At 71.1% G+C, this 55844-nt stretch carries 56 protein-coding genes (2 of these 56 running past the window's edge); 35 read left to right on the top strand and 21 right to left on the bottom strand.

Translation table 11 applies throughout. The features are described 5' to 3' along the window. Both AB0P24_RS07860 and AB0P24_RS07855 read left to right on the top strand, forming a co-directional pair. Positions 1-452 carry the final stretch of an alpha/beta hydrolase gene (locus AB0P24_RS07860; RefSeq protein ID WP_365791336.1) on the top strand. It extends 766 nt beyond the left edge of the window, so only the last 452 of its 1218 coding nucleotides appear in the window; its start codon lies beyond the left edge, outside the window; the stop codon is at positions 450-452. 67 nt (positions 453-519) lie between these two features. Continuing rightward, a complete protein-coding gene (locus tag AB0P24_RS07855; RefSeq protein ID WP_365791335.1) occupies positions 520-1371 on the top strand; it encodes a DUF4429 domain-containing protein in 852 nt (283 codons plus the stop codon). Between the two features lie 81 nt (positions 1372-1452). On the opposite strand, the gene AB0P24_RS07850 is transcribed toward AB0P24_RS07855, so the two are convergent. Then, positions 1453-1920 carry a MerR family transcriptional regulator gene (locus AB0P24_RS07850; protein WP_365791334.1) on the bottom strand — a complete coding sequence of 156 codons (468 nt, stop codon included), beginning with the start codon at positions 1918-1920 and terminating at the stop codon, positions 1453-1455. A gap of 97 nt (positions 1921-2017) precedes the next feature. Here AB0P24_RS07850 and AB0P24_RS07845 point away from each other — a divergent pair, with 97 nt between their 5' ends. Next, a complete protein-coding gene (locus tag AB0P24_RS07845) occupies positions 2018-2488 on the top strand; it encodes an N-acetyltransferase (protein ID WP_365791333.1) in 471 nt (156 codons plus the stop codon). Between the two features lie 19 nt (positions 2489-2507). Next, entirely contained in the window at positions 2508-3332 is an 825-nt protein-coding gene (locus tag AB0P24_RS07840; RefSeq protein ID WP_365791332.1) for a serine hydrolase domain-containing protein, read from the top strand. 53 nt (positions 3333-3385) lie between these two features. Here AB0P24_RS07840 and AB0P24_RS07835 read toward each other — a convergent pair whose 3' ends face one another. From AB0P24_RS07835 to AB0P24_RS07825, 3 genes are read right to left on the bottom strand one after another with little or no spacing between them, the layout of a single operon-like run. Beyond that, positions 3386-3526 (bottom strand): hypothetical protein, encoded by a 141-nt coding sequence (locus AB0P24_RS07835; RefSeq protein ID WP_365791331.1) that lies wholly within the window; start codon positions 3524-3526, stop codon positions 3386-3388. Continuing rightward, complete coding sequence (locus tag AB0P24_RS07830; RefSeq protein ID WP_365791330.1) at positions 3523-3759, bottom strand: type II toxin-antitoxin system Phd/YefM family antitoxin; 237 nt, start codon at positions 3757-3759, stop codon at positions 3523-3525. Before AB0P24_RS07830 ends, AB0P24_RS07835 begins: the two co-directional genes overlap by 4 nt. Before the next feature lie 4 nt (positions 3760-3763). Beyond that, positions 3764-4204: an ATP-binding protein gene (locus tag AB0P24_RS07825; RefSeq protein WP_365791329.1), complete on the bottom strand. Its 441-nt coding sequence runs from the start codon at positions 4202-4204 to the stop codon at positions 3764-3766. A gap of 83 nt (positions 4205-4287) precedes the next feature. Between AB0P24_RS07825 and AB0P24_RS07820 the strand changes: the two genes are divergently transcribed. Continuing rightward, positions 4288-5136 (top strand): helix-turn-helix transcriptional regulator, encoded by an 849-nt coding sequence (locus AB0P24_RS07820; protein WP_365791328.1) that lies wholly within the window; start codon positions 4288-4290, stop codon positions 5134-5136. After that, the gene (locus AB0P24_RS07815) at positions 5096-5365 is read left to right on the top strand and encodes a DUF397 domain-containing protein (RefSeq protein ID WP_365791327.1); all 270 of its coding nucleotides are present in this window, start codon (positions 5096-5098) and stop codon (positions 5363-5365) included. Before AB0P24_RS07820 ends, AB0P24_RS07815 begins: the two co-directional genes overlap by 41 nt. Before the next feature lie 71 nt (positions 5366-5436). Here the strand turns inward: AB0P24_RS07815 and AB0P24_RS07810 are convergent, their stop codons facing one another. Continuing rightward, positions 5437-6096: a pirin family protein gene (locus tag AB0P24_RS07810; RefSeq protein ID WP_365791326.1), complete on the bottom strand. Its 660-nt coding sequence runs from the start codon at positions 6094-6096 to the stop codon at positions 5437-5439. Between the two features lie 70 nt (positions 6097-6166). On the opposite strand from AB0P24_RS07810, the gene fasR reads away from it, so the two are divergent. The 5 genes from fasR (at position 6167) to fabF (ending at position 11115) form a co-directional block, all read left to right on the top strand. Then, the gene (gene fasR / locus AB0P24_RS07805; RefSeq protein ID WP_365791325.1) at positions 6167-7372 is read left to right on the top strand and encodes a fatty acid biosynthesis transcriptional regulator FasR; all 1206 of its coding nucleotides are present in this window, start codon (positions 6167-6169) and stop codon (positions 7370-7372) included. Between the two features lie 89 nt (positions 7373-7461). Next, entirely contained in the window at positions 7462-8382 is a 921-nt protein-coding gene (locus AB0P24_RS07800) for an ACP S-malonyltransferase (RefSeq protein ID WP_365791324.1), read from the top strand. Positions 8383-8399: 17 nt separating this feature from the next. Next, the gene (locus tag AB0P24_RS07795; RefSeq protein ID WP_365791323.1) at positions 8400-9431 is read left to right on the top strand and encodes a ketoacyl-ACP synthase III; all 1032 of its coding nucleotides are present in this window, start codon (positions 8400-8402) and stop codon (positions 9429-9431) included. Between the two features lie 87 nt (positions 9432-9518). After that, positions 9519-9767 (top strand): acyl carrier protein, encoded by a 249-nt coding sequence (locus AB0P24_RS07790; RefSeq protein WP_070027634.1) that lies wholly within the window; start codon positions 9519-9521, stop codon positions 9765-9767. 85 nt (positions 9768-9852) lie between these two features. Then, positions 9853-11115, top strand: a complete 1263-nt coding sequence (gene fabF / locus AB0P24_RS07785) for a beta-ketoacyl-ACP synthase II (protein WP_365791322.1) — start codon at positions 9853-9855, stop codon at positions 11113-11115. Between the two features lie 221 nt (positions 11116-11336). Here the strand turns inward: fabF and AB0P24_RS07780 are convergent, their stop codons facing one another. Continuing rightward, on the bottom strand, positions 11337-11831 hold the full coding sequence (locus AB0P24_RS07780) for a DUF3145 domain-containing protein (protein WP_217551622.1): 495 nt from the start codon (positions 11829-11831) through the stop codon (positions 11337-11339). A gap of 252 nt (positions 11832-12083) precedes the next feature. On the opposite strand from AB0P24_RS07780, the gene AB0P24_RS07775 reads away from it, so the two are divergent. From AB0P24_RS07775 to AB0P24_RS07765, 3 genes are all read left to right on the top strand, one after another. Then, the gene (locus AB0P24_RS07775; protein ID WP_365791321.1) at positions 12084-12983 is read left to right on the top strand and encodes an SGNH/GDSL hydrolase family protein; all 900 of its coding nucleotides are present in this window, start codon (positions 12084-12086) and stop codon (positions 12981-12983) included. Positions 12984-13005: 22 nt separating this feature from the next. Beyond that, entirely contained in the window at positions 13006-13980 is a 975-nt protein-coding gene (locus AB0P24_RS07770; protein ID WP_365791320.1) for an aldose epimerase family protein, read from the top strand. A gap of 295 nt (positions 13981-14275) precedes the next feature. After that, entirely contained in the window at positions 14276-15511 is a 1236-nt protein-coding gene (locus AB0P24_RS07765; protein WP_365791319.1) for a pyroglutamyl peptidase, read from the top strand. On the opposite strand, the gene AB0P24_RS07760 is transcribed toward AB0P24_RS07765, so the two are convergent. After that, positions 15501-16289, bottom strand: a complete 789-nt coding sequence (locus tag AB0P24_RS07760) for an EI24 domain-containing protein (RefSeq protein ID WP_365791318.1) — start codon at positions 16287-16289, stop codon at positions 15501-15503. The genes AB0P24_RS07765 and AB0P24_RS07760 overlap by 11 nt on opposite strands. Before the next feature lie 287 nt (positions 16290-16576). On the opposite strand from AB0P24_RS07760, the gene AB0P24_RS07755 reads away from it, so the two are divergent. Then, the gene (locus AB0P24_RS07755) at positions 16577-17737 is read left to right on the top strand and encodes a serine hydrolase domain-containing protein (protein WP_365791317.1); all 1161 of its coding nucleotides are present in this window, start codon (positions 16577-16579) and stop codon (positions 17735-17737) included. 192 nt (positions 17738-17929) lie between these two features. On the opposite strand, the gene AB0P24_RS07750 is transcribed toward AB0P24_RS07755, so the two are convergent. After that, the gene (locus AB0P24_RS07750) at positions 17930-18928 is read right to left on the bottom strand and encodes an NADP-dependent oxidoreductase (RefSeq protein WP_365791316.1); all 999 of its coding nucleotides are present in this window, start codon (positions 18926-18928) and stop codon (positions 17930-17932) included. A 91-nt stretch (positions 18929-19019) separates the two neighbouring features. Here AB0P24_RS07750 and AB0P24_RS07745 point away from each other — a divergent pair, with 91 nt between their 5' ends. Next, positions 19020-19472, top strand: a complete 453-nt coding sequence (locus tag AB0P24_RS07745; protein WP_365791315.1) for a MarR family transcriptional regulator — start codon at positions 19020-19022, stop codon at positions 19470-19472. 37 nt (positions 19473-19509) lie between these two features. Here AB0P24_RS07745 and AB0P24_RS07740 read toward each other — a convergent pair whose 3' ends face one another. Beyond that, positions 19510-19983, bottom strand: a complete 474-nt coding sequence (locus tag AB0P24_RS07740; protein WP_365791314.1) for a carboxymuconolactone decarboxylase family protein — start codon at positions 19981-19983, stop codon at positions 19510-19512. A 195-nt stretch (positions 19984-20178) separates the two neighbouring features. Then, the gene (locus AB0P24_RS07735; protein ID WP_365791313.1) at positions 20179-20913 is read right to left on the bottom strand and encodes a hypothetical protein; all 735 of its coding nucleotides are present in this window, start codon (positions 20911-20913) and stop codon (positions 20179-20181) included. Between the two features lie 320 nt (positions 20914-21233). Between AB0P24_RS07735 and AB0P24_RS07730 the strand changes: the two genes are divergently transcribed. From AB0P24_RS07730 to AB0P24_RS07695, 8 genes are all read left to right on the top strand, one after another. After that, entirely contained in the window at positions 21234-22391 is a 1158-nt protein-coding gene (locus AB0P24_RS07730) for a mandelate racemase/muconate lactonizing enzyme family protein (protein WP_365791312.1), read from the top strand. Continuing rightward, positions 22388-23392 carry an alcohol dehydrogenase catalytic domain-containing protein gene (locus tag AB0P24_RS07725; protein ID WP_365791311.1) on the top strand — a complete coding sequence of 335 codons (1005 nt, stop codon included), beginning with the start codon at positions 22388-22390 and terminating at the stop codon, positions 23390-23392. The genes AB0P24_RS07730 and AB0P24_RS07725 overlap by 4 nt, the downstream gene beginning before the upstream one ends. 113 nt (positions 23393-23505) lie before the next feature. Beyond that, positions 23506-24483 carry a hypothetical protein gene (locus tag AB0P24_RS07720; RefSeq protein ID WP_365791310.1) on the top strand — a complete coding sequence of 326 codons (978 nt, stop codon included), beginning with the start codon at positions 23506-23508 and terminating at the stop codon, positions 24481-24483. A gap of 147 nt (positions 24484-24630) precedes the next feature. Continuing rightward, positions 24631-25740, top strand: a complete 1110-nt coding sequence (gene chvE / locus AB0P24_RS07715) for a multiple monosaccharide ABC transporter substrate-binding protein (protein ID WP_365791309.1) — start codon at positions 24631-24633, stop codon at positions 25738-25740. 42 nt (positions 25741-25782) lie between these two features. After that, a complete protein-coding gene (mmsA, locus tag AB0P24_RS07710) occupies positions 25783-27333 on the top strand; it encodes a multiple monosaccharide ABC transporter ATP-binding protein (protein ID WP_365791308.1) in 1551 nt (516 codons plus the stop codon). Continuing rightward, positions 27330-28574, top strand: a complete 1245-nt coding sequence (mmsB, locus tag AB0P24_RS07705; protein WP_365791307.1) for a multiple monosaccharide ABC transporter permease — start codon at positions 27330-27332, stop codon at positions 28572-28574. The genes mmsA and mmsB overlap by 4 nt, the downstream gene beginning before the upstream one ends. A gap of 53 nt (positions 28575-28627) precedes the next feature. Next, on the top strand, positions 28628-29782 hold the full coding sequence (locus tag AB0P24_RS07700; RefSeq protein WP_365791306.1) for an aldose epimerase family protein: 1155 nt from the start codon (positions 28628-28630) through the stop codon (positions 29780-29782). A 196-nt stretch (positions 29783-29978) separates the two neighbouring features. Beyond that, the gene (locus AB0P24_RS07695) at positions 29979-31646 is read left to right on the top strand and encodes a histidinol-phosphate transaminase (RefSeq protein ID WP_365791305.1); all 1668 of its coding nucleotides are present in this window, start codon (positions 29979-29981) and stop codon (positions 31644-31646) included. A gap of 463 nt (positions 31647-32109) precedes the next feature. On the opposite strand, the gene AB0P24_RS07690 is transcribed toward AB0P24_RS07695, so the two are convergent. After that, positions 32110-33006: a UTP--glucose-1-phosphate uridylyltransferase gene (locus tag AB0P24_RS07690; RefSeq protein ID WP_365791304.1), complete on the bottom strand. Its 897-nt coding sequence runs from the start codon at positions 33004-33006 to the stop codon at positions 32110-32112. A 123-nt stretch (positions 33007-33129) separates the two neighbouring features. After that, positions 33130-34092: an arabinan endo-1,5-alpha-L-arabinosidase gene (locus tag AB0P24_RS07685; protein WP_365791303.1), complete on the bottom strand. Its 963-nt coding sequence runs from the start codon at positions 34090-34092 to the stop codon at positions 33130-33132. Between the two features lie 216 nt (positions 34093-34308). On the opposite strand from AB0P24_RS07685, the gene AB0P24_RS07680 reads away from it, so the two are divergent. Then, positions 34309-35067 carry an intradiol ring-cleavage dioxygenase gene (locus AB0P24_RS07680; RefSeq protein ID WP_365791302.1) on the top strand — a complete coding sequence of 253 codons (759 nt, stop codon included), beginning with the start codon at positions 34309-34311 and terminating at the stop codon, positions 35065-35067. Between the two features lie 38 nt (positions 35068-35105). Here AB0P24_RS07680 and AB0P24_RS07675 read toward each other — a convergent pair whose 3' ends face one another. Beyond that, on the bottom strand, positions 35106-35570 hold the full coding sequence (locus AB0P24_RS07675; RefSeq protein ID WP_365791301.1) for an ATP-binding protein: 465 nt from the start codon (positions 35568-35570) through the stop codon (positions 35106-35108). A 130-nt stretch (positions 35571-35700) separates the two neighbouring features. Here AB0P24_RS07675 and AB0P24_RS07670 point away from each other — a divergent pair, with 130 nt between their 5' ends. Together AB0P24_RS07670 and AB0P24_RS07665 are read left to right on the top strand one after the other, a co-directional pair. Further along, positions 35701-36522, top strand: a complete 822-nt coding sequence (locus tag AB0P24_RS07670; protein ID WP_365791300.1) for a helix-turn-helix transcriptional regulator — start codon at positions 35701-35703, stop codon at positions 36520-36522. Continuing rightward, positions 36519-36761: a DUF397 domain-containing protein gene (locus AB0P24_RS07665; protein WP_365791299.1), complete on the top strand. Its 243-nt coding sequence runs from the start codon at positions 36519-36521 to the stop codon at positions 36759-36761. Before AB0P24_RS07670 ends, AB0P24_RS07665 begins: the two co-directional genes overlap by 4 nt. A gap of 986 nt (positions 36762-37747) precedes the next feature. Here AB0P24_RS07665 and AB0P24_RS07660 read toward each other — a convergent pair. Further along, entirely contained in the window at positions 37748-38140 is a 393-nt protein-coding gene (locus AB0P24_RS07660; RefSeq protein ID WP_365791298.1) for an isomerase, read from the bottom strand. Positions 38141-38262: 122 nt separating this feature from the next. On the opposite strand from AB0P24_RS07660, the gene AB0P24_RS07655 reads away from it, so the two are divergent. From AB0P24_RS07655 to AB0P24_RS07640, 4 genes are all read left to right on the top strand, one after another. After that, the gene (locus tag AB0P24_RS07655; RefSeq protein WP_365791297.1) at positions 38263-39057 is read left to right on the top strand and encodes a helix-turn-helix transcriptional regulator; all 795 of its coding nucleotides are present in this window, start codon (positions 38263-38265) and stop codon (positions 39055-39057) included. 90 nt (positions 39058-39147) lie between these two features. Then, positions 39148-40176 carry an NAD-dependent epimerase/dehydratase family protein gene (locus tag AB0P24_RS07650; protein ID WP_365791296.1) on the top strand — a complete coding sequence of 343 codons (1029 nt, stop codon included), beginning with the start codon at positions 39148-39150 and terminating at the stop codon, positions 40174-40176. 10 nt (positions 40177-40186) lie between these two features. Beyond that, complete coding sequence (locus AB0P24_RS07645) at positions 40187-41002, top strand: helix-turn-helix transcriptional regulator (RefSeq protein ID WP_365791295.1); 816 nt, start codon at positions 40187-40189, stop codon at positions 41000-41002. A 44-nt stretch (positions 41003-41046) separates the two neighbouring features. Next, positions 41047-42033, top strand: a complete 987-nt coding sequence (locus AB0P24_RS07640; protein ID WP_365791294.1) for a helix-turn-helix domain-containing protein — start codon at positions 41047-41049, stop codon at positions 42031-42033. A gap of 110 nt (positions 42034-42143) precedes the next feature. On the opposite strand, the gene AB0P24_RS07635 is transcribed toward AB0P24_RS07640, so the two are convergent. Beyond that, on the bottom strand, positions 42144-42602 hold the full coding sequence (locus AB0P24_RS07635) for an Rrf2 family transcriptional regulator (protein WP_365791293.1): 459 nt from the start codon (positions 42600-42602) through the stop codon (positions 42144-42146). Positions 42603-42675: 73 nt separating this feature from the next. Between AB0P24_RS07635 and AB0P24_RS07630 the strand changes: the two genes are divergently transcribed. Beyond that, positions 42676-45666 (top strand): beta-galactosidase, encoded by a 2991-nt coding sequence (locus AB0P24_RS07630; protein ID WP_365791292.1) that lies wholly within the window; start codon positions 42676-42678, stop codon positions 45664-45666. A gap of 86 nt (positions 45667-45752) precedes the next feature. Here the strand turns inward: AB0P24_RS07630 and AB0P24_RS07625 are convergent, their stop codons facing one another. The 4 genes from AB0P24_RS07625 to AB0P24_RS07610 all read right to left on the bottom strand — a co-directional run bounded on the left by AB0P24_RS07625 (position 45753) and on the right by AB0P24_RS07610 (position 50552). Next, complete coding sequence (locus tag AB0P24_RS07625) at positions 45753-47264, bottom strand: alpha-N-arabinofuranosidase (protein ID WP_365791291.1); 1512 nt, start codon at positions 47262-47264, stop codon at positions 45753-45755. A 119-nt stretch (positions 47265-47383) separates the two neighbouring features. Next, a complete protein-coding gene (locus AB0P24_RS07620) occupies positions 47384-48247 on the bottom strand; it encodes a carbohydrate ABC transporter permease (RefSeq protein WP_365791290.1) in 864 nt (287 codons plus the stop codon). After that, positions 48244-49197, bottom strand: a complete 954-nt coding sequence (locus tag AB0P24_RS07615; RefSeq protein ID WP_365791289.1) for a sugar ABC transporter permease — start codon at positions 49195-49197, stop codon at positions 48244-48246. Before AB0P24_RS07615 ends, AB0P24_RS07620 begins: the two co-directional genes overlap by 4 nt. Next, positions 49194-50552: an extracellular solute-binding protein gene (locus AB0P24_RS07610; protein WP_365791288.1), complete on the bottom strand. Its 1359-nt coding sequence runs from the start codon at positions 50550-50552 to the stop codon at positions 49194-49196. The genes AB0P24_RS07615 and AB0P24_RS07610 overlap by 4 nt, the downstream gene beginning before the upstream one ends. A gap of 262 nt (positions 50553-50814) precedes the next feature. Here AB0P24_RS07610 and AB0P24_RS07605 point away from each other — a divergent pair, with 262 nt between their 5' ends. From AB0P24_RS07605 to AB0P24_RS07595, 3 genes are read left to right on the top strand one after another with little or no spacing between them, the layout of a single operon-like run. Next, a complete protein-coding gene (locus AB0P24_RS07605; RefSeq protein WP_365791287.1) occupies positions 50815-51411 on the top strand; it encodes a toxin-antitoxin system, toxin component family protein in 597 nt (198 codons plus the stop codon). Continuing rightward, a complete protein-coding gene (locus AB0P24_RS07600) occupies positions 51408-52643 on the top strand; it encodes an MAB_1171c family putative transporter (RefSeq protein ID WP_365791286.1) in 1236 nt (411 codons plus the stop codon). The genes AB0P24_RS07605 and AB0P24_RS07600 overlap by 4 nt, the downstream gene beginning before the upstream one ends. After that, a complete protein-coding gene (locus AB0P24_RS07595) occupies positions 52636-54039 on the top strand; it encodes an FAD-dependent monooxygenase (protein WP_365791285.1) in 1404 nt (467 codons plus the stop codon). The genes AB0P24_RS07600 and AB0P24_RS07595 overlap by 8 nt, the downstream gene beginning before the upstream one ends. 187 nt (positions 54040-54226) lie before the next feature. Here AB0P24_RS07595 and AB0P24_RS07590 read toward each other — a convergent pair whose 3' ends face one another. After that, entirely contained in the window at positions 54227-55075 is an 849-nt protein-coding gene (locus tag AB0P24_RS07590) for an SMP-30/gluconolactonase/LRE family protein (protein ID WP_365791284.1), read from the bottom strand. Further along, a protein-coding gene (locus AB0P24_RS07585; protein WP_365791283.1) for an IclR family transcriptional regulator crosses the window boundary here: on the bottom strand, positions 55075-55844 show its 3' portion. It continues 4 nt past the right edge of the window; the window shows 770 of its 774 coding nt (coding positions 5-774); its start codon lies off the right edge, out of view; it ends in the stop codon at positions 55075-55077. The genes AB0P24_RS07590 and AB0P24_RS07585 overlap by 1 nt, the downstream gene beginning before the upstream one ends.

Genomic DNA, 55844 nt, shown 5'->3' with positions numbered 1-55844 from the left:
TGCGCGCGCTGCCCGGTGAGACGCCGGTGGCGCTGTTCTGCCACAGCTACGGCTCGGTGGTCTGCGGGGTGGCCGCGCACGCCCTGCCGGAGCAGGTGGCCGACATAGCCGTGGCCGCGAGCCCCGGGATGCGGGTCGAGAACGCCTCCCACCTGGGCACCTCGGCCCGGGTGTGGGCGATGCGGGACGCCACCGACTGGATCCAGGACGTCCCCTATCTGGAGCTCGGCGGTCTCGGCCACGGGGCCGACCCCGTCTCCTCGTCCTTCGGCGCCCGGGTGCTGTCGGCGCACGACGCCGAGGGCCACGCCGGTTACTTCGAACCGGGCACGGACAGCCTGCGCAACCTCGCCGACGTCGGGGTCGGCGCATATGGCGCGGTGACCTGCGCCCACGACGATGACGGGTGCCGGGCGGGTTTGTCCGGCACGTTGATGGCCGGACGCGCGTAGAGACAGCAGGAAGTGCGGTATGCGCGGGGATGGGACTGAGAAGCACGTGCCGCATACGATGAGCCGCATGGGTGATGTACTGGCCGGATTTCATGCTGCCTGGGAGTTCGAGTCCGACTCCGTGCTCATCCGCTACGAACGGGGGATTCGAACACCCAAGCTGTTCCAGAGTCTGGGTGAACGCCGGGTGCCGCTCGCCGCGCTGGAGGGCGTGACGCTCACGTCCGGCAAACGCGGCACGGTCGTCCTGAGTGCCCGGCCCCGCCCCGGCGCGGATCCCCTGCTGGAGGCGGCGGCCGGACAGCTGAAGGAGGGCAGCGACCCGTACCGCCTGGTGGTCCCGGCCGAGCGGGCGGCCCTCGCGGAGTACTACGCCGACGAACTGCGACCGCTGCTCACCGAGTCCGGACCGGCGGAGAGGTTCCTGGTCGCCGCGCCCGAGGGGCCCCGGCAGTTCAAGGCGTACGACGGGAAGGCGAGCTTCGACGGCAGCGCCGTGCACTTCCGGTGGTCGTGGACGGGCGCGTCCACGGCGAAGTGGAAGGCCGGCGACCAGAGCTTCGCCGTCGCCGACCTGGCCGGGGTGGAGTGGCGGTCGCCGGAGGCCTTCGAGGGGCACCTGCGACTGCTGCGGCGGGACCTCGCGGGGGCGGCGCCGACGGTCCCGGCCGACCAGGATCCGGCGACCGTGGTGTTCGGGCTGGGGTACGGCCCGGTGCACGAGTCGTTGCCGTTCGCGGCGGCGGTACTGGAGGCCCTGCGGGCCAAGGGGGCCGCCGCGGTGCCGGTGCCGGCGGGGCGGCGGGACCCCGCGGACATCGCCGAGCGGATCCGGCATCTGGGGGAGCTGTACCAGGCGGGGCTGGTCACCGATGAGGAGTTCTCCGCGAAGAAGGCGGAGTTGCTGGCGGAGCTTTAGCAGTTCCTTCGGGCGCGGGTTGTGGTGGGTTGCTCGCGCAGTTCCCCGCGCCCCTGACGGGGCGCCATCGCGAGGGGCGCTTCAGCTGCCACCCGTCTCATAGAAACTGATCTTTCGGTCCAGCACCGAGAGGGTGTCGTGCAGTTCGGCGATCCGGGCCAGGACGTCCCTCCTCGTCTGTTCCAGCAGCTCGCGGCGCTCGGCGTACGTCGTCTCGCCCTCCCGCACCAGCTCCGCGTAGCGCACCATGTCGGCCACCGGCATGCCGGTCAGGCGCAGCTTGGTCACGAAGTCCAGCCAGTCGAGGTCGCGGTTGCTGTAGCGGCGCTGACCGGTGTGGGAGCGGTCGATGTCGGACGTGAGGCCGATCCGCTCGTACCAGCGCAGGGTGTGGGCGGTCAGGCCCGTGAAGGCGACGACCTCGCTGATCGTGTAGCGGTCCTGGCCCTCGGGACGCGGATGCCGCCGGGGTGGGGCGGAACAGATGTCGGCGGGCGCGATGTCGGGCTGCCCGGTGGGGGCCGCGGTCGTGGTCTGCATCACCGTCATGCGTCCACGCTATGGCCTTGGAGTGCGCTCGAAGCAAGCGGAACCCGCCAGGAAATACGCGCGACGAACGCCGCGGGCGGTGGCTAGCGTGCGGGGCATGAGTCTCGTACGCCGTGCCACGGCCGAGGACGTGGCGGAAGTGCTGCGTCTGCGCCAGGTGATGATCGACGCGCTGCCCGGTGGGGACGGCTCCACCCAATGGCACGCCCTGGCGCGGCCGGCGCTGGAGGAGAAGCTGGGCGAGCCGGACGGGGACTTCGCCGCGTTCGTCGTCGACCACCCGCAGCGGCCGGGGGCGCTGGCGGCGCTGGTCGCCGGGACCGTCGACTACCGGATCGGCAAGGCGCACAACCCGCACGGCCGCTCCGGGTACGTCTTCAGCGTGGCCACCGACCCGGACGCCCGCCGGCGCGGGTACGCGCGCGCGTGCATGGAGGAACTGCTGGCCTGGTTCCGCGAGCGGGGCGCGGGCCAGGTCATGCTGACCGCGTCCGCCGAGGCCGAGCCGCTCTACGCCGCGCTCGGCTTCGTCCACAAGCCGGACCCCACGATGACTCTGGCCCTCTGAGCCGCCTAGGCTCGACGGCATGTCGCTGAACAGCCTCGCGTCCATCGGGAACTGGCCCGTCCCCACCGCCGCGGCGGGTGCCGTACGGGCCGACGGTACGGTCCTCGGAACCCACGGTCCGGTCGGCCACCGCTTCCCGCTGGCCTCCGTCACCAAGCCGCTCGCCGCGTACGCGGTACTCGTCGCGTACGAGGAGGGGGCGGTCGAACTGGACGAGCCGGCGGGGCCGGAGGGTGCGACGGTACGGCATCTGCTCGCGCACACCTCGGGGCTGGCGTTCGACGAGCACCGGGTCATGGCGCCGCCCGGGGAGCGGCGGCTGTACTCCAACGCCGGGTTCGAGGTGCTCGGGGACCATGTCGCCAAGGCGACGGAGATGCCGTTCGCGGAGTACGCCCGGCAGGCGGTGCTGGAGCCGCTGGGCATGACGTCGACGTCGCTCGGGGGCTCCCCGGCGAAGGACGGCGTGTCGTCGGTGTCCGACCTGCTCCGCTTCGCGGCGGAGCTGCAGGCGCCGAGGCTGCTGGATCCGCGGACGGTGGCGGAGGCGACGCTGACCGTGCAGTACCCGGGGACGAAGGGGGTGCTGCCGGGGTACGGGCACCAGAACCCGAACGACTGGGGGCTGGGCTTCGAGATCCGCGACGGCAAGGCTCCGCACTGGACGGGTTCTTCGTCGTCGCCGCGGACGTTCGGGCACTTCGGACAGGCGGGCACGTTCCTGTGGGTCGACCCCGAGGCGGGGCTGGCGTGCGTCGCGCTGACCGACAGGGCGTTCGGTCCCTGGGCGGTCGAGGCGTGGCCGGCGTTCACGGACGCGGTGCTGGCGGAGTCGCGCGGCTGAGGAAGCCGTGTCCGGGTCCGCGCGTGAGGCCTCCCTTCGGTCGTCGTCCGCGGTCAGCGCACGCGTCCGAGATGGATCACACTGACCCGGACTTGCTGGTCATGGATCTCGTACATCACCCGGTAGCGGCCGACGTGGACACGCAGCAGGTCGGCGCTGCCGAACGCGCCGTCGGACGCGACCTCGTAGCTCACGCCTCACCCTCGCCGAATACGCGGCGGTACGCCTCGTCGTGCAGGACGCCGGCGTTCTCGCCACGGGCCTGGCGGGCACGGTAGGCGGCCAGGGCCCGCAGCTCCTGTAGCTCCAGGGCGTCGGCGGGGCTGACCGGTATCGCCACGGTCTGACCGTGGTCGGTGATGGCGACCGGTTCACGGGTGGCGCTGACCTCCCGCGCGATGGCGCCCAGGCGGGCACGCGCTTCCACGTGTTCACCCTGCGTCCGGCGCCTTGGCCAGGCACTCGAACCACACCGTCTTGCCGTCTCCGGCGGGGCGGGGCGTCACGCCCCACCGGTCGGTGACCGCGTCGACCAGAAGCAGGCCACGCCCGCCGTCGGAGAGCACGTCCCCGCTGCCCGGGACCGGCAGCCGCGGGTAGCTGTCGGAGACCTCCACCCGTACCGCCGTGGGCAGGAGCAGGAAACAGATTCCGCAGCGTCGCCCCGGTACGTGCCGGACGACATTGGCCAGGACTTCCGTCAACGCCAGTTCGGCCGCGTCGGCCAGTTCGAGCAGGCCCGAGCCCGCCAGGTACAGCCGCAGGACGCGGCGCAGATGCCGGGCCGAGTGCTCGCCCAACGCGAACTCGGCGCGGTAGTACGGCTGAACGTCCGTCGACTGCGTCGGCTGCGGACCAGTTGTGTGATTCACATCACCACAATGCGACTCCCTGAGTACGCTCGGCTACGCAACGAAACCAACACTGCCAGGCGTTGCCGGCCGGAGGTGCCCCCGTGGCCAACATCCAGACCCTCGACCCCACCGCCTCCCCGCTCGACTACTACGGCTGGGAACTGCGCCGCCAGCGCGAGGCCCACGGCCTGTCCCAGGGCCAGCTCGGCGACATCATCTTCTGCACGGGCTCACTGGTCGGCCAGATCGAGACCACGAAGAAGGTCCCCACCCGCGACTTCTCCGAACGCGTCGACGCCGCCCTCGGCACGGACGGCGTCTTCTCCCGCCTGATCGACCTGGTCCTGCGCAGCCAACTCCCCACCTGGTTCCAGCCGTACGCGGCGATGGAGGCGAAGGCCACGTACATCTCCACGTACCAGGCGCAGTTGGTGTACGGGCTACTACAGACGGAGGAGTACGCGCGGGCGGTGCTCGCCACCGGCATGCCGGACGACCTCGACGGGCTGGTCGCGGCCCGGCTGGAACGGCAGCGCATCCTGGAGAGGGAACAGCCGCCGCTGGCCTGGGCAGTCCTGGACGAGGCCGTGCTGCACCGGCCGATCGGCGGTCACGAGGTCATGCGGGGGCAACTGGCCCATTTGTTGGAGTTCACCGCTCACCGGTGGATGAGGATCCAGGTGCTGCCGTTCAAAGCCGGTGAACACGCAAGCTTGGCCGGGTGGTTCAACCTCCTCCGGTTCGAAGACGACCCCGAAGTCGTCTACACGGAAGACGTCATCGCCGGTCATATGACCGCCAACCCTGAAACCGTCAGGGAAGCCGCACGCCGCTACGCTCATCTCCAGGCCGCAGCCCTCTCCGTTGAGGCTTCGGCGGCATTGATCACCCGCGTGATGGAGGAGCGTTATGGAGACCAGCCCCGACCCGGAGAACGCTCGGTGGCGTAAGTCCAGCTACAGCGGAAGCAACGGCGGCGAATGCGTCGAGTGCACGGTCACCGGCGGCGCGGCGTGGCGTACCTCCACATACAGCGGCAACACCGGCGGTGATTGCGTCGAGGTCGCCGACGGCTGCCCGGCCGGCGCCGTCCCGGTGCGCGACAGCAAGAACCCGGCCGGCCCCGTCCTGACCGTCGGCGCACCCGCCTGGCAGGCGTTCGTCGACGGTCTGCGGTAGCCCGCAAGCCTGCCCACTGTCAGCGGCGCACCCGCGATGGGGCACCCCTGGGTCCGAGAGGCGCGCCCCGCTCACCCCACCGCCATCTCCCACAGCAGCACTTCCGCAGCCGTCACCCCCTCCGCCGCCAAGTCCTTCGCCTCCGTGATCCGAACCGAGTCCCCCGGCCCCAGCTCCTCCCCGCCGACGCGCACTTCGCCGCGCACGACATGCACGTACACATACGCCCCGTCCGGCACCGCCGTCCGCTCCCCCGCTCCCAGGCGGCGGACGTGCAGCATCGCGCCGGCCTCCGGGACGGCGTAGGGGGTGGAGTCGGCGATGCCGCGGACGATGTCGTACGACGGTTCGCCGCCGGGGTGCAGCGGGGCCAGCCACATCTGGACGAAGGTCAGCGGGCCGGGGCCGTCGTTGCGTTCCACGTGGCGGACGCCGCCCGCCGAGCTCAAGCGCTGGAGGTCCCCGCGGCGGACCACTGTCTCGTTGCCCACGGAGTCGCGGTGGGTCAGCTCACCCTCGACGATCCACGTCACGATCTCCGTGTGGCTGTGCGGATGCTCGTCGAAGCCCGCGCCGGGTGCCAGCCGCTCCTCGTTGCAGGCGATGACCGCGCCGAAGCGCAGGTTGCCGGGGTCGTAGTGCGGGCCGAAGGAGAAGGCGTGCCGGGACTCGATGCCGGTCGCCGGGTCGCCTCCCGGATAGCGCTGCGCCGCGCGCCTGACGTCGATCACGGGACCACCGTAGACCGCAGTCGGCACCCGGCGGCGCAGGCGCCCGTCCCGATAAGGCAGTCTTGTCCCCGTGCCCGAACCCGTAACACGCAAGCCCGATCCCTCGGCTCATCAGGTCCACCCGCACTCCGCGACCCTGAAGCGGCTGGAGAAGTCGTCCGGCAGCCTCGCCGCCCAGGCCATCGCACGCATGGACGAGACCCTGCCGTGGTACCGGGCCATGCCCCCGGAGAACCGTTCCTGGATCGGGCTCGTCGCCCAGGCGGGTATCGCGGCCTTCACCGAGTGGTTCCGGCGCCCGGACGCCCCGCAGGCGATCTCTACCGACGTGTTCGGGACCGCGCCGCGGGAGCTGACCCGGGCGATCACGCTGCGGCAGACCGTGGAGATGGTGCGGACCACCATCGAGGTCATGGAGAGCGCGATCGACGAGGTCGCGGCCCCGGGCGACGAGAGTGTGCTGCGCGAGGCGCTGCTGGTGTACGCGCGTGAGATCGCCTTCGCCACCGCCCAGGTGTACGCCCAGGCCGCCGAGGCACGCGGTGCCTGGGACGCGCGGCTGGAGTCGCTGGTCGTCAACGCCGTGCTGAGCGGGGAGGCCGACGAGGGGGCCGTCAGCAGGGCCGCGGCGCTCGGGTGGAACTCGCCCGACCACGTGTGCGTCGTACTCGGGACCGCGCCCGACGGGGACAGCGAGCTGACCGTGGAGGCGATCCGGCGGGCCTCCCGGCACGCCAAACTGCAGGTGCTGACCGGGGTGCTCGGGGACCGGCTCGTCGTCATCGCGGGCGGCAACGACAATCCGCTGGCGGTGGCCAAGTCGCTGATCGGGCCGTACGCCGCGGGGCCGGTGGTCGCGGGGCCGGTGGTGCCGGACCTGCTGGCGGCCACCCGGTCCGCGCAGGCCGCCGCCGCCGGACTCAAGGCCTGTTCCGCCTGGCAGGACGCGCCGCGGCCGGTGCTGGCGGACGATCTGCTTCCGGAGCGCGCCATCGCGGGCGATCCGAGCGCGCGCGAGCAGTTGGTGGAGGAGATCTACAGACCACTGGAAGAAGCCGGTTCGGCGCTGCTGGAAACGCTGAGCGTCTATCTGGAACAGGCGAGCAGCCTGGAGGGCGCGGCCCGGATGCTCTTCGTTCACCCGAACACCGTGCGCTACCGGCTTCGACGTGTGACTGACGTCACCGGATGGTCGCCGTCCGATGTACGATCCGCCTTCACACTGCGGATCGCGCTGATCCTGGGGCGTCTGGTCGATGGAGATCTCCAGCCATAGGATTTTGTCGAGGCTCCACAAAACCCCCTCGTGTTCTTCGTCCCTGTCCCCACGGGCGGCCGTGGCCGTCCCCAAGAGAGAGTGTGAGAGTGCTCGTACTCGTCGCTCCCGGCCAGGGCGCCCAGACCCCTGGCTTCCTGACCCCCTGGCTCGACCTTCCCGGTGTCGAGGACCGTCTGCGTGCCTGGTCGGACGCCATCGGTCTCGATCTGGTGCGCTACGGCACGGACGCCGACGCGGACGAGATCCGGGACACCGCGATCGCCCAGCCGCTGCTCGTCGCCGCGGGACTCGTGTCCGGCGCGGCACTCGGTGCCATCACGGACGTCGCCCCGGGCGCGGTCGCCGGGCACAGCGTCGGTGAGATCACCGCCGCCGCCTTCGCGGGCGTCCTGGACGACACCGCCGCGCTGACCCTCGTCCGCAGGCGCGGGCTCGCGATGGCCGAGGCCGCCGCGATCACCCGGACCGGTATGTCGGCGCTGCTCGGCGGCGACCCGGAGGTCTCGGTCGCGCACCTGGAGAAGCTCGGTCTGACCCCGGCGAACATCAACGGCGCGGGCCAGATCGTCGCGGCCGGCACCCTGGAGCAGCTCGCCGCGCTGAACGAGGACAAGCCCGAGGGCGTCCGCAAGGTCGTCGCCCTCAAGGTCGCCGGTGCCTTCCACACGCACCACATGGCCCCCGCGGTCGACAAGCTGACCGAGGCCGCCAAGGAACTCGCGCCCCTCGACCCGAAGTTCACCTACGTCTCCAACCGGGACGGGCAGGCCGTCGCGTCCGGCGAGGAGATCATGGAGCGGCTGGTCGGCCAGGTCGCCAACCCGGTCCGCTGGGACCTGTGCATGGAGACGTTCAAGGAACTCGGCGTCACGGCCCTCCTGGAGGTGTGCCCCGGTGGCACCCTGACCGGCCTGGCCAAGCGCGCCCTGCCCGGCGTGAAGACGCTGGCCCTGAAGACCCCAGACGACCTCGACGCGGCACGCGAGCTCATCGCCGAGCACAACTGAATCAGGAGCCCATTGCGATGTCGAAGATCAATCCCAGCAAGGGTGCTCCGTACGCGCGCATCCTCGGTGTCGGCGGCTACCGCCCGACCCGCGTGGTGCCCAACGAGGTGATCCTGGAGACGATCGACTCGTCCGACGAGTGGATCCGGTCGCGCTCCGGGATCGAGACCCGGCACTGGGCGAGCCCCGAGGAGACGGTCGCCGCGATGTCGATCGAGGCGTCCGGCAAGGCGATCGCGGACGCGGGCATCGCCGCCGAGCAGATCGGCGCCGTGGTCGTCTCGACCGTCTCGCACTTCAGCCAGACCCCGGCCATCGCCACCCAGATCGCCGACAAGCTGGGCACGAACAAGGCGGCCGCTTTCGACATCTCCGCCGGCTGCGCGGGCTTCGGCTACGGCCTCACGCTCGCCAAGGGCATGGTGGTGGAGGGTTCCGCCGAGTACGTGCTCGTCATCGGCGTGGAGCGGCTCAGCGACCTCACCGACCTGGAGGACCGGGCCACCGCCTTCCTGTTCGGCGACGGCGCCGGCGCGGTCGTGGTCGGCCCCTCGCAGGAGCCGGCGATCGGCCCGACGGTGTGGGGGTCGGAGGGCGACAAGGCGGAGACCATCAAGCAGACGGTCTCCTGGGACCGTCTCCACTTCGGCGACCGCTCCGCGCTTCCCCGGGACAGCCAGGGCAACATCAAGTTCCCGGCGATCACGCAGGAAGGCCAGGCGGTGTTCCGCTGGGCCGTGTTCGAGATGGCGAAGGTCGCCAAGGAGGCGCTGGACGCCGCCGGACTCACTGCGGACGACCTGGACGTCTTCATCCCGCACCAGGCCAATGTGCGGATCATCGACTCGATGGTGAAGACTCTCAAGCTGCCGGAGCATGTCACGGTCGCCCGTGACATCCGCACCACCGGCAACACCTCGGCCGCCTCGATCCCGCTCGCTATGGAGCGGCTCCTGGCGACCGGCGAGGCGAAGAGCGGCGACACCGCCCTCGTCATCGGGTTCGGGGCGGGTCTCGTCTACGCCGCCACTGTCGTTACCCTCCCCTAGGCACTCCGTGCCGGATCATGCATCCGGTGCGGGAATGCCGTCAGCACCGCAGCAACCGTCTGGAACATCTAAGAAGGAGCGCCTCACATGGCCGCCACTCAGGAAGAGATCGTCGAAGGTCTCGCCGAGATCGTGAACGAGATCGCCGGCATCCCGGTTGAGGACGTCCAGCTGGACAAGTCCTTCACCGACGACCTGGACGTCGACTCGCTGTCCATGGTCGAGGTCGTCGTCGCCGCCGAAGAGCGCTTCGACGTCAAGATCCCGGACGAGGACGTCAAGAACCTCAAGACCGTCGGCGACGCGACCGAATACATCCTCAAGCACCAGGCCTGAGGCAGTTAACTAGCCTCCGGCTGCAATGCCCCGCCACCCGGCGGTGGCGCCGTCGAATCCCGTATCCGTTGGAGAAAGAATTCCCGTGAGCCCGACCAATCGCACCGTGGTCGTCACCGGTATCGGCGCAACCACACCGCTGGGTGGCGACGCAGCTTCGTTCTGGGAGGCCCTGGTCGCCGGCAAGTCCGGCGTCCGCCTCCTGGAGCAGGACTGGGCGGCCGACCTGCCCGTCCGGATCGCGGCGCAGATCGCCGTGGAACCCGGCGAGATCATCCCGCGCCCGCAGGCCCGCAAGCTGGACCGGTCCGCGCAGTTCGCGCTGATCGCCGCCAAGGAGGCCTGGCAGGACGCCGGTTTCACCGCCAGGGCCGGTGAGGACGCGTCCGCCAACCCCGACCGGGTCGGCACCGTCATCGCCTCCGGCATCGGCGGTGTGACGACCCTGCTGGACCAGTACGACGTACTCAAGGAGAAGGGCGTACGCCGCGTCTCCCCGCACACCGTGCCGATGCTGATGCCCAACTCGCCGGCCGCCAACGTCGGTATCGAGCTGGGCGCGCGGGCCGGTGTGCACACGCCCGTGTCGGCCTGCGCCTCCGGCGCCGAGGCCATCGGGTACGCCATCGAGATGATCCGCACCGGCCGTGCGGACGTCGTCGTGGCCGGCGGCACCGAGGCGGCGATCCACCCGCTGCCCATCGTCGCGTTCGGCAACATGATGGCGATGTCCAAGAACAACGACGACCCCGAGGGCGCGTCGCGCCCCTACGACTCCGGCCGTGACGGCTTCGTCCTCGGCGAGGGCGCGGGCGTGATCGTCCTGGAGTCCGAGGAGCACGCGAAGGCGCGCGGGGCGCGTATCTACGCGGAGGCGGTCGGCCAGGGCATCTCGGCCGACGCGCACCACATCACGCAGCCGGAGCCGTCGGGCAACGGCATCGCGCACGCGCTGCAGAACCTGCTCGACAACACGGATCTGAAGCCGGCCGAGATCATGCACGTCAACGCGCACGCCACGTCCACGCCGCAGGGTGACGTGGCCGAGATCAAGGCGCTGCGGAAGGTGTTCGGCGACGACGTCGACCACATGGCCATCTCCGCGACCAAGTCGATGACCGGTCATCTGCTGGGTGGTGCCGGCGGTATCGAGACCGTCGCGTCGATCCTGGCGCTGGTGAACCGGACGGCTCCGCCGACCATCAACCTCGACGATCTCGACCCCGAGGTCAACGCGGACGTGGTGCGGGGCGAGGCGCGTCAGCTGCCCGAGGGCAGGATCGCCGTGCTGAACGACTCGTTCGGGTTCGGTGGGCACAACGTGGTGCTCGCGTTCAGGACCGTCTGAGGTTTCCTGCCGTGAGCGGCGTGTGGCCCGGACTCCTAGTCGGAGTTCGGGCCACTTCGCGTTTCGTCGTCGGCTGACGGCCCGGTGGGGGCTGGTCGCGCCCACCCGCGCCCCTAAAAGACCAGGAGCGAGCGCCCCTTCAGGGGCGCGGGGAACTGCGCGGCCAGCCACGACGGCGCCGCAGTCGCCCGACGGCAGTCGCGGCACTTCCGACGGCGCTCTCAGACCACCTGGTGGAGCCAGCGGACCGGCGCGCCCTCGCCCGCGTAGCGGAACGGCTCCAGTTCGTCGTCCCAGGGCTTGCCCAGCAGCTTGGCGATCTCCGCTTCCAGGTTGGTCTCGCCGCGCTGGGAGCGGGTCAGGGCGGCCCTGAGGCGGTCCTCCGGGATGAGGATGTCGCCGTGGATTCCGGTGACCGCGTGGAAGATGCCGAGGTCGGGGGTGCAGCTGTAGCGCTCGCCCTCGGCCTTCGCACAGGGTTCGGCCGTGACCTCGAAGCGGAGCAGGTGCCAGCCGCGCAGCGCGGACGCCAGTTTGGAGGCCGTGCCGACCTCGCCCTGCCAGGAGAACTCGGAGCGCCAGGTGCCGGGGGCGGCCGGCTGGCGGATCCAGTCGAGGTTGACGCGCGTGCCGAGCACCCCGGCGACGGCCCACTCGACATGCGGGCACAGCGCGCGCGGCGCGGAGTGCACGTACAGAACTCCACGTGTCGTCACCGGAACCTCCGGGCAGAGCGGGACATCTTGCTTGCTGGCTGGCGGCAGTGACACGACGGCCGCGTTGATGGCGAGGCTACCGTGCGGTGGCGCAAGGAGTGTGACGTACCGTCGGTCCCGCGGCCAGGAAACCTCCGCCATTCACCCAGGGGGACGCTTGTACGGGGGTGGTCCGTTGCAGGGCGCGGGCGGGAACTCCCGTGCGTTGTTATGAAGGGGGACGAACTGGCCGACGGAGAGGACCGACGGGGTATGCGCAAGCAGCGACGCCGGGGTTCGCGTGCCCTGGCAGGCGCCGTCGCCGTCACCGCCGCGCTGGGGGTGGCCGGGTGTGGCGTCCTGGGCGATTCCTCCGGCTCGTCGAAGAGCGAGCGGACACGGGCCGCACGGACCGTGCGGGTGTGGGACCGCAGTCCGGCCTCGATCGCGGCCGTCGGTGACTCCATCACCCGCGGCTTCGACGCCTGCACGGTGCTCTCGGACTGTCCGGAGGTGTCCTGGGCGACCGGCACCAGTGACCAGGTGGACAGCCTGGCGGTACGGCTGCTGGGGCGGGCCAGGGCGGCCGACCACAGCTGGAACTACGCGGAGACCGGCGCCCGGATGGCCGACCTGCCGGGTCAGATGGCCGACGCGGTGGTGCGAAAGCCGCAGTTGGTGACGGTGATGGTGGGGGCCAACGACGCCTGCCGTACCTCGGTGCGGGCGATGACCTCGGTGGCTGACTTCCGCGCCGAGTTCGAGGACGCGCTGGGCACCCTGCGCAGGTCGCTGCCGAAGACGCAGGTGTACGTGGCGAGCGTGCCGAACCTGAAGCGGCTGTGGTCCGAGGGGCGGACCAATCCGCTGGGCAAGCAGGTGTGGAAGCTGGGCATCTGCCCGTCCATGCTGTCCGACGCGGACGATCTGACCAGCGCGGCGACCGTGCGCCGGGACAAGGTGCAGCAGCGCGTCGAGGAGTACAACAAGGTGCTGGAGGAGGTCTGTGCCAAGGACCGGCGGTGCCGGTTCGACGGCGGGGCGGTGTACGCGTACCGCTTCGGGACCGATCAGCTCAGTCACTGGGACTGGTTCCATCCGAGCGCCGACGGCCAGTCGAAGCTCGCGGCGATCGCCTACCGCGCCATCACCGCGGCGGAGCCGCTGGCCTGACCCTTGCCTTAGGGTTTTCCACATGAGTGAACTTTTCGGCACACTTTCCGACGGCACCGAGGTGCACCGCTGGACGCTGGAGCGCGCGGGGACCCGGGTGCGGGTGCTGTCGTACGGCGGGATCGTGCAGTCGGTCGAGGTCCCGGACCGGGACGGGCGGACGGCGGACGTGGTGCTGGGGTTCGCCGGCCTGGACGGCTACCTGGAGAACCCGGGGCCCTACTTCGGCGCCGTGGTCGGCCGGTACGCGAACCGGATCGCGCAGGCCCGCTTCCCGCTGGACGGCGTGAGCTACGCCCTGGAGCCGAACAACGCGCCCAACTCCCTGCACGGCGGCGCCCGCGGTTTCGACAAGCGGGTGTGGGAGGTGGCGGCCGTCGAGCACGGGGTGCGGCTGTCGCGGGTGAGTCCGCACGGGGAGGAGGGGTTCCCGGGGCGGCTGGCGGTCGCCGTGACGTACACGCTGGACGACTCCGGCGCGCTGCGCATCTCCTACGAGGCGGTCACCGACGCGCCGACCGTCGTGAACCTCACCAACCACAGCTACTTCAACCTGGCGGGCTCCGGAAACGCGGGCGGCCATGAACTGCGGATCGCGGCCTCGCGCTACACCCCCGTGGACGACGACCTGATCCCGACGGGGGTGCTGAAGGACGTCTCGGGCTCCCGGTTCGACTTCCGTACCGCCCGCAAGGTCGGCTCCGGCTACGACCACAACCTCGTCCTCGACAAGGGGGTGACCGAGGAGCCGGTGGAGATCGCCGAGCTGCACGACCCGGGGTCCGGGCGCATCCTCACCGTCGCCACCACCGAACCCGGCGTCCAGCTCTACACCGCCGAGCACCTGACGGGCCCCTTCGACCCCGGCGACGGTGTCGCCCTGGAGACCCAGCACTTCCCGGACTCCCCCAACCGGCCGGAGTTCCCGAGCACGCGCCTGGAGCCGGGCTCGGTGTACCGCTCGGAGACGGTGTACGGCTTCGGCGTGCGGGACTGACACCGCCGACGGCACACAAGCCCCGGTCCAGGGGTCAGGTCCCGGACCGGGGCTGCTCAGGGGGGAGCACGTCCCGGCTCCGACCTTAGCGTGGCTGCGGGCCCACGGCCGGTGATCGGGCGTCGTGTCGCGATCTCGTACGAACCCTTCACAAACGCCCACGAATCATCTCCCGTCCCGCGGACCGGTGGAGTGACCCCTGGTGTAGACCACGGCGTAGACCAATGCGCGGCCCGCACGCGATACTGCGCCCGATCGGCACCACGCACCCCACTGCGACGGAAGGCCAACTCCCTTGACTTCCCTACGTGTTCGGATCGGCATCCTCGGCATCGTGCTGCTGGCCGGGGGACTTGCCCCCAGCGCGGCGCACGCCACGACCGCCCCCTCCCCCACCGTCGAGGAGCAGCGACTCGACCAGGCGGTGCCCCAGGAGATACTCCGGCGGTCCGGGTTCGACGACGTGGCACCGGAGTTCGCGCGAGCCCTGGCGGGCGCGCACTCCTACGCGCAGGCCCGGCGGGTCGTCGAACGGCGCGGTTCGGTGCTGTGGCGGCGGGCCGTGGACCGGGCTCAGGGGCGGGGGCCGGCGGGGGGTGATCTCAGCCGGGACGACGACCGGCCGCTGTACTGGGCGCGGCTCGGGATGACCCGGCAGGTGCGCACCTGGGAGCCCGGCTTCCGGGTGAGCGAGCGGCAGCGGGCGGCTCTGCTGGACGTGCTGGAGCAGAGCTCGCGGGGGCAGACGGACATCCGGTATCCGGGCAAGGGCGTGCGGCGGATCCTCGTCACCGGGTTCGACCCGTTCACGCTCGACCGGGACATCCGGATCTCCAATCCGTCCGGGGCGAGCGCGCTGGCCCTGGACGGGACGGTGATCGAGACCGGCGAGGGGCCCGCGCGGGTCGAGGCGGCCGTCTTCCCGGTGCGCTGGGACGACTTCGCGGCGGGGACGGTGGAGCGGACCCTGCGGCCGTACCTGCCGAAGGTGGACCTGTTCACGACGGTGAGCCAGGGGCGGGTCGGGCGGTTCGACGTGGAGCGGACGAACGGGGCCTGGCGGGGCGGGTTCCCGGACAACGAGAACGTGAGCCGGACCGGGACCGTCCCGGTCGCCGACCCGGCCTCGCAGCCGCAGTGGACGACCACCACGCTTCCCTACGCGGCGATCGTGGCGGCGGACACGGGGCGTTTCCCGGTGTACGACCACACCGAGGTGACCGAGATCCCGGCGGGCGGCGGCGATCCCGTCGTACGGGCGGACGGGCCGACCGCCGGGTCCACCGCCCGGGCCGGGGGCGGCGGGAACTACCTGTCCAACGAGATCGCCTACCGGGCCACGCTGCTGCGCGACCGGCTCGGGCTGCACGACACGCTGCCCGGCGGGCATGTGCACACGCCGGTGCTGGAGTTCGGCGCCGGGAACACCACGGAGGTGACCGATCCGGAGTTCGTGCGCAACCGGGTGGACATCATCGACCAGGTGCGGGCCATCGTGACCGTGGCCGCCGACGCCTCCTTCAGGAGCTGACGGGTTCGTCCGCCCGCTCGTCCGCCTCCGCCGTCTCCTCGCCCAGCAGGTCCCGGGCGAGGAGGGTGGCGCCCGCGACCGCGCCCGGCATCAGGAACACCGCGACGAACGGGACCAGGAAGGCCAGGCCGAGCGGGGTGCCGAAGCCCCACACCAGGGTCTTGCGGGAACGCAGCAGGGTGAGCCGGGCGCGCAGGTCGACGCCCCGGCGCTGGAGGGCGACGGCGGCGAGTTCCTCGGTGAGGAAGAAGCCGGTCACGAAGAAGCCGACGACGGGGACGACGGTCTGTCCGACGAAGGGCAGGAAGCCGAGGGCGAAGAGGAGCACGCCCCACAGGCAGGCGCGGACCAGGATGCGCAGGCTGTCCCGGGCCGAGATCCACAGCTCGCGCCAGAACGGCAGCCCGGACTCGGGCGCGGTGCCGTCGGGCGAGACGTCCGCGTCGACCTTCTCGGAGAGGTTCTCGTAGAACGGCTGGCCCACCAGCAGCGTCACCGCGGTGAAGGTGAGGACGGCGAGCAGCAGGCCGAGGGCGAACAGGACGGCGGTGAGGAAGCCGCGGAAGAGGCCGAGCCAGGGGCTGGACCAGTCGTCGGCGAACGGGGTGGCCCAGGCGACGAAGTCCTCTCCCCCTGTCGCGAGGGCGACCAGGGCGGCCGCGTAGAGGACGAGGGTGATCAGGCCGGGCAGCAGACCGAAACCGAACTGCCTGCCGTGCCGGCCGACCCACCGCTGGCCCTTGAGGAGATAACCGAAACCCGCCCCGAGATCACGCATGGCGAAAACTTTACCGGCGTGCTCAGGGGGTGCGGTGAGGGGAATCGTCGCCATGGGCCGGGCGCTGCGCCACGGTGGGTGTCTCCGCGCCGTGTCCGCCTCAGCACGCCTCGGTTGAGTCGAACAGGTACATCTCGCCGTACCGATCTCAGGAACCCGCAGAGGAGGTGGGCGTGCACCCTGCGCCGGCCTCTGTTGCGGGATTGTCCGAAGGGGCAGGTCGCCCGGGTGGGCAGGGCGTTGTTCACAGTGGGAGCTGCCCCCGGCGGCTCGGTTGAGGAGAGCGGATGACGCAGGAGATCACCGTCCAGGGCACGGTCGCGGAGGGCTTCGAGGCGGTGCGCGAGGAGTTCGCCGCCTTCGTCGCCGGCGAACCGGCCGACTACGAGGGGCAGTTGTGTGCGTACGTCCACGGCCGGCGGGTCGTCGATCTGTGGGCGGGCGAGGGGGCCGGCGGGGACTCCCTGTACGGCGTGTTCTCGTCCACCAAGGGAGCGGCGCACCTGGTCGTGGCGATGCTGGTGCAGGACGGCACGCTGGAACTGGACCGTAAAGTCACCTACTACTGGCCGGAGTTCGCCGCGGAGGGCAAGGGCGCGCTGACCCTGCGGGACCTGCTCGCGCACCGGGCGGGCCTGGTCGGCACCGACACCGGGTTCAGCCCGCAGGAACTGGCCGACGACCGGGCGATGGCCGAACGCCTCGCCGACCAGCGGCCGTTCTGGCGCCCGGGTACGGCCTTCGGCTACCACGCCCTGGTGATCGGGGCGCTCACCGGCGAGGTGGTGCGGCGCGCGACCGGCCGTACCCTCCAGGACGTGTACGAGGAGCGGGTCCGGGCCCCCTACGGCCTCGACTTCTTCCTGGGCCTGCCGGCCGCGCACGAGCCGCGTTTCCGCACCACCCTGCCGATGCGGCCGACGCCCGAGCAGCAGGCCCTGCTCGACTCCGTCCCGCCCGGCCCGCAGACCCTGGCGGGGATCGCCTTCAACAAGCACACGGCCGAGCCCACGGACCTGGCGGCCCTCCCGAACGACCGGCGGGTCCGTGCCAAGGGCCCCGCCTCCTTCGGCGGGGTGGCGTCGGCACGCGGTCTGGCCGGGATGTACGCGGCCCTGCTCAGCGAGATCGGCGGCAAGGCCCCGCTGCTGAAGGAGGACACGGTCGCCGAGTTCGGCCAGTTCCACTCGGTGGGGTACGACCTGGTGGCCCGCGCCCACAAGGCGTACGGCCTGGGCTTCCAGGCGACGGCCGACACCTGGCACCCCTTCCTCGGCGCGGGCACGATCGGCCACAGCGGCGCGGCGGGCTCCCAGGCGTTCGCGGATCCGCGGAGCGGGGTCGCCTACGGCTACACGCGAAGGAGGTTCGCGTTTCCGGGAGGTGCGGCACCGGAGAACAACGCCCTGGCGATGGCCGTGCACAGAGCCGTGCTCGAGACGCGCTGAACGCGACCCGCCCAAAAGGGGCGCGGGGCTGTGGCCGATATGCGGCTACCGCCGCGTGGGCGCGAGCGGCCGCACACGGCCCGCACCCGGCGGGGAACCGCCCCCGGCACACGAGAGGCCGCACCCCACGTCCAGGGATGCGGCCTCCGCACGGCGCGACGACCACGGCCGTACCGGCGTCACGCGAACGCGTCAGAGCTTGACGATCATCTTGCCGGTGTTGTCGCCGCGCAGGACCCCGAGGAACGCCTCCAGGTTGTTCTCGATGCCCTCGACGACCGTCTCGCGGTACTTGAGCTGCCCGGAGGCCACCCACGGACCGACCTCGGCGACGAACTGCGGCTGGAGGTCGTAGTGGTCGCCGACCAGGAACCCCTCGATCCGGCCGCGGGTCTGGATGAGCCGGGCGAGGTTCTTCGGGCCGGGGACGGGCTCGGTGCTGTTGTAGACGGAGATCATGCCGCAGATCGCGATCCGGCCGCCCCGGTTCAGCCGGCCGATGGCCGCCTCCAGGTGGTCGCCGCCGACGTTGTCGAAGTAGACGTCCACGCCGTCGGGCGCGGCGGCGCGCAGTTGCTCGCTCACCGGGCCGTTCTTGTAGTTGAAGGCCGCGTCGAAGCCGTACTCCTCGACCAGCAGCTTGACCTTCTCGTCGGAGCCGGCCGAGCCGATCACCCGCGAGGCGCCCTTGAGCCTGGCGATCTGGCCGACCTGGCTGCCGACCGCGCCGGCCGCGCCGGAGACGAAGACCGAGTCGCCCTCCTTGAAGGAGGCGGTGCGCAGCAGGCCCGCGTAGGCGGTGAGGCCGGTCATGCCGAGGACGCCGAGGTACGCCGACAGGGGCGCGGCCGCCGCGTCGACCTTGACGGCGTTCTTCGCGTCCACGACCGCGTACTCGCGCCAGCCGAGGAAGTGCAGGACGTGGTCGCCGGCCGCGATGCCCTCGGCGTTCGACTCGACGACCTCGCCGACGGCGCCGCCCTGCATGACCTTGCCCAGGTCGAAGGGGGCGACGTACGACTTCGCGGCACTCATCCGGCCGCGCATGTACGGGTCGACGGAGAGGTACTTGTTCCGTACCAGCACCTGTCCCTCACCCGGCGTGCGGACCTCCGCCTCGACCAGGGCGAAGTCCTCGGACTTCGGCCAGCCGACGGGACGGCTGAGCAGGTGCCACTCGCGGTTGATCATGACATGCGCCTTTCCGAGAATACTTCAGTACCTGAAACAACCATGCTCCTGAATATTTCAGGATGTCAAGTAACACGCTACCCTGGAGTTCATGTCCACCTCACAGTCCAGCCCCGCGCGGACCCGCAGACCCGACGCCCTGACCCTGGAGGTCGTCGAGCTCATCGGAAACGTCGTGTCCCGTTTCTACGCTGACTACGAGGAGGCGGCGGGCGAGCACGCCCTCACCGGGGCGCAGGCGCGGCTGCTCAGCCTGCTGTCGCTGGAGCCGCTGCCGATGCGGAAGCTGGCGCAGAAGCTGAAGTGCGAGCCGTCCAACGTGACGGGGATCGTGGACCGGCTGGAGGCCCGCGGGCTCGTGGAGCGGCGGCCCGACCCGGCGGACCGCCGGGTGAAGCTGGCCGCGGCGACGGACGAGGGCCGCCGGGTCGCCCGTGACCTGCGCGAGGGCCTGCGCTTCGCGCGCGAACCGCTGGCGGGACTGTCGGACGAGGAGCGGCTGTCACTGCGGGACCTGCTGCGCAGCATGCTGGACGGTCATTAGGGGCCGGCACCTGACGGTGCCGGCCCCTCGGGGCGAGTTACGCGAACTGTCCGGGCCGGTAGTCGCCGGCCGGCTGCTGGAAGATGACGTTCAGCCGGTTGAAGGCGTTGATCGCGGCGATCGTCGCCACCAGGGCGACGAGTTCCTCCGAGTCGTAGTGCTTGGCGGCGTTCGCCCAGACCTCGTCCGGCACGCCGCCGGCCGCGTCGGCGATGCGGGTGCCCTGCTCGGCGAGTTCCAGAGCCGCGCGCTCGGCCTCGGTGAACACGGTGGCCTCGCGCCAGGCGCCGACCATGTGGAGGCGCTGCTGGGTCTCGCCGGCGGCGGCCGCGTCCTTCGTGTGCATGTCGAGGCAGAAGCCGCAGCCGTTGATCTGGCTGGCGCGGATCTTCACGAGCTCCAGGGTGGAGTCGGGGATCGACGTCTCGTGGGCGGCCTTGCCGGCGCCGACGAAGTGCTTGATCAGCTTGTTGGCGGTGGGGCTGGCGAAGAGGTTCAGGCGGGCTTCCATGGTGTGCTCCCTGTGGTGTGGCTCAGTGGGTTGCACACCTATGACGGAGCGGGTTCGCCGAATGTGACACGTTCACTGGATTTGCTTTGGCAGTGGTTCGGGTGCAGGGCGGTGGGGGCTGATCGCGCCGTTCCTCGCGCCGTTCCTCGCGCCCCTGAGGGGGCGCGCTCAAGGGGCGCGTGCGAGAAGTGCCCGCTACGTGCACCACCACAGGAACCGATTGCACGTCTGGCTCGGGGACGGGTCCGGCGACGGATCCGACGGCGCCGGGTCCGCCGTCGGCGTCGACGCTCCGGTGCCCGTCGGTGTCGCCGGGGCCGTCACCGTGCCCGAACCCGTCGTCGCCGACTGCGCGTCCGTGCCCTTCGGGGAGGCCGTCGGGGAGTCGGACGCCTTGTCCTTCGAGGAGGACGGGGACGGGGACGCGGAGGGGGTGCCCGAGGCGGAGCCCGTCGCGCCTGTCGCACCGGACGTGTCGCCAAGAGGCTGGGGGGTCGTACCCGGGGACGACGTGGACGTACCGCCGTCGGTCGTGCTGCCGTTCCCCGCGGCCGTGTCGGGGGTCGTGAACGGCAGGGAGTCCGTGCCGAGTTCGGCGAGGCTCAGACCGCCCGCCGCCAGTACGCACGCCACGGCCACCAGCAGGACCCTGCGGCGCCGGCGGCGATGGGCGGCGGCCTTGCGGTCGCGACGGCTTCCGCCGGGGCCTGGCGGGTCGTCGGCGCCCTCCTCGGCGTCCTCCTCGGCGGGGTTCTCGGCGGCCCGCCCCCGGCTCCGGCCGCCGCGGCCGCGTGCCGCCCTGCGCCGCTCGGCCCGGCCACCCGCCGGCGGTTCGTCGCCCTCGGCGTCGCCGTCGCCGTCGCCCTCGCCGTCCGGGCCGTACCCGTCGGCCGCGAACTCCTGCTCCGCGTACGGCGTTTCACCGGGCACAGCCGGTTCGGAGGGGGCCGCTTCCCGCGCTGACGCGCGTAGCGTTTCGGCGGCGGTGCCGCACCCCGGGCAGGCGAGCGCGCCGTTGAGGTGCCGTCGGCACGGGTGGCAGTAGTCCATGACGCGGGAAGAGTAAGTTCCCCGCGGGTCACATAACCAGGCACCTCTGTGAAGGTTCTGTGTCGGACCGAAAACCTATCGCAAGCCTTGCCGAAACCGTTACCTGTTCGACCCATTGACACCCCCGCCGCCCCATCCTTACTGTCACGCCAGCATTTCGAACGTGTGACGAAATCTCGAACAGCTGAGGGGCAACCGCCGTGCGCATCACCGGAATCAGCACACACGTGGTCGGGACGCCGTGGCGCAACCTGACGTACGTCCAGGTGCACACCGACGAGGGGATCACCGGAGTCGGCGAGACCCGGATGCTCGGTCACACCGACGCGCTGATCGGCTACCTGCGGGAGGCCGAGGCCAACCACATTCTCGGTTCGGACCCGTTCGCAGTGGAAGACCTCGTGCGCCGGATGAAGTACGGCGACTACGGCCGCGCGGGTGAGATCGTCATGTCCGGGATCGCCGTCGTCGAGATGGCCTGCTGGGACATCAAGGGCAAGGCGCTGGGCGTCCCGGTGTGGCAGCTGCTCGGCGGCAAGGTGACCGACAAGGTCAAGGCCTACGCCAACGGGTGGTACACCACCGAGCGGACCCCGGAGGCCTATCACAAGGCGGCCCAGGGGGTCATGGAGCGCGGGTACCGGGCGCTGAAGATCGACCCGTTCGGCACCGGGCACTTCGAGCTCGACCACGAGCAGACCCTGTACGCCGTGTCCCTCATCGAGGCCGTGCGGGACGCCATCGGACCGGACGCCGAGCTGATGCTGGAGATGCACGGCCGGTTCTCGCCCTCGACCGCGGTACGGCTCGTGCGCGAGCTCGCGCCCTTCAAGCCGGCCTGGCTGGAGGAGCCCTGCCCGCCGGAGAACCTGAAGGCGCTGGAGAAGGTGGCCGCCAAGGTCGACATCCCGGTCGCCACCGGTGAGCGCATCCACGACCGGATCGAGTTCCGCGAGCTCTTCGAGAGCCAGGCCGTGGACATCATCCAGCCGGACGTCGGCCATGTCGGTGGTATCTGGGAGACGCGCAAGCTCGCCGCCACCGCGGAGACGCACTATGTACTGGTCGCCCCGCACAACGTGGGCGGCTCCGTGCTCACCGCCGCCTCCCTCCAGGTCGGGTTCACCTCCCCGAACTTCAAGATCCTCGAACACTTCAACGACTTCGCCGACGCCGACATCAAGAAGGTGGTCAAGGGGGCGCCGCAGGTCGTGGACGGGTACTTCCACCTCTCCGACGCGCCGGGGCTCGGGGTCGAGTTCGACGCCGACGCGGCCGCCGAGTTCCCGCAGCAGCAGGCCCGGTTCGACCTGTGGGCCGACGGCTGGGAGCAGCGCAAGCCGAAGGGCACGAAGTGAGCTCGCGGGTCGTCGTCGAGGCGCCGGGCGCCCACCGGATCGAGGAGCACACGCCCCGCGAGCCCGGTCCCGGCGAGGCGCTGGTCGCCGTGCACGCGGTCGGTATTTGCGGAAGCGACCGCGAGGTGTACCAGGGAAACCGGCCCGAGGGGTATGTGCGCTACCCGCTGACGCCCGGCCACGAGTGGTCGGGGACCGTGTCGAAGGTGGGCCCCGGGGTGCCCGGCTCGCTCGTCGGCCGCAAGGTCGTCGGTGAGGGGTTCCGGAACTGCCAGGTCTGCGAGCGCTGCCACGCCGGCGAGACCACCCTGTGCACCGACGGCTACGAGGAGACCGGCTTCACCCAGCCGGGTGCCATGGCCGCCACCCTCACCATCCCGGCCCGCCTGCTGCACGCCCTCCCGGACGACGCCGACCTGACGGCCGCGGCTCTGCTGGAGCCCGCCGCCTGCATCGCGGCCGCCGCCCTCAAGGGCAACGCCCAGCCGGGTGAGCGGGTCGCGGTGGTCGGCACCGGGACGCTGGGCATGTTCGCCGTGCAGTTCCTGCGCGCGATCTCGCCGAGCGAGCTGCTGGTGGTGGGCACGCGCAACGACCGGGAGGCGCTGTCCCGGCGGTTCGGGGCGACCGGCTTCCGCACCAGGGACCAGGATCTGCCCGACGACTTCGACGTCGTCATCGAGACCGCCGGGTCCGCGTCCGCCGCGCGCACCGCCGCCTCCCTGCTCAGGCGCGGCGGACGCCTGGTCCTGACCGGTATCCCGGCCGCCGGTGCCGAGGGCCTGGACCCGACCGACCTCGTCGTACGCCAACTGGAGGTGCACACCGTCTTCGGGGCGCCGCCGGACGCCTGGGCGCACACGGTCCGCGTCTTCGGGGCCGGTCTCCTCGACCCGTTGCCGCTGGTCACGCACGAGCTGCCGCTGACCGAGTTCCCCCAGGCCATCGAGCTGGTGGGGGCCGGTGATCCGAAGGTGGGCAAGGTGCTGCTCCGTCCCTAGTCGTACGCCGGTCGCGGCGTGCCCTGACCTCGCCGTGACCGGCGTACCACCAAGCCTTTTCTCTGCCCCGAGCCGCGAACCTTGTCCGAAATACCGAACACGAAGGACAGCTTGTGACGACCGACGCTTCCGTTACGGCGGCCCGCCGACCCGGTGAGCAGGCGCTCACCGCCCTCGGTCTGGGCGCGCCCGCCCTCGACCCCGCCGACGCCTCCGCCCACAGCTTCCCGGGCGGCGGCAAGTGGCGCACCGAGATCCCCTCCTGCGAGGGTCCCGAGGCGCTGGCCGTCGTCCTGAAGGAGTCCTCGCGGCTCGACGTACCGATCCACCGGATCAGCCAGGGCAGCGGTGTGTGGATGCTCACCGACGCCGAGATCACCGAGATGGTCGAGGCGACGAACGAACGGGACATCGAGCTCTGCCTGTTCACCGGCCCGCGCGGCACCTGGGACATCGGCGGCTCGGTGCGCTCCGACTCGCGAGGGGGCGGACTGCGCGCCCGCGGCCACGACGCCGTCGCCGGGTGCGTCGAGGACGCCGTCCGGGCGACCGAGCTGGGCGTCAAGTGCCTGCTGGTCGCCGACGAGGGCGTGCTGTGGACGCTGCACCGGGCCCGGCAGGCCGGGATCATCCCGGCGGACACCACGCTGAAGGTGTCCGCGCTGGTCGGACCGGTCAACCCCGCCTCGTACGCGGTCTTCGAGCGCCTCGGCGCCGACTCCCTCAACGTGCCGAGCGACCTGACGCTCGATCACCTCACCGAGATCCGCCGGGTGTCCGGCGCCCCCATGGACATGTACATCGAGGCCCCCGACGACCTCGGCGGCTACGTCCGGATGTACGAGGTCGCCGAGCTGATCCGGCGCGGCGCGCCGATCTACCTGAAGTTCGGGCTGTCCAAGGCGCCCGGGATCTACCCGTGGGGCACCCATCTGCGGGACGTGACCCTGGACACCGCGCGGGAGCGGGTGCGGCGGGGGCGGCTGGCCCTGGATCTGCTGGCCCGGCACGGGGCGGACGGGGACATGGCGCCGCTGGGGTCGCGTCTGCCGGGGGTTCTCAACCGGTTCCCCGCTGAGGGCTCTGCCTGATGAACGTCAGGGGCTGCGGGTCCGTCGGGACTGGTCGCGCCCACGCGGCGGAGCCGCACATCAACCGCAGCCCCGCGCCCCTCGGGGCGCTTCGAACAGACCTTGCTTGACACATCTCAACGACGAGAAGAACAGGGACAGATCACCATGCGCACTCGTAGAAGCGCCCTCACCCTCATAGCCGGGGCCGCCTCGCTCGCTCTCACCCTGTCCGCCTGTGGGCAGAGCAGTGACGGCGGCAGCAAGGAGAGCAGCGGCAGCGCCAAGGGCGGCACGATCGGCATCGCGATGCCGACCAAGTCCTCCGAGCGTTGGATCAACGACGGCAACAACCTCGTCAAGGACATCAAGGCCAAGGGCTACAAGACCAAGCTGGTCTTCGGCGAGGACAACCCGGACACCCAGGTCTCGCAGATCGAGAACCTGATCACCGAGGGCGTCAAGGGCCTGGTCGTCGCGGCCATCGACAACAAGTCCCTGAACAACGTGCTCCAGGAGGCCGCGGACGCCAACATCCCGGTCATCGCCTACGACCGGCTGATCCTCGGCACCAAGAACGTCGACTACTACGCGTCCTTCGACAACGAGAAGGTCGGTGTCGAGCAGGGCACGTACATCGTGCACAAGCTGGGCCTGGACAGCGGCAAGAAGGGCCCGTTCAACATCGAGCTGTTCGCCGGCTCCAACGACGACAACAACACCAAGTACTTCTTCAACGGCGCGATGAGCGTGCTTCAGCCGTACATCGACAAGAAGCAGCTGGTGGTCAGGTCCGGCCAGACCGCGCTGAACAAGGTCACCACGCTGCGCTGGGACGGCGCGACCGCGCAGTCGCGCATGGAGGACATCCTCACCTCCTCCTACAAGTCCGCGAAGGTCGACGCGGTGCTCTCGCCCTACGACGGCATCTCGATCGGCATCATCGCCGCGCTGAAGTCGGACGGCTACGGCTCCGCCAGCCAGCCGCTGCCCGTCATCACCGGCCAGGACGCCGAGCTGGCCTCGGTGAAGTCGATCATCGCGGGCGAGCAGACGCAGACCGTCTACAAGGACCTCCGCAAGCTCGCCGAGGTCGCCGCGACCATGGTCGACGACGTGCTGAACAAGAAGACCCCGCAGGTCAACGACACCAAGACGTACGACAACGGCACCAAGGTCGTCCCCGCCTACCTGCTGCAGCCGGTGAGCGTCGACAAGTCGAACTACGAGGACGTCCTGGTCAAGGGCGGCTACTACACCGACGCCGAGCTCAAGTAATCCGCCGGCCCTGATCGACAAGCACTGATTGGAAGGCAGACCATGGCGGGACCCGTCCTGGAAATGCGCTCGATCGTCAAGACCTTTCCCGGCGTCAAGGCGCTGTCGGACGTCACCCTGACCGTCCGTCAGGGCGAGGTCCACGCCATCTGCGGGGAGAACGGGGCCGGCAAGTCGACCCTGATGAAGGTCCTCTCCGGCGTCCATCCGCACGGCAGCTACGGGGGTGAGATCCTCTTCGAGGGCGAGCCGTGCGCGTTCGGTGACATCCGGGCGAGCGAGCAGCGCGGCATCGTGATCATCCACCAGGAGCTGGCGCTGTCGCCGTACCTCTCGCTGGCGGAGAACATCTTCCTCGGCAACGAACACGCCAAGGGCGGGTTCATCGACTGGCGGCAGACCCTGCGGCACGCCACCGAACTGCTGCGCCGGGTCGGTCTCGACGACCACCCGGAGACCCGCGTCGCCGACATCGGCGTGGGCAAGCAGCAGCTGGTGGAGATCGCCAAGGCGCTGTCGAAGAAGGTGAAGCTGCTCATCCTGGATGAGCCGACGGCCGCGCTGAACGACGAGGACAGCGGCAAACTCCTCGACCTGATCCTGGAGCTGAAGAACCAGGGCATCACCTCGATCATCATCTCGCACAAGCTGAACGAGATCCGCCGGGTCGCCGATTCGGTGACGATCATCCGGGACGGCCACTCCATCGAGACCCTCGACGTGAAGTCGAAGGAGACGACGGAGGAGCGGATCATCGCGGGCATGGTCGGCCGCGACCTGGACCACCGCTTCCCGGAGCGGACTGCGTACGAGGGCGAGACGGACTCGGCGCCGGCCCTGGAGATCCGCAACTGGACCGTGCGGCACCCGATCGACCACGAGCGCAAGGTCGTCGACGACGTGTCGATCCACGTCCGGCGCGGGGAGATCGTCGGTATCGCGGGCCTGATGGGCGCCGGCCGCACCGAACTCGCGATGAGCGTCTTCGGGCGGTCCTACGGCCGCTACGACGGCGGCTCGGTCCTCAAGGACGGCACGGAGATCCGTACCAAGTCGGTCGCGGAGGCGGTCGGGCACGGCATCGCGTACGTCACCGAGGACCGCAAGCACTACGGCCTCAACCTCATCGACACCATCAACCGCAACATCTCGCTGACCGCGCTGAACAAGGTCGCACAGCGCGGGATCGTGGACGAGCACGAGGAGCGGCAGGTCTCCGAGGGCTACCGCAAGTCCATGAACATCAAGGCGCCGACGGTGTTCGAACCGGTGGGCAAGCTGTCGGGCGGCAACCAGCAGAAGGTCGTCCTCAGCAAGTGGATCTTCGCGGGTCCGGACGTGCTGATCCTCGACGAGCCGACCCGCGGGATCGACGTGGGCGCCAAGTACGAGATCTACACGGTCATCGACCAGCTCGCCGCCCAGGGCAAGGCGGTCGTCTTCATCTCCTCCGAGCTGCCCGAACTGCTCGGCATGTGCGACCGCATCTACACCATGGCCGCGGGCCGCCTGACCGGTGAGGTGCCGCGCGCCGAGGCCACTCAGGAAGTGCTGATGCGCCATATGACGAAGGACAAAGAGGTATCGCGATGAGCACGGATGTCACCGCCAAGAGCCCGGCGCCCGCGCCGCCGGGCAAGAGCGGATCGGCTGCCGGCACCGGCCTGGTCCAGCTGGTGCTCGACGGGCTGCGCCGCAACATGCGCCAGTACGGCATGCTGATCGCGCTCGGTCTGATCGTCGCCCTGTTCGCGGTGTGGACGAACGGGGACCTGCTGCTGCCGCGCAACGTCTCCAACCTGGTGCTGCAGAACAGCTACATCCTGATCCTCGCCATCGGCATGATGATGGTGATCATCGCCGGGCACATCGACCTGTCGGTCGGCTCGCTGACCGCGTTCGTGGGCGCCTTCGCGGCGGTGCTGACGGTCAACCACGGGGTGGCCTGGCCGGTCGCGATGATCCTGTGCCTGCTGATGGGCGCCGTGGCCGGCTCGCTACAGGGTGTGCTCATCGCCTACCTGGGCATACCGTCGTTCATCGTCACCCTCGCCGGGATGCTGCTCTTCCGCGGTCTCACCGAGATCCTGCTCCAGGGCCAGACCATCGGCCCGTTCCCGAACGGGCTACAGAAACTCGGCAACGGCTTCCTCCCCGAGGTGGGCCCCCACACCAACTACCACAACATCACGCTGCTGCTGGGCATCGTGCTGATCGCCGCGGTGGTCTGGCAGGAGTTCCGCGACCGGCGCCGCCAGCAGGAGTTCGCGCTGGACGTGCCGCCCACCCGGCTGTTCCTGCTCAAGCTGACCGCGCTGGTCGCCGCGATCCTCGTCCTCACGCTGCTGCTCGCCAGCTACAAGGGCGCCCCGATCATCCTGATCGTGCTGGGCGCGCTGGTCGTCGGCTACGGCTACGTGATGCGCAACGCGGTCTTCGGCCGGCACATCTACGCGATCGGCGGCAACCTGCCGGCGGCGAAGCTGTCCGGCGTCAAGGACAAGAAGGTCTCCTTCTACGTCTTCCTGAACATGGGCGTGCTCGCGGCCCTGGCCGGTCTGGTGGTAGCGGCCCGGCTGAACGCGGCCTCGCCGAAGGCGGGCGACGGCTTCGAACTGGAGGCGATCGCCTCCTCGTTCATCGGCGGCGCCTCCATGAGCGGCGGTGTCGGCACCATCCTCGGTGCCATCATCGGCGGTCTCGTCCTCGGCGTGCTGAACAACGGCATGAACCTCCTCAGCGTCGGCACCGACTGGCAGCAGGTCATCAAGGGCCTCGCCCTCCTCGCGGCGGTCGGCTTCGACGTGTGGAACAAGCGCAAGTCCGGTTCGTAGTCAGTCAGGGCCCCGCCGGAAGGCGGGGCCCCTCCTATATGCAGGAGCCGCACATGGAACTGAACAGACGCACAGTCATCGCGGGAGCCGCGGCCGCGGGCATCGCCGCCACCGCACTCGGCAGCGGTACGGCCGAGGCCGCCTCGGGAGGCAGGAAGCCGGTGCGGGAGTCCTTCGGGAAGCTCGCCGACGGCACGAAGATCTACCGTTGGTCGCTGGAGAACGGCGGCACCCGGCTGAAGGTCCTCAACTGGGGCGGTGTCGTCCAGACCCTGGAGCTCCCGGACCGGCGCGGCCACTACGCCAACGTGGTCAACGGCTTCGACAACATCGACGACTACGTGGCCAAGTCCCCGTACTTCGGCGCCCTCATCGGCCGCTACGGCAACCGCATCGGCAAGGGCCAGTTCACCCTCGACGGCAAGACCTACCAGCTCTCCGTCAACGACGGCGTGAACAGCCTGCACGGCGGCAGCCAGGGCTTCGACAAGCACGTCTGGGACGTCGAGCCGTTCGTGAAGGGCTCGGACGTCGGCCTCGTCCTGCACTACACCAGCGTCGACGGCGAGATGGGCTACCCGGGCACGCTCAAGGCGAAGGTGACGTACACGCTGACCAAGCGCGGCGAGTGGATCATCGACTACCACGCCACCACCGACAAGGCCACGGTCGTCAACCTCACCAGCCACGTCTACTGGAACCTCGCCGGCGAGGGCAGCGGGACCGTCGAGGACCACGAGCTGACCATCGCGGCGGGCCGGTACACGCCGACGGACTCCGGCCTGATCCCCACCGGTGAGCTGGCCACCGTCCACGGCACCCCGTTCGACTTCCGGGAGACGAAGACCATCGGGCGGGACATCCGGGCCGGGCACGCGCAGCAGGTGCAGGCCAAGGGCTTCGACCACAACTGGGTCCTGGACAAGGGCATCACCGCGAAGCCCGAGCACATCGCCACGCTGCGCGACCCGCGCTCCGGCCGCACCCTGAAGATCGCCACCGACCAGCCGGGGCTCCAGTTCTACTCCGGCAACTTCCTCGACGGAACGCTGACGGGCACCGGCGGCCGCACCTACCGGCAGGGCGACGCGCTGTGCCTGGAGACACAGCACTTCCCGGACTCGCCGAACCACGCCGACTTCCCGTCGACGGTGCTGCGGCCGGGGCAGGTCTACCGGACCCGGACGGTTCATTCGTTCGACGCCTGAGGCGCGTGGGCGCGGCCGGTAAGGGGCTGGTCGCGCCCACGCCGGGGGAAGAAACGCGAACGCACACTTCTTTCACACCGGTTGAACAACGCCGCAGGCGTATCCGTACTCAAGGGCGGCCCGTGCTCCCCCGCGCGGGCCGCCCAAGACGACGGGCCCGGACGTCCCCAACGGGCCCGCCTCATACGGAGGTTAAATGGCCGGCAACGTCACCTCGTTGTTCCACGGCGGTGCACACAGCCCGTCGATGGCGGCGCTGACCCGCGAGGGGGGCGACGGTACCGGCCCGGTCGACTTCTGCGTTCCCTGCAACCCCTACTTCCCCACCCCGGCCATGATGGAAACGATGGCCGCCCGGCTGAAGGACATCGTCACCTTCTACCCGAGCAGCGCCGACACCATCACCGCCGAGCTGTGCCAGCTCCTCCAGCTCCCCCCGCAGGCCGTGGCCATGGGCAACGGCTCCACCGAGCTGATCACCTGGATCGACCACCTGCTGGTCCGCGAGTCCCTCGCCGTCCCCGTCCCCACCTTCGGCCGCTGGACCGACCAGCCGATGGAGACCGGCAAGCGCGTCGACATGTTCCCGCTCCAGGAGTCGAGCGGCTTCGCCCTGGACCTCGCGCAGTACGCCGAGTTCATCCGCAAGCGGGGCACCAGGGTCGCCGTCATCTGCAACCCCAACAACCCCGACGGCGGCTTCCTGCACAAGCAGGCGCTGGTGCAGTTCATGGACGCCATGGCCGACCTGGACCTGATCGTCGTCGACGAGTCGTTCCTGGAGTTCGCCGACGCCGAGGCCGAGCCCAGCGTCGTCCAGGAGGCCATGCTGCGGCCGAACGTCATCGTGCTGCGCAGCCTCGGCAAGAACTTCGGCCTGCACGGCATCCGCTTCGGCTACATGGTCGCCAACCCCGCCCTGGCCGGCAAGGTCCGCTCGATGCTTCCGAAGTGGAACCTCAACGCGTTCGCCGAGTACGTCGTCTTCATGCTCAAGGAGCACGGCGCCGAGTACGCGCAGAGCCTGTTGCAGGTGCGCAGGGACCGCCTGGAGATGGCCAGCCAGCTCGCCACCCTCCCCGGCCTGACGGTCTACCCCTCGCAGGGCAACTTCCTCTTCGTGCGCCTTCCCGTCGGCGCCGAGGGCACCGTGGTGCGGGACCGGATGCTCACCGAGCACCGGATCCTGGTCCGCGAGTGCGGCAACAAGATCGGGTCTTCCAGCCGCTTCCTGAGGCTCGTGGTGCGCCCCGAGGTGGACGTGCGTCGCCTGGTGTCCGCCATGGAGCAGGTGCTCTACGGGTCCAGGAGGGGAGCCGCCGTGCCCGAGCTGAGCACCGGGACCAGCTACAGCTCGGGCACGGCGGCGGTGGACCGGCTGGTGAGCGAGACCAACGGGGCGGGGCTGCAGCTCGCGCAGGCCGTCGGCGCGGGACCCGTTCCGGGGCTCGCCGCCGCTCCCGCCGCCGGTGTCGGCATGCCGCTCCCCGTCGCCGCGCAGCAGGGTGGCGCCGGGATGCCGATGCCGGCGGCAGCCATGCAGATGCAGCAGCCCCAGCAGCAGCCGATGATGGCGCCGGTGCCTCCGATGGCGCCGGCGCCCGCACCGGCCCCGATGCCCATGCAGATGCCGGCCCCCGTCCCGGCGCCGCCCCCTGTCCCGGTGCCGGTGCCGGCGCCGGCTCCCGCGCCGGTCGGGCCCACGCCGCCCGGGGTGCCGGCGCGGGGTGGGCTCACGGCCGCGCAGGTACGAGGTATGACGGCGCCCGCGCCCGCGCCCCCGAACCTGGCTCCGGCACCGGCCACCGGGTGGCCGAACGCGCAGAGCTGGCCGAATGCGGCGGGGATGGGGCAGACCGGTTAGGCGCCTCGCCGTAGGGGTGCGGTGCGTGGCCGGGTGCGGCGCCGTCGTGGCTGGTCGCGCCCGCGCGGCGGTAGCCGCATATTCGACACAGCCCCCGCGCCCCTTTCGGGGCGCGTTGCCCCACCGCGTACTGATCAGCTCCGTGCCGCCTGGTGAGTCGGCCACGGAATCGCGCCCCGTCAGGGGCGCGGGGAACGGCGCGACCAGCCCCCACCGGCCCGCGGTGAGCAGGTCACCTGCTCGAAGCCCGCCTCCTTCGGCAGGCGCCCGCAGGGGAAAAGCACGGTGCCCGTTCGCATCGAACGCGAACGGGCACCGGATCGAGCGCCGGGCAGGCCTTGCACCTGCATCTCCCCGCAGGAAGCGGGGCGTCTTTCCTTGGACCACCAACGCAGCACCAGCCACCGTCAGTCAGTCACGGCGACCAGCTCTGTGATGATCATACCGTACGCCGGGGGTCGCCCTACTCCTCGTCGAGCTTGCTGACCAGACCGCGCAGCACCGGCCCGTACTCGGGGTGGGCGAGGGCGAAGGCCATCTGGGCGACGAGGTAGTCGGCCGGGTTGCCGGTGTCGTACCAGCGGCCCTGGATGACCTGCCCGTACACGGCCCGGCTGGCGGCGTAGGCGTTGATGGCGTCGGTCAGGTACACCTCGCCGGTCCGGTGCTCGTACCAGCGGCGGGTCTGCTCGCGCAGCTCGTCGATGATGCCGGGGGTGACGACGTAGCCGCCGATGGCCGCGTACGGCGAGGGCGCGTCGGCCGGCGCGGGCTTCTCGACCAGGCCGGTGATGCGCAGCTGGCCGTCGCCGAGGTCCTCCTTGACGATGGGCACGCCGTAGCGCTGGGAGTCGGCGGGGTCCATGGGCAGCAGGGCCAGCACCGGGCAGCCGGTCTGCTCGTAGGCGCGGATCAGCTGCTGGGCGCGGGGCACCTCGGCGACGAACACGTCGTCGGGCCAGAGCACGAGGACGGGCTCGTTGCCGAAGGAGCGGGCGGCGTTCAGCACGGGGGTGCCGTTGCCGTACGGGCCGTACTGGTCGAGGTAGGTGATGTGTCCCTTCCGGGCCAGCTCGGCGACCTCCTCGACGGCGTCCGCGTAGGCGGTCTTCCCGTCGCCGCGCAGTTGCTCGACGAGGGCCGGGTTGGGCCGGAAGTGGTCCTGGATCAGGCTCTTGCCGCCCGAGACGACGATGGTGATGTCGGTGATCCCGGAGTCCACCAGCTCGCGCACGGTGTGCTCGATCACCGGTTTGTCACCGACCGGGAGCATCTCCTTCGGGGTGGCCTTGGTCAGGGGCAGCAGGCGGGAGCCCAGTCCGGCGGCCGGGATCACGGCCCTGCGGATCGTCGGGGACATCAGGTCTCTCTCGGTCGGACGGCATGGGGTACGGGGTACCGGGACGCTATCAACGCGGACTGTGCCGCCGGGGAAACGTGAGCTGCCGGGGACACTTCGTCCGGGCGACGCGCGGATGACGTCTCAGTGCGCCACCGGCCAGCCCGAGCTCCAGTCCAGCAGGTTGATGCCCAGCTTCGGGGTCCCGCCGTCGTTGCCGTCGTAGTAGTGGTAGACGATCAGGTCGCCGTCGACGTCGTGCATCACGGACTCGCCCCCGGGACCGATGACGCTGCCGTGGGACTCCAGGACCGCCGTGCCGCCGTTGTTCGTCATCGCCACGCCGCTCTTGTCGTAGTAGGGGCCGGTGACCGACGTCGCCCGCCCCGCCTTGACCTTGTAGGTCGAGCTGGTGCCCTGGCAGCACAGGTCGTAGGAGGCGAAGAGGTAGTAGTAGCCGTTGCGTTTGACGATGTACGGCGCCTCGACCGCCTTGCTGCCGGTGGGGCGCGCGGCGAGGGAGTAGCGGGTGGTGTTGCCCGCGTACTGCTTCCCGGTCGACGGGTCGATGCGGATCATCTTGATCCCCGTCCACCAGCTGCCGAACGACAGCCACCAGGTGCCGTCGTCGTCGACGAAGAGGTTGGGGTCGATGGCGTTGTAGTCGCTGGCGGAGGTCGAGGTGTAGACGATGCCGTAGTCCGACCAGGAGCCGGGCAGGCCCGTGGTGGAACCGGCCAGTCCGATGGCCGACGTGTTGGAGCCGAAGGTGGAGACGGCGTAGTACATCAGGTACTTGCCGCCGTGGTACGAGATGTCCGGCGCCCACGCCTCCGTGGCGTACGCCGACCACCAGCCCGGCTTCGTGGTGAACGCGTCGGAGCCCGCCGTGAAGGCGACACGGTCGGTGGAGGTCTTGTAGGCCAGCCCGCCGCCGGTGGAGTAGAGCAGGTAACGGCCGGCGGAGGTACGGATCATCGTCGGGTCGTGGACGACGACGTCACCGGTGACCGTGCCCGGGTTGGGGTAGGCCGACGCGGCGGTCGGGACCAGGGCGAGCAGGATCGCGGCGGGGAGGGCGAGGAGTGCGGTGCGGGTGCGGGGCACGCTGGGCCTCCTTGCGGGATGACGTTCGGGATGGCGTTCGGGATGTCGGATGACGATCGTCAGTTCGGACGGACCGTAGAATCGAATCGTCTTGCCGTCAACGGTCTTCGCAGGTGTCACGCGGCAAACCAGCTGTCTCAACAGATGACTTGACGACCGCGCACTTTACGAAACTGACAGCCTGCCTACAGGTGCCCTTCCTACGGTGCCGTGTCCATGACAGACACCTCAGATGGCGCCCGCCCCGTCGGCCGCCGTACCGTACTCGTCGCCACCGGGACGACCGCCGCTGCCCTGGCCGTAGGCGCAGCGGTCTCGACCGAGGCCCCCGCGGCAGCCGCCGCCCCCGACCTCCGGCCGGCCGCCGCGGCGGCGGTCTGCACCCTCACGGAGGAGATGACCGAAGGCCCCTACTACCTCGACGGCGCGCTGGTGCGCACCGACATCACCGAAGGCAAGCCGGGCATCGCGCTCAAGCTGGCCCTCACCGTCGTCAACTCCGCCTGCACCGTCATCCCCAACGCCCTCGTGGAGGTGTGGCACGCCGACGCGCTCGGCGAGTACTCCGGCTACGTCGGCGCCAACGGCCACAGCGAGAGCGACGACGGCACCTTCCTGCGCGGCGGCGTCCTCACCAACTCCAGCGGCGTCGCCGGCATCACCACGATCTACCCGGGCTGGTACCGGGGCCGGTGCGTCCACATCCACGTGAAGGTCCACACGGGCGTCACCCTGACCTCCGACGGCTCCTTCACCGGCGGTTCGACCCTGCACACGGGCCAGCTCTTCATCGACGAGACCATCACCACGGCGGTCGCCAAGGTCTCGCCCTACTCGGCCAACACGGTCACCCGCACGACGCTGTCCCAGGACGGGATCTACGACGACGGAGGCGCCTCGTCGGGCCTCATGACCGTCACGGGCTCCACGACCGCCGGCTACACCGGCACCCTCACCCTGGGCGTCTCGGCCTGACGCCCCCGGGCCCCGGGGCAGGTCTCCCGGGGTCCCGCTCAGGGGCTGCGACGAAGCGGCAGGTCCACCTCGGCCCGTACGGTCTTGCCCGGTGCGCCGTCGCAGCCCCGCTCCAGCACCTCCCACCGATCGGCCAACGCGTCCACGAGCACGAGCCCGCGCCCTCCGGCGTCCAGCGGCCCCGACGGCCGTACGTCCCGGGGGCCGGGCGGCCGCCGTTCGGCCCGGGTGTCGGTGACCTCGATCCGCACGCTCCCCGTCACCGGCGAGAGCCGCAGCTCGAAGTCCCGTCCGGGCACCCGGCCGTGCGTCACGGCGTTCGCGGCCAGCTCCGCGACGATCACCGAGACCTTGTCGATCACCTCCGCAGACGCGAACCGGCCGCCCCACGCGTGGAGTTGGGCCACGGCGAGATGCCGCGCGAGCCGGGCACCACGCGGGGTGCAACTCAGCCGCTGGGCAAGTGTTCGACGGACAGTGACGGTGGTGGGGGGTGCGTCCATGCCCCCAATCTGGCGCCTGGAACGCCCAGTTCTCCAGGTGAGAGCCACGTACGCCGGGCCCGCGTACACGGTCACCGACTGGACCGTACCGGTGACTCGCCGTCACCATGAGGGGCGGGAGGTGGCCTGGGTGGGCGATGGAGTCGAGCCGGAGTCGTCGGACAGTCTGCGGACTTTCGGCGCGGTGGTCCAGGCGTTGCGCGAGCACGCGGGGCTGAGCAGGGAGGAGTTCGGGGAACGCGTGCGGTTCTCGAAACACACGGTGGCGTCCGTGGAGTTGGGGCGCCGCATGCCGGACGAGTCCTTCGTGGAGGCGGCGGAGGACGCGCTCGGCAACACGGGGGCCTTACGGCGGGCGGCCGGGCATGTGGCTCGGCAACCGGGGTTGGCGGCTTGGTTTCGGCGGTGGGCGCGGATGGAGAAGGCCGCGATCAGCCTGTTCAACTACGAGTGCAGGATGATCCCAGGGCTGTTGCAAACGGAGGCTTACGCGCGGCAGTTGTTTGCCGACGAGCTTCCCCCGCTGTCTGACGAGCAGATCGAGGCCAGCTGGACGGCACGGGCCGAGCGGCAACTCCAGCTACGGCAACGACCGAACACCGCCTTCAGCTTCATCCTGGAAGAGCACGCGCTCCTCCGCCGAACCGGAGGAGCGGAGGTGACTCGCGAAGTTATCGAACGTCTGCTGGAAATGGCTCAGTTGCGGAACATCGAGATCCAGGTCATGCCGCTGGTTCAGAGGTCGCACGCCGGACTGCACGGACCGATCGCCCTGCTGGAAACCCCTGAACACAAGTGGTTCGGTTACAGCGAGGGGCAGGAGAACGGCCAGATGATCGCCAACCCGCAAGTGGTCAGCGTGTTGCAGGGCAGGTATGCCAGGATTCGTTCACAGGCTCTCACCATCCAGGATTCTGTGAGCCTGCTGCAACGGATGCGAGGGGACCTATGAGCACATCCGACCTGGCCTGGTTCAAAAGCAGCTACAGCAGTGGATCCGGCGACAACTGCATCGAAGTCGCCCTCTCCTGGCGCAAGTCGAGCTACAGCAGCGACGGCGACGGCGACTGCGTCGAGGTCGCCACCTGCCCCACCACCATCCACATCCGCGACTCCAAGAACCGCCGGGGCCCCCAACTGGCCCTCTCCCCCGCCGCCTGGGCCGGCCTCCTCGCGTACGCCGGAAAGTGACCGTGGGGCCGCCCGCTTCTCGGCCAGTGTCGTGCTTCCACGAGCCGAGTCAAGGGCGCTCCACTGCGTTCCGCGTCGCCTGCGGCGATGCCCCTTCGGGGCACCCTTGACACGCCTCGTTCCAGCACGGGGAAGAAGCGAGCGGGCAGCCCGGGGAAAGTGGCCGGCTCAGGCCTGTCGGCCCCTCACGTGAGCTGCGATCTCGCCGCGTGCTGTGGGACGCGGCCGCGCCTCGCATGCACGCCGGGACGGCCAAGCGGCGAACGCCCGGTGGGACGGAAGCCCCCGCCGGGTTTCCCCTGCGGGGGCAGCGTTTGGCAGCGTTTGGAAGATATGGGTCACGGGAGGGGTATGGCCTCCCCGCTCCCGCCCGGAAATCCAACAGTGCCTCTGGCCCAAATCTTCCAATCACCGCTCACCGCCACGCCCCGCCCGCAGCTCACCGCCTGCCCCGCCGGTGCGCCACCCGCCGCGCACCCACCGCGCCCGCCACCCGCCACGCACCCACCGCGCCAGCCACCCGCCACGCACCCGCCACGCACCCACCGCGCCCGCCACCCGCCGCCCGCCGCGCACCCACCACCCACCCACCGCGCCCACCACCCACCCACCGCGCCCGCCACCCACCCACCGCGCCCGCCACCCGCCGGGACTCGGGCGGGTGTCTGATGGGTTGCCCGTACCGGGCCGCAGCCGCCGAGCGCTCCCGGCGTGCAGGCGAGGCGCTGCCGCGTCCGTCGGCCGACGGTGAGGGCTCAGCGCACGGCTGTCGTGAACCCCGGTTGGGCCACCGCCTTTCCGGGCCGCTCGCTCGCTTCTTCCCCGTGCTGGAGCGAGCCGTGTCCAGGGTCGGCCGGAGGCCGATCGCCGCAGGCGACGCGGAACGCAGTGGAGCGCCCTTGACTCGGCTCGTGGAAGCACGACACTGACTGGGGAAGCGGGCGGCCCCGACGGCCACGCCTCCCACATGCGTCCGCGTCACGCGGCTAGTCGTGCGCCTCGGGGGCGAACCCCTCGGGTGCCCGGTCCAGGAACACCGTGACGGAGCTGATCCGGCCGTCCCCGTCGAGGTGCAGGACGTCGGTTCCGGTGGCGAAGGACGTCTGCGCGTCGGCGCCGGTCAGGATCTCCCACCGGAGCCGGGCGCGGTCGTGGTGGACCTGGGGCTCCTCGCGCAGGCGGAGCGCGACCGGGCCCATGTGGGCGGCGAACTGGTTGCGGAAGTCGATCAGCGCCTGGGTCCCGCTGAGGATTCCGATCTGGGCGCGGTACTCGACGCCGTCGGCGAAGGCCGCCTGTGCGCAGGCGCGCTGCTCGTGCTCGGTGCCGGTGTTCCAGAACCGTACGTAGTGGTCGAGCCGTTCGGCGATCTCGGTCATGGGGAGCGTCCCTTCGCGGTGAAGTGGGCTGTCGGCTCACGACTTTGAAGGGGCGTGGCGCGTGCTGTCGATGACCCGCGAGGTCATTGCCGTGGCCCGCGCCGCGGGGCAGCCTGAGGTTCATGACGACGACGACCACCACCGAGCCGGTCGGGGTGCTGGTGCGGCGCTGGCGTGAGCGGCGCCGGCGTTCGCAGCTCGACGTGTCGCTCGCCGCCGAGTTGTCGACCCGGCATCTGAGCTGCATCGAGACGGGGCGGGCGAACCCGAGCCGGGACATGATCCGGCGGCTGTGCGACGAACTCGACGTGCCGCTGCGGGAGCGCAACGCGCTCTATCTGGCGGCCGGCTTCGCCCCGGTGCACCGCGAACGCGCCTACGCCGACCTGGGTGCGGCGCGCGCCGCGGTGGAGGCCGTGCTCGCCGGGCACGAGCCGAATCCGGCGCTCGCCGTCAACGTGCGGTGGGAACTGCTGGCCGCGAACCGCGCCATGGGGCTGTTCCTCGGTGACGTGACGGCGGAGGTGGCCGGTCCGCCGCTCAACGTGTTGCGGGCGACCCTGCATCCCGACGGCCTGTCCGGGCGCATCCGGAACCTCGCGCAGTGGCGTGCCCACGTGCTGCGCCGGGTCCGCCGCCAGCTCGACCGCACGTCGGCCGCGGGCCTCGCCGAACTGCTCGCGGAGCTGGAGAGCTACCCGGCCCCCGCGATGGACGACGTCCCAGGCGGCGGCTCGCTCCACGACGACCTGGTGGTCCCCCTGCGCCTGTCCTCCGACCACGGCGACCTCGCCCTGCTCTACACCACCACGGTGTTCGGTTCCCCGCGGGACGTGACCCTGGACGAGATCGCCGTCGAGACGTTCTTCCCGGCGGACGCGCACACGGCGGCCCTGCTGCGGGCGATGGCCGGATGACGGCGGGGGTGGCGTCGCCGAGCCTGTCCCCGGGAGTACTGGTATCGGCGGGATCTGGAACGCGCCGGTCCGGCCGCCGACCATGAAGGCATGGCACATGTACTCGTCACGGGCGGAACCGGGTTTCTGGGTTCCCACACGATCGCGCAGCTCCTGACCGCCGGGCACACCGTCACGACCACGGTGCGCTCCCTGACGCGGCGCTCCGACGTCGAGCGGATGCTCATCGAGGCCGGGTCCCCGGGCGTGGACGGCGTCTCCTGGGTGGAGGCGGATCTGACCTCCGACCGGGGCTGGGACCGGGCCGTGGCGGGAGCCGACTACGTCCTGCACGTGGCCTCGCCGTTTCCCGGAGCGGCGCCGAAGAACGAGGACGAGGTGATCGTCCCGGCCCGGGACGGGGCCCTGCGGGTCCTGCGCGCCGCTCGTGCCGCGGGCGTCCGGCGCGCGGTGCTGACCTCCTCCTTCGCAGCGGTGGGCTACGGCCACGGCCGCACCGGCCGGACGTTCGACGAGGACGACTGGACGCGGACCGACGGGCCGGGGGTGTCCGCGTACGTCAAGTCCAAGGCGGTCGCCGAACGGGCCGCCTGGGACTTCGTCGAGAGCGAGGGCGACGGCCTGGAGCTGACCGTCGTCAACCCCGTGGGCATCTTCGGGCCGGTCCTCGGACCGGACTACGCCACGTCCATCCGTGTCATCCACGCGATGCTGACCGGCGGGATGCGGGCCGCGCCGCCGATCTGGACCAACACGGTGGACGTCCGGGACGCGGCCGACCTGCATCTGCGTGCCATGACGGCGCCTGAGGCGGCCGGCCAGCGGTACCTGGCGCTCGCGGGCGAGCCGATCTCCTTCCACCAGATCGCCCTGGCGTTGCGCGCGCGGCTGGGCGAGGCCGCCGCCAAGGCACCCACCGGCTCGGCCCCGGCCTGGCTGCTGCGCCTGCTGGCCGTGGTCAACCCGGCGCTGCGTGAGACGGTGCCGCAGCTGGGCGTGGTGCGCCGCGCCTCCAACGCGAAGGCCCGCAAGGAGCTGGACTGGTCCCCGCGTTCCAACGAGGACGCCGTCGTGGCCACCGCGGAGAGCCTGGTCCGCCTCGGACTGGTGAGCGGTTAACGTCGAGAGCATGGCGCACGAGACGGCCGACACCCTGGGCGGGTTCCTGCGGGCCCGGCGCGGGCAGATCAGCCCGCGGCAGGTCGGGCTGCCCGCCGGCGAGCGGCGCCGGGTCCCCGGACTGCGGCGCGAGGAGGTCGCCCAGCTCGCCGGCATCAGTCCCGAGTACTACCTGCGCCTGGAACAGGGCCGCAACCTCAACCCCTCCGACCAGATCCTGACCGCCCTGGCCGGTGCCCTCCAGCTCGACGAGGACGCCGTCGCCTACCTGCACCGCCTCGCCCACCCCGCCCCGCCCGTCCGCAGGCGGCGCAGCCGCGCCCGTGCGCACCAGGGCGATCTGCAACCACTGCTGGACAGCTGGCCGCAGACCCCCGCCTACGCCCAGGGGCCCAGCGGGCGGGTCGTCGCCGCGAACCGGCTGGCCGTGCTGCTGTGCCCCTTCTTCGCCGTCGGCCACAACCTGCTGCGGGCCGCCTTCCTCGAACCCGAGATGCGCAGCCTCTACCCGCAGTGGGAGGACATGACCGCGAAGGCCGTCTCCGGACTGCGCGCCGTCATCGACATCGACGAGGCCGACCCGGAGCTCCTGGAGACCATCGGCGAACTCACCGTCGCCAGCGAGCGGTTCAGCACCCTGTGGGCCCGCCGCGAGGTCCGCCGCCGCGACATGGGCCGCACCCGGCTGAACCACCCGCTCGTCGGCGAACTCGACCTGCGCTACGAGAAGATGGTGCGCCCGCAGGCCCGCCAGCTGATCGTCGTCTACTACGCCGACCAGGGCTCCGCCAGCGCCGAGCGCCTGGCACTTCTCAGCAGCCTCTGATCAGCATGCGTGGCCGAATGCGCGGCGAGCGATAGAATCGTGCCATGTCCGCCCCCGTCGGCTTCCTGCCCACCCGCCCCCACCGGGTCGTCGTCCTGGCGCTCGACGGGGTCTACCCCTTCGAGCTGGGGATCCCGAACCGGGTCTTCCCCTGCGTTCCCGACGCCTATGACGTGGTGACCTGCGCGGCGACCGCCGATCGCACGGTGGCGACCAGTGCCGACTTCACGGTCACCGTCGGGCACGGGCCCGAGGCGCTGGAGAGCGCGGACACCGTGGTGGTGCCGCCGTACGACATGGCGCGGATCACGCGGGAGCTGCCCGAGCCGGTGGCCGGCGCGCTGGCCCGGATCCGGCCCGGTACCCGGATCGTCTCCATCTGCACGGGGGCGTTCGCGCTCGCGGCGGCCGGGATGCTGGACGGGCGGCCGGCGACCACGCACTGGGCGCTGGCGCCCCGGTTCCGGCGGATGTTCCCGCAGGTCGCCCTGGATCCGGACGTGCTGTTCATCGACGACGGTGACGTGCTGACCTCGGCGGGGGCGGCCTCCGGTGTCGACGTCTGTCTGCATGTCGTGCGCTCCGACCACGGCAGCGCGGTCGCCAACAGCGTGGCCCGGCAGTGCGTCGTGCCGCCGTGGCGGGACGGCGGCCAGGCGCAGTACATCGAGCAGCCGGTGCCGGAGGAGGGGGCCACCGGTACCGCGGCCACCCGGGCCTGGGCCCTGGAGAACCTGGAACGGCCGCTCGCGCTGCGGGAGTTGGCCGATCACGCCCGGATGAGTCAGCGCACCTTCGCCCGCCGGTTCCAGGAGGAGACGGGGACGAGCCCGGGGCGCTGGCTGATCCAGCAGCGGGTACGGCGGGCCCGCGACCTCCTGGAGACCAGCGAGCTGTCGATCGACCGCATCGCCGCCGAGGTCGGGTTCGCCACCGGCACGTCACTGCGGCAGCATCTGCACGCGGCGATCGGCGTCTCCCCGCAGGCGTACCGGAACACCTTCCGGGCCACGGCGGCGGGCCGGGTCTGAGCGGCGGGCCGGCGCCAGGAGCGCGCGGCGCGGGCGGACTCCGGCCGTTCACCGTCCCGGATTCCACAGCGCGCCAAGGGCCGGCGGCCGGTGGTCGGTGGCCAGGGGGCTCAGGGGTTCTCCCAGGCCGCCGGTTCCGCCGCCAGTGCCCGTACCGGCTCCGGCAGGGCGCCGGCCGCGATGTCCGCCACGGTGACGCCTTCGAGGATCTTGCGGACGTTGGCGCGCAGGGCGATCCACAGGGGCAGCAGCGGCTGGGCGGTGCCGGTGTAGGCCAGACCCGTCGGGCGTTCGCCGCGTACCGAGACGATCGGGCCGTCAACCGCGCGGATCAGGTCCGCCACCGTGATCGCGGACGCCTCCCGCGCCAGCCGGTAGCCGCCGCCCCCGCCACGCCGGCTGTCGACGATCCCGGCACGCCGGAGGTCACCCAGGATGCCCTCCAGGAACTTGTGCGGAATGTCCTGGGCACCGGCGATCTCCTCCGCCTTCACGGGGCCCTCACCCTGCCGTACGGCGAGCTCCAGTACCGCCCGTACCGCGTAATCCGCTCGTGCCGAGATCCTCATGCGTCCATTGTGAGGCGTCCGCCCGTGGACAATGGCCGCACCCGCGCCCCGTAAGATCGCCCGGGAGGATCCCTTGGCGCTCAGCAGACGTACCTTCAGTGCCCTCGCCGGCTCGGCCGCGCTCGGCTTCGCCCTGGGCGGCAGCGGCGGCCCCGGGGCGCCCTCGGCCTACGCGGCGCGCAGTGTGCCCACCGGCCCGCCACCGGCCGCGCCCAGCGCCGACGGGCGGCGGCACACCATCGGCCACGACCACCACTCCCTGGTCGTCGACGGCCGGCGGCTGGTCGTCTGGTCCGGCGAGATGCACCCCTTCCGGCTCCCGAGCCCGTCCCTGTGGCGGGACGTCCTGGAGAAGATGCGGGCGCACGGCTACAACACGGTCAGCATCTACGTGGCGTGGAACTACCACTCGCCCGCGCCCGGCACGTACGACTTCACCGGCGTCCGCGACCTGGACCTGTTCCTGCGCACCGCCGCCGAGACCGGTCTGTACGTCATCGTCCGCCCCGGCCCCTACATCAACGCCGAGGTCGACGCCGGCGGCTTCCCCGGCTGGCTCACCGCCACCGCGGGCGCCGCCCGCTCCACCGACCCGGTCTACCTCTCCCACGTCGACGAGTGGCTGACGGCCGTCAACCGCGTCGTCCGCCGTCACCAGCACACCGACGGCGGCGGAACCGTCCTCCTCTACCAGATCGAGAACGAGTACGACGGCCACGTCACCGACCCGACCGGCCCCGCGTACATGTCCCACCTCTACAAGAAGGTGCGGGCCGACGGCATCGACGTCCCCCTCTTCCACAACGACAAGGGCCGCAACGGCTACTGGATCCCCGGCTCCTTCGACACCGGCGGCGAGCGAGGCAAGTGGCTGTACGGCTTCGACGGCTACCCCTCGCCCTCCCAGCCCCCGCCGGACTGGGGCGACTTCGGGATCGGCGGCCTCAAGGGCGGCGCGACCGCGAGCCCCGGCACCCCGGGGTTCGTGCCGGAGTTCGGCGGCGGCTGGTTCGACCCGTGGGGCGGGGTCGAGTTCGGCGGCAAGGGCTACGCCGAGTCCCGGCGCACCCGGGACGCCGCCTACGAACGGCGCTTCTACCTCACGAACCTCGCCAACGGCATCACCCTCCACAACGTCTACATGACCTACGGCGGCACCACCTGGGGCTGGCTGCCGGCGCCGGTCGTCTACACGTCGTACGACTACGGCGCGGCCATCGACGAGGCCCGCAACGTCACGCCGAAGATCGCCCCGATGCACCAGCTCGGCCACCTCCTCCAGCGCGTCCCCGACTTCGCGAAGCTGGACCGCGCGGCCGACGTCCACGTGCCCGGGCTGAAGGCGTACCACCTCACCAACCCCGACACCCAGGCCCACGTCTACGTCCTGCGCAACGACGGCGCCGACGAGGTCACCTCCACACTCCGGACGGCCGCCGGCGACGACGTCGAGCTGACCGTCCCCGCCCACGACGCCCGGCTCGTCACCGCCGGCCTCTCCCTCGGCAAGCGGAAGCTGCGCTACTGCACCGCCCAGCCGATGTTCCTGCTCACCGCCGGCCGCCAGGACGTCGCCCTGTTCACCGGCCGCTACGGCGAGATGGCGCACCTGGTGCTGGAGTGCCCGACCGAGCCCTTCGTGCAGCGCCTCGACGCCGAGGCGGCCTGGGTCTACGACCAGGGCGTCCTGCACGTCACCGCCCCGCTCGGGCAGGGCGGGCTGACCCGGGTCCTGGTCCAGCGCGGCGAGTCCGACACCCCGCTGCTCCTTCTCTTCGCCGACGACGCGACCTCCCTGCGGCTGTTCCCGTACGACACCCCGTCCGGCACGCTCCTCGTCTACGGCCCGGCGCTGCTGCGCCACGCGAAGCTCAGCGGGTCGGTCGTCGAGCTCACCGGGGACACGGTCGGCGCGACCGGCCTGGAGGTCTGGGGACCCCGGGGGATCACCTCGGTCACCTGGAACGGACGGCCGGTGCCGACGCGGGTGAGCGTCTCGGAGAGCCTGGTCGCCCTGGCCGACATGCCGGGGGCGCCGCGGCCGGCCCTGCCGGTGCTCGCCGACTGGCGCAGGAAGGCCGGGAATCCCGAGGCAGCGGTGGGCTTCGACGACTCGGCGTGGCCGGTCGCCGACAAGAAGACGTCGTTCAGCACGACGGCCGTCCCGGCGGGTCAGCCGGTGCTCTTCGCCGACGACTACGGCTTCCACTACGGGGACGTCTGGTACCGGGGGCGGGTGGACGGCGACCTGTCGGACCTGGAGTCGGTCTCGCTCGCCTACAGCACGGGCACCCAGGGCATGCTGATGGCCTGGCTGGACGGGGTGCCGCTGGGCTCGCACCGGATGCCGGTGCCGGACGCGAAGACGGTACGGAAGGGGAGCTGGGCGGCCACGGCCGAGTTCTCCGCCGCCGGGCTGGGGAAATCGGCGAAGAAGCGGCTCAAGAAGCAGCGGCATGTGCTGTCCGTGCTGGTGCGGCGGATGCAGCACGACATGGACGGCGGATCGCAGGACACCCACAAGGTGGCGCGCGGGCTGACCGCCGTCTCCTTCAAGGGGGTCTCCCCGAAGGTGAGCTGGCGGATCCAGGGGGCCGCCGCGCCGGATCCGGTGCGGGGGCCGCAGAACAACGGGGGGTTGTACGGGGAGCGGGAGGGCTGGCACCTGCCCGGGTTCGCGGACGGCGGGTGGGAGGCGGTCTCGCTTCCCCGCGCGGACAAGGGCATGGGGGTCACCTGGTACCGGACCGGGTTCAAGATGGCCGTGCCGGGCGGGGTGGACGCGTCGGTGGGGCTGGTGCTGGAGGACGACCCGGCGCGGGCCTATCGGGTGCAGATCTTTCTGAACGGATGGAATCTGGGGCAGTACGTGAACGACGTGGGGCCGCAGCACACGTTCGTGCTGCCGAACGGGATCCTGCGGACTCGGGGTTCGAACACGTTGGCGTTGGCCGTGCTTGCGGACGGAACGTCCGAGGCCGGCCCTGGGGCGGTGCGGCTTGAGTTGCTGGGTAGTGCGGCCGGAGGAGTCGAGGTTCTGGGGGTGGACTCCCCCGGCCGTTGACTGCGGGCCGGTGGGGGCTGGTCGCGCCCACGCGGCGGAGCCGCACATCGATACAGCCCCGCGCCCCTGAAGGGGCGCGTTTGCCCTTAAGCCAGTCGGATCACATTCCAGGAAAGGGGTTCGAGGACAGCACTGAGCGTGCCGTCGTTCAGCGATGTGCCCTCGGCCGGATGAGGGGTCACCCGCTCCGGGTCCGCCAAGGTGTTGCGGGCGTCGGGGTTCTCGTCCGAGAGGACGCTGTGCTCCGCCACGGACGTCAGGCCGAGTCCGCCCAGGGCCACTTCCAGCGGCAGCGGCTCCGTCCGGCTGCGGTTCACGGCAAAGACCGTGACCGTGCCGTCCTCGGCGCGGACGGCGGTGGCGTGCAGCAGGTCGGTCTCGCCGTACTTCCTCGTGTCGTACGTCGGTGAGTCCACGCGTACGTCCAGGACCCGGCCCCTGCCGTACCGCGACGCCTGGGCGAACGGGAAGAACGTCGTCTGGCGCCAGGCCGGGCCGCCGGGTTCGGTCATGATCGGGGCGATGACGTTGACCAGCTGGGCCAGGCAGGCGACCGTGACGCGGTCGGCGTGGCGGAGCAGGGCGATGAGGAGGGAGCCGAAGACCACCGCGTCCAGGACGCTGTAGTTGTCCTCCAGGAGGCGGGGGGCCTCGGCCCAGTCCCGCGCGGCGGAGTTCTCGATCTCGTGCCACCTCGAGGTGTACCAGACGTTCCACTCGTCGAAGGAGAGGTTGATCTTCTTCTGGGACTTCAGCCTGGCGCCCACGTGGTCACAGGTGGCGACCACGTTCTCGATGAAGGACTCCATGTCGACGGCGGAGGCCAGGAAGGAGTCGAGATCGCCGTCCTGCGGCTCGTAGTAGGCGTGCAGGGAGATGTAGTCGACCAGGTCGTACGTCTCCGCGAGGACCGTCGCCTCCCACTCGGCGAAGGTCGGCATGGACTGGCTGGAGGAACCGCAGGCGACCAGTTCCACGGACGGGTCCATCTGGCGCATGGCGCGGGCGGTCTCGGCGGCGATGCGGCCGTACTCCCCGGCGGTCTTGTGTCCGGTCTGCCAGGGGCCGTCCATCTCGTTGCCCAGGCACCAGAGCCTGATGCCGAAGGGGTCCTTGTCGCCGTGGGCGGCGCGCAGGTCCGACAGGGCGGTTCCGGAGGGGTGGTTGGCGTACTCCTGGAGCTCCAGGGCCTCCGCCACGCCCCGCGTGCCGAGGTTGACCGCCATCATGGGCTCGGCCTGCGGGCCGACCTTCTTCAGGAAGGCGATGTACTCGCCGAGTCCGAAGCGGTTGGTCTCCGTCGACCGCCAGGCGAGGTCGAGACGGCGGGGCCGGTCCTCGGCCGGGCCGACCGAGTCCTCCCACTTGTAGCCGGAGACGAAGTTGCCGCCGGGGTAGCGGATGGTGGTGACGCCGAGTTCGCGGACGAGGTCGAGGACGTCCGTGCGGAGGCCTTCGGCGTCGGCCGCGGGGTGGGTCGGCTCGTAGATGCCGGTGTAGACGCAGCGGCCTAGGTGCTCGACGAAGGAGCCGAAGAGGCGGGGGTTGACTTCGCCGGTGGTGAAGGCGGGGTCGAGGGTGAAGCGGGCGGTGCGCAATGTTCGCCTTTCGGGGTGGGTGGTTGATCCGTCGTGGGCGGGTGCTCACGCAAGCCGGGCCAGTCGTCTTCTGTCCAGCTCAGGGGGTTGAGCTGGGGAAACGTCGCAACTCCGGCTCCTCACTGGCCGGCCAGGCCCGTGTGGGCCACGCCGCGCACGATCTGGCTCTGGAAGAAGACGAACACGATGATCAGCGGGAGGCCCGCGATCAGGCCGCCGGCCATCAGCTGCGGCCAGATGATGCCGAAGGCGTTCTGGACGGTCGCGATGCCGTTCGGCATGGTCATCAGGTCGGGGTTGTTGGTCACCATGTACGGCCACAGGAAGTTGTTCCAGGAGGCGATGAAGGTGAAGATGCCGACCGCCGAGAGGGACGGTTTCGACAGGGGGAGGACGATGGTGAAGAAGATGCGCCAGCGGCCTGCGCCGTCGATGAAGGCGGCCTCCTCCAGTTCCTTGGGGAGCGACTGGAAGAACTTGTAGAGGATGTAGACCATCGCGGCGGGGGCGCACTGGGGGAGGATCATGCCCCAGTAGGTGTCCACCATGCCGAGCGACTGCACCGTGGTGAACAGCGGGACGCCGAGGATGGCCGGGGAGAACATCAGGCCCGCCATGGTGAGCGAGAGCAGGACACCCTTGCCGCGGAACTCCGTGCGGGCGAAACCGTATCCGGCGAGCGACGCGACGAGCAGCACGATGAAGGTGACGCAGACCGAGACGACGACCGAGTTGACGAACCAGTCGGGGATGTTGCCGGCGTCGAAGATGCCCTTCCAGGAGTCCCAGGTGATGTGGTCCGGGATCCAGTGCGGGGAGGCGACCGACTCGGTGGAGGTCTTCAGCGAGGTCGACAGGGCCCAGAAGAGCGGGGCGATCCAGACCACGGAGAGGGCGGCGGCGACGATCGTGAGGGCGATCTGGGCCGGGGTCCAGGTGGACCGCGGTCTGCGCAGGACGGGGGGCGTGGTGCTGTCGGTCATCGGGCGGCCTCCTCGCGGGTGCGCAGCAGCCACATACGGGCCAGGGCGACGGCCGCGACGATGATGAAGAGGATCATGGAGATCGCGGAGGCGTAGCCCACGCGGTAGCTGGTGAAACCCTGCTCGATCATGTACTGGACGAACGTCCGGGTGGAGTTCTCGGGACCCGAGCCGAACTGGAACATGATGACGACCTGGTCGTAGACCTGGAGCGAGGCGAGTATCTGGAGCGCGATGACCAGGCCCGTGATGTTGCGCAGGTTCGGGACGGTGATGTGGATCATGCGCTGGAAGGCGCCCGCGCCGTCCAGTTCGGCCGCCTCGTAGAGGTGCTGGGGGATGTTCTGGAGGGCGGCCAGGTAGAGGAGGAAGGAGAAGCCCACGGTCCACCACAGGGTCGCTATGACGCTCGCGAGAAGGGCCGTGGACTTCTGGGTGAGCCACGGGGTGTCGAGGCCGAGGGTGTGGTTGACCAGGCCGTTGACCGGCTGGAAGAGCCACCACCAGAGGTTGGCGACGACGGCCGACGGGAGCAGGAACGGGGCGAAGAAGCAGAACCGCCACAGCCACTTGAAGTGGACGGTGTGGTGGGCGATCAGCGCCATCAGGAGCGCCATGACGACGATCAGCGGGACCACCCAGAGGGTGAACTTGACGCTGTGCCACAGGGACTGCCAGACCAGGTCGTCCTGGAGGGCCTCGCGGTAGTTGCCGAGGCCGATGAAGCTGGTGTGGTCGCCGGAGATGTTGGCGTCGGTGAAGGACAGGTACAGGCCGCGGACGATGGGGACCAGGACGAACAGGCCGTACAGGACGAAGAACGGGGTGACGAACCAGCCGCCGTGCTGGAGGCGGCGGCCCCAGCGCAGGCGCAGGGTGCCGGTGGCGGTGGCGGTGCGCGCCGCGCGCGTGGCGGCGGGGACGGCCGTGGTGGAGGCGGTGGAGCTCATGCGCCGGCTCCCCTCAGCTCCTGGGCGGCGGTCCTGCCGTCCATCGGGTTCTTCGAGGCGAGCAGGGCCTCCAGGGCGCTCTTCATGGCGCGGGCGGTGGCGTCGGGCCTGGTGGAGCCGAGGTTGGAGCCGGCGATGAGCGGGCCGACCCGCTTGGAGAGGGTGCCGGTGGAGCCGGCGAACCAGATGTGCGGCTCGGTGGCGAGGTGCCGCATGGCGTCCTGGGAGTACTCGCTCTGCGGCGAGAGCTTGGTGTACGCCGGGTCCTTGAAGGTGGGCAGATAGGCGGGGACGTGGCCGCCCTGGGCCCAGGTGGCCGCGTTCTTCACCAGGTAGGCGGCGAGCGCGTAGGCGCCCTCGTCGGCGGCGCCGCCGCGGCCGGCCTGGTGGGGCAGGACGAAGGAGTGGGACTCGGCGTGGGTGCCGGGGGTGCCGAAGACGGGCGGCAGGGGGGTGGCGCCGTAGTCGGTCTTCGCGGGGGTGTAGACCGGGACCGACCAGTCGCCCTCCCAGACGAAGGGGGCCCCGGCCAGGAACATCGCGGCGTCGTCCGAACCCGCGATCGCGTAGCCGTCGGTGACGTGCTTGCGGAGGAACTCCAGGACCCGGGTGGCCTTGTCGGTGTCGAAGACGACGCCGGTCTGGTCGGCGTCGAAGTAGCCGCCGCCGAGCTGCTGGTAGAAGGCGACGAAGAACCACCAGGAGAAGTTCTGGTCGTTGGCGTGCATGCCGAGGGTCTGCAGGCCGCCCTTGAGCTTCGCCTTGGCGGCCTTGAGCATGGCGAACCAGTCGTCCTCGGAGGTGGCGTGCGGCAGTCGGCCGTCCGCGTCGAGCAGGCCCGCCTTCCGGCAGACGTCCTTGCGGTAGAAGTTCAGCTGGACATGGACGTCCAGGGGCAGGGCGTAGAGCCGGCCGTCGACGATGCCGCGTTTCCACAGGGTGGGGTTGAAGTCGGCCTCGTGGACGCCGTGTTCGGCGAGCCTGCCGACGTCCCAGGGGTCGAGGAGGCGCCCCGGCGCGAAGCCGGGGACCCGGCCCTGGTGCATGACGGCCAGGTCGGGGGCGCGGTTGCCGGCGGCCGCCATGGCGAGCTTGGTGTAGTACGGGTCGCCCCAGGTGAGCGTGGACGCCTTGACGTCCGTGTCCGGGTTGGCCGCGTGGAAGGCGTCCACCATGGCCTGCATGTTGGCGCCGTCGCCGCCGGAGAAGAGGTTCCAGTAGCGCACCCGGGTGCGCGCGCTCGACGTCAGTGCGTCGGCGCCGGTGCCGAGGGCCGCGAAGCCGAAGCTCGCCGCCACCGCCAGCCCGCCCGCCGTGCCCAGTAGTTGCCTGCGACTGAGGCCAGGTCGTCCCATTGCCCTGCCCTTACCTTCGGGATCCGTCGTACTCGTGATCGCGCTTCGTGGTCCTCGTTCGATATGTCGGCTCATGCTCGGAACTTCGAACGGGACGGTAAAATCGAAGCGCTTGCGCGTCAATGGGTCTGGCGTGACTTTCCCGCACCGGGCCGTCGTTGCCCTGTGAACTACCGCTCGAACTACCGGCGCCGGGCGCGTAGTCTCGGACGGGCCGACGCAGCGCGGTGACCGCCGCCGGGGGCGGCGCGAAGGGGGAGCGATGGACTTGGCCGGCGCGCGGCACCGGTGGGCCCGGATCACTGCGCGGCCGCGGCGCTCCCGGCCGAAGCCGGGGATGCGCAGACTCGCCGCCGGCCTCACCGCCGCCGTCCGCGCCGGCACCCGGGCACCGGCCGACGTACGGGAGTTGTGCCGGGCGCTGTGCGCGGAGATGAGCCGCAGACGCGAGGGCCGGCCCGTCGAGCTGCGTTTCGAACGGTTCCCCGACGAGATCGAGGTCACCGGACTGTGGGTGGAGTTCCTGGACTTCGACCTGGTGATCGTCGAGGAGCGCGCCGAGGCCGTACAGCAACTGGTCATCCTGGGACATGAGTTGTGGCACATGCACGCACGTCACACGCATCATCACGCGGCCGCGGCGCACGCCTTCGCCGGGCGGCCGGGCTGGGACTCCGTCGCGCTGACCGTGGCCGCCCGCAACGGCTCCCGGGAGGCCGACGAGGCCGAGGCCGACGACTTCGGGCACCGGCTCGCGGCCGCGCTCCGGTCCTTCCTGCCCGGCCGGGGCGGCGAGGCTCCGCCCGATCCGGTCCAGCGCTCCCTCGGCTACCGCGGGCGTGAAGGCGGAGCCCGGTGACCTCCTCCCCACTGGCCGCGGGTCCGGCCGCGTTCCTCACCGGGCTGTACATCTCCTTCTGGCTCCCGGGCCTCGTGCTGACCGCGGCCCTGGTGATCAAGCTGCCGAGCATCCTCAAACTGTGGCGGGACCCGCTGCTGCGTGCCGTGGGCGGCCTGCTGCTGTTCGCCTGCGCGGTGTTCGCCTTCGCCGCTCCGCCCACCATCGCCTGGACGAACCGGGTCACCGGCGTGCCGAACATCGCGGCGCCCCTGGTGTACTCCCTGATCACCGCGCTGTCCGCGTCCTGGCTGCTGCTGGTCGTGCACTGGCGCAACGGCCACACCGACCGCCGGGAGCAGACGCGGCGCGCGACCCGCTGGGTGGTCTCGGTCTACGCCGCCGTGGTCGTCGCCCTGTGGGTGCTGTTCGCGCTCGCCGACGTGCCCGTGGAACAGGTCCGGAACCTGGACACCTACTACGCGAGTACGCCGTTCATGCGCGAGGAGATCCTGCTCTACCTCCTCGCCCACACCGTGGCCTGCGCCATCACGACCCGGCTGGTGTGGAACTGGATCCGCACCGACGGGCTCGACGCCTGGCTGCGCTGGGGGCTCAGGTTCCTGGGCATCGGCTACGCGACGAACCTGCTCTTCAGCGCGGCCAAGTTCACGGCCGTGGCGGCCCGCTGGACCGGTCACGACCTGGACTGGCTGAACACCAACATCGCACCGTCGGCCGCCTGCATCGCCGCCACGTTCGTCGCGACCGGCTTCATCGTCCCGCACGCCGGCCAGTACTTCCACGACCGCTGGCTGCTGCGCCGCCGGCACCGCTCCCTGAAGCCGCTCGCCCGGCTGCTGCGGACCGTCGCGGGCGGCCGCGAACCGCTCGCCCTGCGCGCCACCGCCGAGATGCGCCTGATCCGCCGCGAGACGTACATCCGCGACGCGCTCCTGCCGCTGTCGCGGTTCCTCGACGAGAACCTGCGCGGCCGGGCCCACGACGCCGCTCTCGCCCTCGGCCACGAACCCGGCCGGGCCCGGGCCCTGGCCGCTGCCGTGACGGTCCTGGAGGCCGTCGAGAACGGACGGCACGGCCCGGACGACGACGGCGGCACCGGCGAGACCGACGCCTCGTATCTGCTCCAGGAGATCCAGGCCCTCTCCGAGGTCCTGCGCCACCCCGAAGAGATCACGGCGGTACGCGCCCGCGCGGCCGTCCCGGCAGAGAGCATGTCCACGCATGAGTGAACGTCCCTCCCCCGCCAGAGCCGCTGTCGTCCTGGGGGGATCCCACACCGGCATGCTCGCGGCCCGGGCCCTGGCCGGCCTCGTCGACCGGGTCGTCGTCGTGGAACGCGACGAGCTGCCCGCGGCGCCCGAGCCCCGCAAGGGACTTCCGCAGGCCCGGCACGCCCACATGCTCTGGTCGGGCGGGGTACGGGCGATGGAGGAGCTGCTGCCGGGCATCACCGCGGCACTCCTGGACGCCGGGGCGCGCCGGGCCCCGGTCACCACGGACATGGTCGCCCTCTCGGCGCACGGCTGGTTCCGGCGCTGGCCCGAGTCCCACCACGTGCTCCTGGCCGGGCGGGACCTGCTGGACGCGACGGTCCGGGCGCGGGTCCTCGCGGACGGGCATGTCGAGGTGGCCGGGTCCACGGAGGTGCTCGGGCTCACGGGCGGCGCCGAGGCGGTCACCGGGGTCCGGGTGCGGGACCGCGACGGCCGGGAGCGGACCGTCGAGGCGGACCTGGTCGTCGACGCCACCGGCCGGGGTTCCGGAGCCGCCCGCTGGCTCACGGCCCTCGGGCTGCCGGCGCCGGAGCGCCGCGAGGTCGACACCGGTCTCGTCTACGCCAGCCGGCTCTACCTCGCACCCGAGCAGGCCCGCGCCGGCTTCCCGGTGATCAACGTGCAGCCGGACCCACGGGACGGCGGTCCCGGCCGGGCGGGCTTCCTGCTGCCCATCGAGAACGGCCGCTGGATCGTCACCCTCAACGGCACCCGCGGGGGCGAACCGACCTCCTGCGCCGACGACTTCGTCCCGTTCGCCCGCGAACGGCTGCGGCACCCGCTCATCGGCGACCTGCTCGCGGGGGCCGAGCCGCTGTCCGACGTCGCCGTCACCCGGGCCACCGTCAACCGCCGGTACTTCTACGAGCGGATGCCCGCCTGGCCCGACAACTTCACCGTCCTCGGCGACGCCCTGGCCGCGTACAACCCCGTCTACGGCCACGGGCTGGCCGTGGGCGCGCAGAGCGCGCTGCTCCTGCGGGATCTGGCGCGGCGCCACGGTCTCGGCACACCCGGCCTGTCCCGTCGCGTCCAGAAGGCGGTCGCCCGGCCGGTCGGGGCGGCCTGGGACCTCGCCATCGGGCAGGACGTGTTCTATCCGGGGGCGACGCAGAACGGGCCGACGGCCCGGGACCGGATCGTGGCCGCGTACGTGTCCCGGCTCATGCACACGGCCACCGGGAACGGGCGCATCGCCCGCCGGGTGACGGACGTGACCTCCCTGGAGCGGCGGGCGGAGGTGCTGCTGACACCGTCCGTCCTGCTGGCGGCGCTGACGGGGCCGTTGAAGCCGCCCCTGACCGGACCACCGCTGACCGCGGAGGAGTTGAAGAGAGCGGGCCTGCAATAGCGCCCCTTCAGGGGAGCGGGGCTGTGCTGAATGCACGGCTGCCGCCGCGTGGGCGCGGCCGGCCACGACGGCGCCGCAGACGGTCTGCTGCCCCGCGCGGCAGGGTCTTGTTTCGCCTGCGGGCGCGTGGGGGGCTGAGCGCGCCCGCGCGGCGGAGCCGCATATCGGCCGGGGCCCTTCGGGGCGCTCAGCCCTGGAACGCCGGTTGGGCCACGCCCTTGCCCGCGCCCGGGATCACCAGCAGGGAACCCGCCGTCGGATGCGGCGCCTCCAGCCCCACCCGCGCCGTCGTGACGTACAGGTCCGTCAGGTCGGCGCCCCCGAACGCACAGGCCGTCGTGAGCGAGGCGGGCAGGCTGATGACGCGGTCCAGCTCACCTGCCGGCGTGTAGCGGCGTACCGCCGCCCCGCCCCACAGCGCCACCCACACACAGCCGTCCGCGTCGACCGTCAGCCCGTCGGGGAAGCCGGCGCTCTCCTCGATCGTCACCAACGGGCGGCGGTTGACGGGGAGTCCGTCGGCGTAGTCGAAGACGTCCACCCGGCGGGTCGGCGTGTCGACGTAGTAGACGAGGCGGCCGTCCGGGCTCCAGCCCGTGCCGTTGCTGACCGTGACGTCCGGCAGCAGCGTCGTCGCCGTGCCGTCGGGCGCCACCCGGGCGAGCGTGCCGCCCCCGGTCGTCTCGTCGTAGCGCATCGTGCCGGCCCACAGGGAGCCGTCGGGGGCGACGGCCGCGTCGTTGGCGCGGCGGCCGGGGACCGGCTCGCGGTGCAGCCAGCGGAACGTGCCGTCGGGGTCGAGGAGGCCGACGCCGTCGCGGAGGTTGAGGACCAGGCCGCCGCCCGCGCGCGGCTTGACCGCGCCGACGTGCTGTTCGGTGGTGCGGATCGTGCGGTGACCGGTGGCCGGGTCGTACGTGTGGACACGCGAGCCCAGGACGTCGATCCACAGCAGGCGGCCGGTCGCCGCGTCCCAGGTCGGACCCTCGCCGAGGGTCGCCTCCGCCGCCACCGCGACCTCGTAAGCCGTCGTCATCACGCCACGCTCCGGTGGCCGAGGCGCTCGGAGAGTTCGGCCGCGCCCTTGGCCGCGAGCTGCTCCAGCTCGCTGAGGCGCTCGTCGCTCCAGCGGATCATCGGCACCGAGATGGACAGCGCCGCGACGACCTGGCCGGCGCGGTCGCGGACCGGCGCGGCGACACAGGAGACGTCCGGGTTGGACTCGCGGTTCTCCACGGCGATGCCGCGCGCGCGGATCCCGGCGAGGGCCTCGCGCAGGGCGCCCGGCTCGGTGATGCTGTTCGGGGTCATCGCGACGAGGTCGGCGTCGTCCGGGATGCGCGCGGTCAGCTCCGGCTCCGGCAGCGAGGCCAGCAGCATCTTGCCGACCGAGGTGCAGTGGGCGGGCAGCCGGCGGCCGGCGGCGGAGACCATGCGGACCGCGTGCGTGGAGTCGACCTTGGCGATGTAGATGACGTCGGTGCCTTCGAGGATCGCCACGTGGACGGTCTCGTCGCAGGTCTCGGCGACGGAGCGGGCGACCTGCTGGCCCTCGGCGGCGAGGTCGAGCTGCTCGGCGTACCTGCTGCCGAGCTGGTACGGACGCACGCCCAGCCGGTACCGTCCGGGCTGTCCGGGTACGGGCACGATGTACGACCGGGCGGAGAGCGTGGTCACCAGTTCGTGCACGGTGGTCCGCGGCAACTGGAGTCTGCGCACTATGTCCGGGGCGGAAAGGGTCCCGTCCCCGTCCAGGAAGAGCTCAAGAATGTCGAGAGCCCGGGTCACGGCAGGCACGAGGCGTC

Source organism: Streptomyces sp. NPDC086519, from assembly GCF_040686075.1.
Lineage (GTDB): Bacteria > Actinomycetota > Actinomycetes > Streptomycetales > Streptomycetaceae > Streptomyces > Streptomyces shenzhenensis.
The sequence above is the reverse complement of the archived record's forward strand: the minus strand, read 5'-3'. Positions and strand labels throughout refer to the sequence as shown.

Bases quoted from the DNA above. Each gene is read 5' to 3' on its own strand.
- AB0P24_RS07855 (WP_365791335.1), top strand. From the start codon at position 520: ATGGGTGATGTACTGGCCGGATTTCATGCTGCCTGGGAGTTCGAGTCC.
- AB0P24_RS07850 (WP_365791334.1), bottom strand. From the start codon at position 1,920: ATGACGGTGATGCAGACCACGACCGCGGCCCCCACCGGGCAGCCCGAC.
- AB0P24_RS07845 (WP_365791333.1), top strand. From the start codon at position 2,018: ATGAGTCTCGTACGCCGTGCCACGGCCGAGGACGTGGCGGAAGTGCTG.
- AB0P24_RS07840 (WP_365791332.1), top strand. From the start codon at position 2,508: ATGTCGCTGAACAGCCTCGCGTCCATCGGGAACTGGCCCGTCCCCACC.
- AB0P24_RS07815 (WP_365791327.1), top strand. From the start codon at position 5,096: ATGGAGACCAGCCCCGACCCGGAGAACGCTCGGTGGCGTAAGTCCAGC.
- AB0P24_RS07795 (WP_365791323.1), top strand. From the start codon at position 8,400: ATGTCGAAGATCAATCCCAGCAAGGGTGCTCCGTACGCGCGCATCCTC.
- AB0P24_RS07790 (WP_070027634.1), top strand. From the start codon at position 9,519: ATGGCCGCCACTCAGGAAGAGATCGTCGAAGGTCTCGCCGAGATCGTG.
- AB0P24_RS07775 (WP_365791321.1), top strand. From the start codon at position 12,084: ATGCGCAAGCAGCGACGCCGGGGTTCGCGTGCCCTGGCAGGCGCCGTC.
- AB0P24_RS07770 (WP_365791320.1), top strand. From the start codon at position 13,006: ATGAGTGAACTTTTCGGCACACTTTCCGACGGCACCGAGGTGCACCGC.
- AB0P24_RS07760 (WP_365791318.1), bottom strand. From the start codon at position 16,289: ATGCGTGATCTCGGGGCGGGTTTCGGTTATCTCCTCAAGGGCCAGCGG.
- AB0P24_RS07755 (WP_365791317.1), top strand. From the start codon at position 16,577: ATGACGCAGGAGATCACCGTCCAGGGCACGGTCGCGGAGGGCTTCGAG.
- AB0P24_RS07750 (WP_365791316.1), bottom strand. From the start codon at position 18,928: ATGATCAACCGCGAGTGGCACCTGCTCAGCCGTCCCGTCGGCTGGCCG.
- AB0P24_RS07745 (WP_365791315.1), top strand. From the start codon at position 19,020: ATGTCCACCTCACAGTCCAGCCCCGCGCGGACCCGCAGACCCGACGCC.
- AB0P24_RS07740 (WP_365791314.1), bottom strand. From the start codon at position 19,983: ATGGAAGCCCGCCTGAACCTCTTCGCCAGCCCCACCGCCAACAAGCTG.
- chvE (WP_365791309.1), top strand. From the start codon at position 24,631: ATGCGCACTCGTAGAAGCGCCCTCACCCTCATAGCCGGGGCCGCCTCG.
- mmsA (WP_365791308.1), top strand. From the start codon at position 25,783: ATGGCGGGACCCGTCCTGGAAATGCGCTCGATCGTCAAGACCTTTCCC.
- mmsB (WP_365791307.1), top strand. From the start codon at position 27,330: ATGAGCACGGATGTCACCGCCAAGAGCCCGGCGCCCGCGCCGCCGGGC.
- AB0P24_RS07700 (WP_365791306.1), top strand. From the start codon at position 28,628: ATGGAACTGAACAGACGCACAGTCATCGCGGGAGCCGCGGCCGCGGGC.
- AB0P24_RS07695 (WP_365791305.1), top strand. From the start codon at position 29,979: ATGGCCGGCAACGTCACCTCGTTGTTCCACGGCGGTGCACACAGCCCG.
- AB0P24_RS07690 (WP_365791304.1), bottom strand. From the start codon at position 33,006: ATGTCCCCGACGATCCGCAGGGCCGTGATCCCGGCCGCCGGACTGGGC.
- AB0P24_RS07680 (WP_365791302.1), top strand. From the start codon at position 34,309: ATGACAGACACCTCAGATGGCGCCCGCCCCGTCGGCCGCCGTACCGTA.
- AB0P24_RS07675 (WP_365791301.1), bottom strand. From the start codon at position 35,570: ATGGACGCACCCCCCACCACCGTCACTGTCCGTCGAACACTTGCCCAG.
- AB0P24_RS07665 (WP_365791299.1), top strand. From the start codon at position 36,519: ATGAGCACATCCGACCTGGCCTGGTTCAAAAGCAGCTACAGCAGTGGA.
- AB0P24_RS07660 (WP_365791298.1), bottom strand. From the start codon at position 38,140: ATGACCGAGATCGCCGAACGGCTCGACCACTACGTACGGTTCTGGAAC.
- AB0P24_RS07655 (WP_365791297.1), top strand. From the start codon at position 38,263: ATGACGACGACGACCACCACCGAGCCGGTCGGGGTGCTGGTGCGGCGC.
- AB0P24_RS07650 (WP_365791296.1), top strand. From the start codon at position 39,148: ATGGCACATGTACTCGTCACGGGCGGAACCGGGTTTCTGGGTTCCCAC.
- AB0P24_RS07645 (WP_365791295.1), top strand. From the start codon at position 40,187: ATGGCGCACGAGACGGCCGACACCCTGGGCGGGTTCCTGCGGGCCCGG.
- AB0P24_RS07640 (WP_365791294.1), top strand. From the start codon at position 41,047: ATGTCCGCCCCCGTCGGCTTCCTGCCCACCCGCCCCCACCGGGTCGTC.
- AB0P24_RS07635 (WP_365791293.1), bottom strand. From the start codon at position 42,602: ATGAGGATCTCGGCACGAGCGGATTACGCGGTACGGGCGGTACTGGAG.
- AB0P24_RS07620 (WP_365791290.1), bottom strand. From the start codon at position 48,247: ATGACCGACAGCACCACGCCCCCCGTCCTGCGCAGACCGCGGTCCACC.
- AB0P24_RS07615 (WP_365791289.1), bottom strand. From the start codon at position 49,197: ATGAGCTCCACCGCCTCCACCACGGCCGTCCCCGCCGCCACGCGCGCG.
- AB0P24_RS07610 (WP_365791288.1), bottom strand. From the start codon at position 50,552: ATGGGACGACCTGGCCTCAGTCGCAGGCAACTACTGGGCACGGCGGGC.
- AB0P24_RS07605 (WP_365791287.1), top strand. From the start codon at position 50,815: ATGGACTTGGCCGGCGCGCGGCACCGGTGGGCCCGGATCACTGCGCGG.
- AB0P24_RS07595 (WP_365791285.1), top strand. From the start codon at position 52,636: ATGAGTGAACGTCCCTCCCCCGCCAGAGCCGCTGTCGTCCTGGGGGGA.
- AB0P24_RS07590 (WP_365791284.1), bottom strand. From the start codon at position 55,075: ATGACGACGGCTTACGAGGTCGCGGTGGCGGCGGAGGCGACCCTCGGC.